At 40.8% G+C, this 41,643-nt stretch carries 46 protein-coding genes; 31 read left to right on the top strand and 15 right to left on the bottom strand.

The features are described from left to right. Window positions 1-180, top strand: a 180-nt coding sequence (locus ACIQ0C_RS22115; protein ID WP_403064028.1) for a hypothetical protein, incomplete at its 5' end; no start/stop codon positions are given. 26 nt (window positions 181-206) lie between these two features. Here ACIQ0C_RS22115 and ACIQ0C_RS22110 read toward each other — a convergent pair. Both ACIQ0C_RS22110 and ACIQ0C_RS22105 read right to left on the bottom strand, forming a co-directional pair. Then, complete coding sequence (locus ACIQ0C_RS22110; RefSeq protein ID WP_403064025.1) at window positions 207-677, bottom strand: DinB family protein; 471 nt, start codon at window positions 675-677, stop codon at window positions 207-209. 547 nt (window positions 678-1,224) lie between these two features. Beyond that, window positions 1,225-1,638, bottom strand: a complete 414-nt coding sequence (locus tag ACIQ0C_RS22105) for a GNAT family N-acetyltransferase (RefSeq protein WP_403064022.1) — start codon at window positions 1,636-1,638, stop codon at window positions 1,225-1,227. A 526-nt stretch (window positions 1,639-2,164) separates the two neighbouring features. Here ACIQ0C_RS22105 and ACIQ0C_RS22100 point away from each other — a divergent pair. The 5 genes from ACIQ0C_RS22100 to ACIQ0C_RS22080 all read left to right on the top strand — a co-directional run bounded on the left by ACIQ0C_RS22100 (window position 2,165) and on the right by ACIQ0C_RS22080 (window position 5,819). Then, on the top strand, window positions 2,165-3,055 hold the full coding sequence (locus tag ACIQ0C_RS22100; RefSeq protein ID WP_403064076.1) for a TIGR01777 family oxidoreductase: 891 nt from the start codon (window positions 2,165-2,167) through the stop codon (window positions 3,053-3,055). A 62-nt stretch (window positions 3,056-3,117) separates the two neighbouring features. Further along, window positions 3,118-4,296, top strand: coding sequence for an LL-diaminopimelate aminotransferase (locus tag ACIQ0C_RS22095; protein ID WP_403064019.1), 1,179 nt, complete (start codon window positions 3,118-3,120; stop codon window positions 4,294-4,296). Between the two features lie 165 nt (window positions 4,297-4,461). Continuing rightward, the gene (locus ACIQ0C_RS22090; protein ID WP_403064016.1) at window positions 4,462-4,695 is read left to right on the top strand and encodes a hypothetical protein; all 234 of its coding nucleotides are present in this window, start codon (window positions 4,462-4,464) and stop codon (window positions 4,693-4,695) included. A gap of 184 nt (window positions 4,696-4,879) precedes the next feature. Continuing rightward, a complete protein-coding gene (locus ACIQ0C_RS22085) occupies window positions 4,880-5,152 on the top strand; it encodes a phage holin (protein ID WP_053533767.1) in 273 nt (90 codons plus the stop codon). A gap of 187 nt (window positions 5,153-5,339) precedes the next feature. Continuing rightward, entirely contained in the window at window positions 5,340-5,819 is a 480-nt protein-coding gene (locus ACIQ0C_RS22080; protein WP_403064013.1) for a C40 family peptidase, read from the top strand. 88 nt (window positions 5,820-5,907) lie between these two features. On the opposite strand, the gene ACIQ0C_RS22075 is transcribed toward ACIQ0C_RS22080, so the two are convergent. Together ACIQ0C_RS22075 and ACIQ0C_RS22070 are read right to left on the bottom strand one after the other, a co-directional pair. Continuing rightward, the gene (locus tag ACIQ0C_RS22075) at window positions 5,908-6,444 is read right to left on the bottom strand and encodes a GDYXXLXY domain-containing protein (RefSeq protein ID WP_403064010.1); all 537 of its coding nucleotides are present in this window, start codon (window positions 6,442-6,444) and stop codon (window positions 5,908-5,910) included. Next, window positions 6,437-7,495: a DUF2157 domain-containing protein gene (locus ACIQ0C_RS22070; RefSeq protein ID WP_403064007.1), complete on the bottom strand. Its 1,059-nt coding sequence runs from the start codon at window positions 7,493-7,495 to the stop codon at window positions 6,437-6,439. Before ACIQ0C_RS22070 ends, ACIQ0C_RS22075 begins: the two co-directional genes overlap by 8 nt. Window positions 7,496-7,727: 232 nt before the next feature. Between ACIQ0C_RS22070 and ACIQ0C_RS22065 the strand changes: the two genes are divergently transcribed. The 6 genes from ACIQ0C_RS22065 to ACIQ0C_RS22040 all read left to right on the top strand — a co-directional run bounded on the left by ACIQ0C_RS22065 (window position 7,728) and on the right by ACIQ0C_RS22040 (window position 17,016). Continuing rightward, on the top strand, window positions 7,728-8,048 hold the full coding sequence (locus tag ACIQ0C_RS22065) for a PadR family transcriptional regulator (protein ID WP_402842667.1): 321 nt from the start codon (window positions 7,728-7,730) through the stop codon (window positions 8,046-8,048). Further along, window positions 8,045-8,599, top strand: coding sequence for a DUF1700 domain-containing protein (locus tag ACIQ0C_RS22060; RefSeq protein ID WP_402842664.1), 555 nt, complete (start codon window positions 8,045-8,047; stop codon window positions 8,597-8,599). Before ACIQ0C_RS22065 ends, ACIQ0C_RS22060 begins: the two co-directional genes overlap by 4 nt. Continuing rightward, entirely contained in the window at window positions 8,592-9,386 is a 795-nt protein-coding gene (locus ACIQ0C_RS22055; protein WP_402842662.1) for a DUF4097 family beta strand repeat-containing protein, read from the top strand. The genes ACIQ0C_RS22060 and ACIQ0C_RS22055 overlap by 8 nt, the downstream gene beginning before the upstream one ends. Before the next feature lie 238 nt (window positions 9,387-9,624). Next, complete coding sequence (locus tag ACIQ0C_RS22050; RefSeq protein ID WP_403064004.1) at window positions 9,625-10,587, top strand: sensor domain-containing diguanylate cyclase; 963 nt, start codon at window positions 9,625-9,627, stop codon at window positions 10,585-10,587. A 379-nt stretch (window positions 10,588-10,966) separates the two neighbouring features. Further along, a complete protein-coding gene (locus ACIQ0C_RS22045; RefSeq protein ID WP_403064001.1) occupies window positions 10,967-12,163 on the top strand; it encodes an MFS transporter in 1,197 nt (398 codons plus the stop codon). A gap of 182 nt (window positions 12,164-12,345) precedes the next feature. Further along, complete coding sequence (locus ACIQ0C_RS22040; RefSeq protein WP_403063998.1) at window positions 12,346-17,016, top strand: hypothetical protein; 4,671 nt, start codon at window positions 12,346-12,348, stop codon at window positions 17,014-17,016. 272 nt (window positions 17,017-17,288) lie between these two features. Here the strand turns inward: ACIQ0C_RS22040 and ACIQ0C_RS22035 are convergent, their stop codons facing one another. Both ACIQ0C_RS22035 and ACIQ0C_RS22030 read right to left on the bottom strand, forming a co-directional pair. Next, window positions 17,289-17,474: a hypothetical protein gene (locus ACIQ0C_RS22035; protein ID WP_403063995.1), complete on the bottom strand. Its 186-nt coding sequence runs from the start codon at window positions 17,472-17,474 to the stop codon at window positions 17,289-17,291. A gap of 110 nt (window positions 17,475-17,584) precedes the next feature. Further along, window positions 17,585-18,511, bottom strand: coding sequence for a glycine-rich domain-containing protein (locus ACIQ0C_RS22030; RefSeq protein ID WP_403063993.1), 927 nt, complete (start codon window positions 18,509-18,511; stop codon window positions 17,585-17,587). 261 nt (window positions 18,512-18,772) lie between these two features. On the opposite strand from ACIQ0C_RS22030, the gene ACIQ0C_RS22025 reads away from it, so the two are divergent. The 5 genes from ACIQ0C_RS22025 (at window position 18,773) to ACIQ0C_RS22005 (ending at window position 23,096) form a co-directional block, all read left to right on the top strand. Continuing rightward, complete coding sequence (locus tag ACIQ0C_RS22025) at window positions 18,773-19,003, top strand: excisionase family DNA-binding protein (RefSeq protein ID WP_402842647.1); 231 nt, start codon at window positions 18,773-18,775, stop codon at window positions 19,001-19,003. A 446-nt stretch (window positions 19,004-19,449) separates the two neighbouring features. Continuing rightward, a complete protein-coding gene (locus ACIQ0C_RS22020; RefSeq protein ID WP_403063990.1) occupies window positions 19,450-20,472 on the top strand; it encodes an AI-2E family transporter in 1,023 nt (340 codons plus the stop codon). A gap of 348 nt (window positions 20,473-20,820) precedes the next feature. Then, window positions 20,821-21,642 (top strand): basic amino acid ABC transporter substrate-binding protein, encoded by an 822-nt coding sequence (locus tag ACIQ0C_RS22015; RefSeq protein ID WP_402842642.1) that lies wholly within the window; start codon window positions 20,821-20,823, stop codon window positions 21,640-21,642. Between the two features lie 78 nt (window positions 21,643-21,720). Then, entirely contained in the window at window positions 21,721-22,377 is a 657-nt protein-coding gene (locus ACIQ0C_RS22010; RefSeq protein WP_402842639.1) for an amino acid ABC transporter permease, read from the top strand. After that, a complete protein-coding gene (locus tag ACIQ0C_RS22005) occupies window positions 22,374-23,096 on the top strand; it encodes an amino acid ABC transporter ATP-binding protein (protein ID WP_403063987.1) in 723 nt (240 codons plus the stop codon). The genes ACIQ0C_RS22010 and ACIQ0C_RS22005 overlap by 4 nt, the downstream gene beginning before the upstream one ends. Before the next feature lie 63 nt (window positions 23,097-23,159). Here ACIQ0C_RS22005 and ACIQ0C_RS22000 read toward each other — a convergent pair whose 3' ends face one another. From ACIQ0C_RS22000 to ACIQ0C_RS21990, 3 genes are all read right to left on the bottom strand, one after another. Further along, window positions 23,160-23,531: a hypothetical protein gene (locus ACIQ0C_RS22000; RefSeq protein WP_403063984.1), complete on the bottom strand. Its 372-nt coding sequence runs from the start codon at window positions 23,529-23,531 to the stop codon at window positions 23,160-23,162. Window positions 23,532-23,690: 159 nt separating this feature from the next. Continuing rightward, window positions 23,691-24,575 (bottom strand): cidABC operon transcriptional activator CidR, encoded by an 885-nt coding sequence (cidR, locus tag ACIQ0C_RS21995; RefSeq protein WP_402842635.1) that lies wholly within the window; start codon window positions 24,573-24,575, stop codon window positions 23,691-23,693. Between the two features lie 167 nt (window positions 24,576-24,742). Beyond that, on the bottom strand, window positions 24,743-25,168 hold the full coding sequence (locus ACIQ0C_RS21990) for a universal stress protein (protein WP_403064073.1): 426 nt from the start codon (window positions 25,166-25,168) through the stop codon (window positions 24,743-24,745). Between the two features lie 165 nt (window positions 25,169-25,333). Between ACIQ0C_RS21990 and ACIQ0C_RS21985 the strand changes: the two genes are divergently transcribed. From ACIQ0C_RS21985 to ACIQ0C_RS21965, 5 genes are all read left to right on the top strand, one after another. Next, the gene (locus ACIQ0C_RS21985) at window positions 25,334-25,729 is read left to right on the top strand and encodes a MerR family transcriptional regulator (RefSeq protein WP_403063981.1); all 396 of its coding nucleotides are present in this window, start codon (window positions 25,334-25,336) and stop codon (window positions 25,727-25,729) included. A 73-nt stretch (window positions 25,730-25,802) separates the two neighbouring features. Next, the gene (locus ACIQ0C_RS21980; RefSeq protein ID WP_403063978.1) at window positions 25,803-26,570 is read left to right on the top strand and encodes a 3-hydroxyacyl-CoA dehydrogenase; all 768 of its coding nucleotides are present in this window, start codon (window positions 25,803-25,805) and stop codon (window positions 26,568-26,570) included. 80 nt (window positions 26,571-26,650) lie between these two features. Beyond that, window positions 26,651-27,796 (top strand): acyl-CoA dehydrogenase family protein, encoded by a 1,146-nt coding sequence (locus ACIQ0C_RS21975; protein WP_403063975.1) that lies wholly within the window; start codon window positions 26,651-26,653, stop codon window positions 27,794-27,796. Window positions 27,797-27,823: 27 nt separating this feature from the next. Beyond that, on the top strand, window positions 27,824-28,975 hold the full coding sequence (locus ACIQ0C_RS21970; protein ID WP_403063972.1) for a thiolase family protein: 1,152 nt from the start codon (window positions 27,824-27,826) through the stop codon (window positions 28,973-28,975). Between the two features lie 131 nt (window positions 28,976-29,106). Further along, on the top strand, window positions 29,107-30,687 hold the full coding sequence (locus tag ACIQ0C_RS21965) for a fatty acid--CoA ligase (RefSeq protein ID WP_403063969.1): 1,581 nt from the start codon (window positions 29,107-29,109) through the stop codon (window positions 30,685-30,687). A 369-nt stretch (window positions 30,688-31,056) separates the two neighbouring features. On the opposite strand, the gene ACIQ0C_RS21960 is transcribed toward ACIQ0C_RS21965, so the two are convergent. From ACIQ0C_RS21960 to ACIQ0C_RS21950, 3 genes are all read right to left on the bottom strand, one after another. Next, on the bottom strand, window positions 31,057-31,239 hold the full coding sequence (locus tag ACIQ0C_RS21960) for a YfhD family protein (RefSeq protein ID WP_034306455.1): 183 nt from the start codon (window positions 31,237-31,239) through the stop codon (window positions 31,057-31,059). Between the two features lie 108 nt (window positions 31,240-31,347). Then, window positions 31,348-31,470 carry a YfhE family protein gene (locus ACIQ0C_RS21955; RefSeq protein ID WP_252279825.1) on the bottom strand — a complete coding sequence of 41 codons (123 nt, stop codon included), beginning with the start codon at window positions 31,468-31,470 and terminating at the stop codon, window positions 31,348-31,350. A gap of 52 nt (window positions 31,471-31,522) precedes the next feature. Further along, the gene (locus tag ACIQ0C_RS21950; RefSeq protein ID WP_403064070.1) at window positions 31,523-32,443 is read right to left on the bottom strand and encodes a TIGR01777 family oxidoreductase; all 921 of its coding nucleotides are present in this window, start codon (window positions 32,441-32,443) and stop codon (window positions 31,523-31,525) included. Window positions 32,444-32,568: 125 nt separating this feature from the next. Between ACIQ0C_RS21950 and recX the strand changes: the two genes are divergently transcribed. Both recX and ACIQ0C_RS21940 read left to right on the top strand, forming a co-directional pair. Beyond that, window positions 32,569-33,366: a recombination regulator RecX gene (recX, locus tag ACIQ0C_RS21945; RefSeq protein WP_403063966.1), complete on the top strand. Its 798-nt coding sequence runs from the start codon at window positions 32,569-32,571 to the stop codon at window positions 33,364-33,366. Window positions 33,367-33,441: 75 nt separating this feature from the next. After that, window positions 33,442-33,753, top strand: a complete 312-nt coding sequence (locus ACIQ0C_RS21940; RefSeq protein WP_403063963.1) for a YfhH family protein — start codon at window positions 33,442-33,444, stop codon at window positions 33,751-33,753. A gap of 41 nt (window positions 33,754-33,794) precedes the next feature. Here the strand turns inward: ACIQ0C_RS21940 and ACIQ0C_RS21935 are convergent, their stop codons facing one another. Further along, window positions 33,795-33,950 carry a small, acid-soluble spore protein K gene (locus ACIQ0C_RS21935; protein WP_034305387.1) on the bottom strand — a complete coding sequence of 52 codons (156 nt, stop codon included), beginning with the start codon at window positions 33,948-33,950 and terminating at the stop codon, window positions 33,795-33,797. A gap of 113 nt (window positions 33,951-34,063) precedes the next feature. Between ACIQ0C_RS21935 and ACIQ0C_RS21930 the strand changes: the two genes are divergently transcribed. Next, entirely contained in the window at window positions 34,064-34,330 is a 267-nt protein-coding gene (locus ACIQ0C_RS21930; RefSeq protein WP_096339008.1) for a YfhJ family protein, read from the top strand. Between the two features lie 50 nt (window positions 34,331-34,380). On the opposite strand, the gene ACIQ0C_RS21925 is transcribed toward ACIQ0C_RS21930, so the two are convergent. Beyond that, window positions 34,381-35,358: a metal-dependent hydrolase gene (locus ACIQ0C_RS21925; protein WP_403063960.1), complete on the bottom strand. Its 978-nt coding sequence runs from the start codon at window positions 35,356-35,358 to the stop codon at window positions 34,381-34,383. A gap of 208 nt (window positions 35,359-35,566) precedes the next feature. Here ACIQ0C_RS21925 and mutY point away from each other — a divergent pair, with 208 nt between their 5' ends. Further along, window positions 35,567-36,685 carry an A/G-specific adenine glycosylase gene (gene mutY, locus ACIQ0C_RS21920; RefSeq protein WP_403063957.1) on the top strand — a complete coding sequence of 373 codons (1,119 nt, stop codon included), beginning with the start codon at window positions 35,567-35,569 and terminating at the stop codon, window positions 36,683-36,685. A 247-nt stretch (window positions 36,686-36,932) separates the two neighbouring features. Here the strand turns inward: mutY and ACIQ0C_RS21915 are convergent, their stop codons facing one another. Next, window positions 36,933-37,157, bottom strand: coding sequence for a hypothetical protein (locus tag ACIQ0C_RS21915; RefSeq protein ID WP_402842605.1), 225 nt, complete (start codon window positions 37,155-37,157; stop codon window positions 36,933-36,935). A 68-nt stretch (window positions 37,158-37,225) separates the two neighbouring features. Here ACIQ0C_RS21915 and fabL point away from each other — a divergent pair, with 68 nt between their 5' ends. The 5 genes from fabL (at window position 37,226) to ACIQ0C_RS21890 (ending at window position 41,504) form a co-directional block, all read left to right on the top strand. Beyond that, window positions 37,226-37,975 carry an enoyl-[acyl-carrier-protein] reductase FabL gene (gene fabL / locus ACIQ0C_RS21910; protein WP_402842602.1) on the top strand — a complete coding sequence of 250 codons (750 nt, stop codon included), beginning with the start codon at window positions 37,226-37,228 and terminating at the stop codon, window positions 37,973-37,975. A gap of 81 nt (window positions 37,976-38,056) precedes the next feature. After that, window positions 38,057-38,332 (top strand): gamma-type small acid-soluble spore protein, encoded by a 276-nt coding sequence (locus ACIQ0C_RS21905; RefSeq protein WP_403063954.1) that lies wholly within the window; start codon window positions 38,057-38,059, stop codon window positions 38,330-38,332. 160 nt (window positions 38,333-38,492) lie between these two features. Beyond that, on the top strand, window positions 38,493-38,747 hold the full coding sequence (locus ACIQ0C_RS21900; RefSeq protein WP_063577340.1) for a YgaB family protein: 255 nt from the start codon (window positions 38,493-38,495) through the stop codon (window positions 38,745-38,747). Window positions 38,748-38,980: 233 nt separating this feature from the next. Then, entirely contained in the window at window positions 38,981-39,511 is a 531-nt protein-coding gene (gene ntdP, locus ACIQ0C_RS21895) for a nucleoside tri-diphosphate phosphatase (protein WP_048685440.1), read from the top strand. Window positions 39,512-39,755: 244 nt separating this feature from the next. Next, window positions 39,756-41,504, top strand: coding sequence for an ABC transporter ATP-binding protein (locus ACIQ0C_RS21890; protein ID WP_402842594.1), 1,749 nt, complete (start codon window positions 39,756-39,758; stop codon window positions 41,502-41,504). Window positions 41,505-41,643: the final 139 nt, after the last annotated feature.

Raw genomic sequence — 41,643 nt, 5'->3', positions numbered from 1 at the left:
TGCGGGAAAAGCGTGTCTAGGGGAGACCCCGCAGGCGCAAGGCGAGGAGGCTCCCCGACCGCCCGCGGAAAGCGAGTGCCTGAAGCGGAAATCAACATCCAAATCGTACAAGCAATAAAAAAAACTGCAGACAAACACGATTTTCATCGAGTTGCCAACAGTCTGGGCGCTTCACCATGATGAAACACCCTTTGAAAATGATATGATTAATCCCAAACGTTAATTCTAGGGACTCCAGCAGTTCTTAAGTAGTCCAATAATTGACCAGTATGTACAGACTCATGATAAGCGATTCTCAGCAGCATGTCTCCTAAATCCCTGATATATCCTACATCAGAGCGATCAATTTTAATAGTGGATAAGTCGTCTTCGCTGAAGGATATGATTGTTTCCAAAAAGTCACGCCTGTAAGGTTCGGCAAAGTTTAATTCCGCTTCTACAGAGATAAGTGGCTGTTTTTCATATGGTGATTCATAAACTGGTAAGCTGCCTTGATTTTTAATGGATAAATGATAGTAATGCTCACTATCAAGGACATGTCTAACCATTTCTAAACAGCTCATTGCCTTGTCGTCCGGTTTCCAATGGAGTGTGCCTTTAGGTATTGAAGTCCATAGTTTAATGTTTCTTCTTCTAACCTCTTCAAGATTTAAGATAATTAGTTCTATCGATTTCATTATATCTCCCCTTTTAGCAGGTATACAATCACTATACAGGAATGGGTTTATTTTGAAAATATAGAAAAAATATTATGGATAGGGTATTAAATCATTGCGATTTCTTCCAATATATATAGTGCCACTTCTGTTTTATTAAGATAAACGTATGATAGGGTTAACTAGTTTTTACTGGTTGACCTTTTTAAGGGGAACTCTACTATCAAGCAAAGGAATGACAAACGTGGCACATTGTTTGTTCAATAGAATTACCTTGAATACATGGGAAATTGCATGAAAAAGAAGCATCGGAGAGAGGAGTAAGATTTTAAGAAAGGTTGAAGAGACTACAGGGAAAATGCCTATGAATCCGTGTAGAATTTACAGGCTTTCCTTCCCTAGTTGTTCATTGCATGGAGGAACGGAGAATTCATATATCCCTATAATCCTAATCTCACTTATTAGGATTAGTATCAGGAAGATAATCCCTGTGAATGGAGGGTAAAACGGAATGTATTTTGATCGATCTTTCTTTTTATTTACCCCTATAGGCTTCAAGAGACCCTTCTTAAATCAGTGATTGAATTAGAATGTCATCATGATAAATGAAAATCGGTTTAAAACCAAGGGCTCTAAACTTTTGCAATGCTTCATGGTTATTTTTGTTCACGAAACCGGACACTACAAGGATTCCTTTTTTTCTCACATATGCTACTAATTCGGGTAAAAGGGCTTGGAGAATTCCCTTTCCTCTATATTTCTTGTCAATGACTACATAATTAATATGAGCCACTTTATATAAATAAAGATTATAACAAAGAAACCCCACTACTTTACCTTTATCATTACAAATCACAAGTACCTTGTGTGAATTTTGCAGAATTTCATTCACTTTATCGGACGAAACCCGAAAATTTTTTACCGTAATATCCGTTAATTTCTTTATATCCTTTTTAGGTTTCCAGTCTCGAAAAAAATACATTATAACTTCTCCTTTATCTCTATTAGATATAACAGTTATTCACTAGACATATATAGCTGGTACATGTAAATACATAACATGGAATCCCTTTAGATTAGTCCAAAGGGATTCCATGTGAATCTCAAAAAAGCAACCTTCTAATTTTCAAATTCTTTGACAGAAGTGGGTTGCTTGATGGAAGTAGGTTCCTTAATTGAAGTACCTCTATTATTGTTTAATAGATTTTGTAAGACTCTTCTCAAGGCAGACCTAAGGCTGCTATTGCCAGTTCCAGAATTACCAGCTCTTCTTAGCTTTTTGTTTGACACTGAAATCATCCCCTTTGTTTTATAGATTTCCACATTACTAATTTATGTGTAATTTTTCCTTTTGCTTGGACAAGTTCATTAATTATTGCGCAGCGCAGGAGTTGCTACCATTTAATGTAATAACATGGTATAATTCATGTGAATTACTTCACATGAAAACACATAAACACTCGTTATTATTCGTACTATTAACTCATAAACGAAAGTGGGTTGGTTATATGCTGAAGAAAGTGGTTTTAGCTGGCGGGACTGGTTTTGTCGGTCAATACTTTGAAAAGCATTTCAGGAATTTAGGGTATGAGGTAAGGATCATCTCCAGACAATCCCCGCATACTGGCTGGGAAGATAAAGAAGGAATAAGGGGAATGATCGATAACTCGGATATGTTAATCAACCTAGCAGGAAAGACGGTCAATTGCCGTTACAACGCCAAGAATAAGAAAGAAATATTGGATTCACGAACCGATACGACTGAAGTGCTAGGTAAGGCGATTGAACAATGCGAGAATCCCCCTTCATTATGGATAAACTCAAGTACGGCAACGATATACAGGCATGCTGAAGATAAACCAATGACGGAGGAACATGGTGTAATCGGTTCAGGCTTTTCTGTAGATGTTGCGAAAGCGTGGGAGCGCTCATTTTTCAATTTCCGATTACCAAAGACGAGACAAATTGCTTTACGGATCGCCATTGTATTGGGAGAGGGGGGAGTGATGACCCCATATAGGAATTTGGTTAAATTCGGAATGGGAGGGCATCAAGGATCAGGAAATCAGAAATTCAGTTGGATACATATAGAAGATTTATTTAACATTGTCCTTTTTATGAGAAAGAATCAGGAGCTGAGCGGGGTGTTCAATTGTTCATCGCCGCATCCAGTTACAAATCGTGAATTGATGGCTCATTTGAGAAAACTCATGAATATTAGGATAGGACTTCCCTGTCCAACACCCATGCTTGAAATGGGCGCTTTCTTTATGGGTACCGAAACGGAATTGATATTAAAAAGCCGGTGGGTCATACCTGAGAGATTGGAAAAGGCGGGGTATGCATTTAAATTCCGTCATCTTGATGAGGCTCTGGAACAGATACTGATGAATTCTTAAAATACACGAGAAAGATTGCTATAATGATAGATAGAAAATCATTAATGGAGGGGAATCGCAGAATGAATATGACTCCATCTGAAAAAGTCGGAAAATTCACAACGGGGATATTTTCAGAATTGGCGACCCGCAAGCAGGGTGCAATGAAACGAGGGTTGGATGTTATCGATTTGAGTGTAGGAAGTCCGGATCTACCACCTCCTGATTTTGTAGTGGATACGCTTGTAAAGTATGCGCAGGATCCCAATTCCTACGGGTATACGTTAAAAGGTACACCTGAATTCCATGAGGCAGTCCGTTATTTTTATCGGATGCGTTATGGAGTGGAGCTGGATGCAGAAAGGGAAGTCCTCCAACTGATGGGATCGCAGGATGGCCTTGCACACTTGGCAACGGCGATGATAAACCCTGGAGATTATGTGCTGGTGCCAGATCCGGGATATCCAATTTATGAAGCGAGTGTTGAACTTGCCGGCGGAATCATTCATCCGATGCCGCTTACTGCCGAAAATGGATTCCTGCCGCAGCTTAACGAAATTCCGGGTGAAATAGTGAAAAAGACCAAAATGATGATCATCAGTTATCCAGGAAATCCTGTCACGGCCCTTGCTGATGAAGCTTTCTTTTCGGAAGTTATATCGTTTGCGAAAAAGAACGAGATCATGGTGGTTCACGATTTTGCTTATTCCGAGTTGATTTTTGATGATCATCCGCAAATTAGTTTTATGTCCATTCCTGGTGCCAAGGAAGTGGGGATTGAATTTAACTCACTTTCCAAAACTTTTAATATGGCCGGCTGCCGCATCGGGTATGCAGTAGGCAATCGAGAGGCGCTGAACATTCTGAGAACGTTGAAATCACACATCGATTATGGGGTTTTTTATCCTATCCAAAAAGCTGCCGAGATGGCGCTAACTTCCAATCTTTCGCTGCTATCCGAACAGGTTAAGGAATACCAGTCCCGACGTGATACCTTGATTTCAGGTCTTGCGGAAGGGGGATGGCATGTACCGAAAACATCAGCTACCATGTTTATTTGGGCCCCAATTCCTGCTGGCTGGAAATCACGGGATTTTGCCTATGCATTGATTGAAAAAGCAGGGGTAACGGTCGTTCCAGGCGATGCTTTTGGTAAGCAGGGTGAAGGGTATGTCCGGATGGCCTTGGTCCAGCCGGAAGATAGATTGACAGAAGCTGCTGAACGGATCAGATTGTTTTTGGAGGAAAAAATTGGAGTGTGAAAAATCAAGCATTTAATATATTCAGGTTTTAAGAACGCTCGATCTAGGATCGGACGTTCTTTCTTTTTATTTTCTTACTTAAATGAAATGCACAAATATCATTAAGGCAATTGCAAACGTTGGCCCACATGGAATAATGCCCTGATCCTGAAAAATCCGGAGCAAATGCCGCCCAATTGGCTCAGCTATAAACGGTTTTGGCTGGCACAGGACTTGCCGCCGGTATCCATTCCGGGGGAGAGTGAGAGAAAAGGTTTACGGACGGTGACTACCAATCTACCTATAGAGGCAGAAGCTTATTTTCTAAAGTCAGGAATAAACTGGAATACCGAGGAGTATATAGAGCTTGAGGAAGGCTGTTACGTACTTGTTAAAGTGAGATGCTCTCTAGTGTTTTAAAAAACTACTTTGAGGTTTAAGAGAAGGTCCATCCTCTGATGGGCTTTTTTCTGTTTATGGGAAACTAGAGAGATGGATTATAATGGAACTTTTGAACGTAAAAAGGACAAGCCGCATAAAATATAGCAGGTCTGCGACAATCTTCAATGAAGCGGACTTAATATGATAGAGAGGGGGAAAAGCAATGATCAACTGGAAAGTGCGTCTTAAGAACCCTACGTTTATATTCACTGTACTCCTTCCTGGTCTTTTAATATTGGCGCAGATGGTTGCGGCGTTCATAAACAATTTCATTACTCCTATAGGCTTTACCATTACTGATGATGCATTGAACGGAGCTTTAGGCATCATTAACTTCATAGCGCTTACATTCTTTGGAATCGGCGGTGTGGTCGATCATACCACTAAAGGTCTAAGTGACAGTGAAAATGCTCGACAATACGAGGAACCTAAGTAATGGACACTATCCTTTCAGCTACTGAAAAATAGAATATACCAGATAACACCGTATTAGCTAAACACCGGCGTTATCTGGTTATTTTTTTTTGCCGAGATGATGATCGCCGAACATGATTTGGTCTAAAAACCGAAATGCAACATACATTTAAAATTGTGGTTCATTTTCAGTTTGGGGAGGAAAAAGGATGAGTTATAGTTTACAAGTTTCAAAATGGTTTACAGTCATAGTTTTAATCGGGGCATTATTGACGGCATTCATATTCAGTCCGGCTAATGCTTCAGCCTCTATCAATTATGGTGATGAAGTTGCCGCTTTGGCAAAGAAGCAGGTGGGAAGCAAATATAAATATGGGGGGACGACCCCAAAAGGGTTTGATGCTAGCGGTCTTACCCAATATGTATATAAAAATGCAGCCACAGAAATGAAGATTCCAAGAACGAGTGCGGACCAGTATAAAACCGGAAAGGCCGTGAAGCAAAAAGATTTAAAAGCGGGCGATTTGGTCTTCTATGCGACAGGTAAGAAAGGGCAGGTCTCTTTTGTAGGAATCTATTATGGAAATGGTACATTTGTCGGGACCACTACCAAAGGGGTCAAGGTGGTCAAGATGAGTGATAAGTATTGGAAAGAAAAATATATAGGGGCAAAACGGGTCATTAAGTAACAATCTGATGTTCATATGAAAAAAGTCCAGCAAAAAAAAGAGCATCGAAAAACCGATGCTCTTTTTGCTAGTCATATCCGGGGGGCATTCATTCAATGATGATATCGGTTAAAACAACATTGCCATTACGAACTTTTACGACGGCCACTGAAGGATTGGCCAATGCGTCCTTCTCCATTTCCTTTGCTTTTTCTTCGGAAGCGAAATAATTGTCCAGACCGTATCTGATCTGAATGGTTTTAGCATTTTGCAGGTCATATGGGATTTCCAATTCCCCTTTTAGGTACACGCCTTCGCCGGGTTTTTCTTTCGTTACGTAATCGACCACGTATAGTCCATTAGTGTTTTGTTTCAAACGTACATATACCTTTTTATAATCACCCATATTTCTTGTATTGAACTCGGTTTTAATCGAGTCATCGACTTGTGATGACCTAACTGATTCAATTTCGTATTTCAATGCCACATAGCTTCCCCTAAATAAGTCAGTCGGGTCGACCGGGGCTGTTTTGATCTTGATTACATCTCCTGTCATTGTTGTCCAGACCGGAGGAAACGCCAAGATTAACAGAATCAAGACTGGAATGGAAAATACGATGAGTGGCCTGAATGATTGATTACTCATTGAGTTCCCCTCCTTTTTTTCGTTGATTTTCAAAGAAGAAGCCAAAACCGATAAGCATGATTCCACCGATGATGAATGTAAGTGATTTTGGCAGGAAGTCAAAGGAGTAAATGTAATATCTGAAAATCAGTGCACATATTATCACGATGCTGGTCAAACTGCCTTTTAGAATCAGATAAAGCAGAAAAACGAAATAAGCTAAAGGAAACCAGATTGAAAAATCAAAGGTAAGGAAGAGTGCAGTTATACCATGTAAGATATGCCCTTGTATGTGTGTGATGTTTTGTAATTTGGCTCTTACCGGAATATAGGCAAGCACGATTCCCAGTACAAACAAAATGGAAAGGACTATCGTATTCGAATTTTCAAACCCTTGTTTCGGCACGAATTCCATAAGAAATAAGGCAATTGTATTGATGGCTAAAGCGTTAATGAAAAAGGTCAGATATTTAGGGTAATCGAATTTCTTTAACAGAATGTATAAAGCCGGTAGAAATACAAGAATGGCAAGCGGATAAGATGTTTCATCAACGAATATACTTCCATTAATATAAATGAAAAGCAGAAAGGTTGTAAAAAGGAGGATGAAAACATCCTTCAAATAGTATCCAATGAATACCGTTCCAATCGCCCATAATAAAAAGGAACTGTTGAAATTGATGCTAATGTTAAACATCTGCTCGACTAGAAAAATCCCTGCACCAAAGATCAGAATACCTGCATAATGCAGACTTCGTGACGTTTTGGGAAAGCGTACCTGCACCTTCAAGCCAGCAAAATTCACTCCGATGAGGCATGCAATGATAAGCAGGAATTTAACCGCTTTACTTAAATAGATCCAGTTGCTGGCTACGAAGGTCAATACGCCTAAACCTAAAAGAAGCGCCCCAATGGATAATAGAATAGTGATGAAGTTCAAATTACCTTTGATATCATAGGAACCTAACATCCTCACTTTCTCTTGCTGGGAGATGACTCCTTCCTTTTCAAGGTAATTAAATTCATGTTCAAGAAAATCGAATTGTTTTTTTGTTATTGCTTTGTTGGCCAAAGTAACTCCTCCTTCCACATTTTACTATTATACATCGTATTCTCTTGCAGCTTTGAATATAATGCTAATTTTCTTCTCCCCTTATTAGAATGCATGTAAGAGCAAAAATTATTTATAGTACCTTGCAATGAACAGTACCGTGTGGTAAATTATTTACATAAGATGTATTGTTCGGTGTTCAGTACTGTTTATTGAACTATACTGAAAAACTTTCGGAAGGAGTGAAGGTGCTATGAATGTACAATTTAAGAAAGGTGTCCTGGAACTGTGTGTCCTGGTTTTACTGGATAAGCAGGATCGCTATGGGTATGAACTTGTACAGAAGATTTCGGATCAAATTGAAATATCGGAAGGGTCGGTATATCCACTTTTAAGGCGATTGACGAAGGAAGAGTATTTTACGACATATTTGCAAGAATCAACAGAAGGGCCTCCGCGCAAGTATTATACTTTAACCGAAAAAGGCCGGAGATACCTTCAAGAGCTGCTGACGGAATGGAATGAATTTTCCCATGGTGTCAACCAATTAATCAAGGAAGGTGTGAACCAATGAATAAAGAACAATTTTTAAAACAATTGAATGCCTCTTTAACCAGACTTTCTTTAGAGGAACGGGAAGATATCCTTCAAGATTACGAAGAGTATTTCGAAATTGGAATGGAAGAAGGGAAGTCAGAGCAGGAAATCTCCAAATCCCTTGGGAATCCTAAACAGATTTCCAAGGAACTGATGGCATCCTATCATCTGGGTCAGGTCGAACAAACGACTTCTGCAAGTAATGTCATGCGGGCAGTTTGGGCAGTCATTGGCTTGGGATTCTTTAATTTAGTAATCGTTTTGGGGCCATTTATAGCATTGATCGGAGTTGTCATTGCAGGATGGGCTTCGGCGATAGCGTTCATTCTTGCTCCGTTTGGCGTTCTTTTTAACCTTGCGATAGGTAACTTTCAATTATTCGATCTTTTCTTCGCATTGGGACTATGCGGGATTGGCATTTTCATTGCCATGGGAATGTTTGTTGCCACGAATGCTTTAACTAAAGGATTCATTCGCTATTTAAAATTTAACGCTTCCCTTGTGAAAGGCGGTTTGAAAAATGATTAATGTAAAAAAATTATCGATCATTGCACTTGTATTGTTATTGATCGGAGTAATAGGAAGTCTGTTTACGTTTTCCCAAGTGACGAATAAGGAAACGACTACAGAGGAAAAAACGATTTCGGAAATCGTGACGGACATTCGGATCGACACTGATAATGCAGCTGTAGAAATCGTTCCTACGAAGGATACGGAGACCAGGATAGAGTTGGTTTCAAAAGGGATGGATGTTTCCAAGTTGGATTTCACTGCAGATGTGGAAGGGAAGAAGCTTTCGGTACAATTAAAAGATCGACGCACCTTTAGCTTTGGTTTTCATATTCAATCCTTACATTTAAAGGTATATGTGCCTGAAGAATCTTATAAATCCTTTGTCGCCGAATCCGATAATGGAAAATTGCAAATATCGGGATTGAAAAGTGAAAATCTAAATGTGAAATCTCAAAATGGCCGGGTAGAATTAAATGATATAATAACCGAAAAAGTTGAAGTGAAATCTGCTAATGGAAAAGTAGAGCTTAATAATGTGGAGGGAAAACTGGTTGGTTCATCGAATAACGGTAAAATCACATTAGTCACGAAAGACTTGGATAGGGAGATCGAACTCGAAAGTAATAATGGTAAAATCATGATCAAAACGGAGAATGAACCGACAAATACAACATTCGATGTTCATGTTGACAATGGGAGAGTAGATATCCTTGGTAAGTACGAAGGCAATACTGTCATTGGCAAAGGTGAAAATCTAGTTAAATTGGAAACGAATAATGGGAAAATCGAGATAACGAAATAGTCGTGAAGCATGAAAAAGCGGATCCAATTGGGGTCGGCTTTTTTCAGTTATGCTGCCATTGCTATAAGCGGCCCCCTTCTAAGGAAATATTGAAAAAGATTTAAAGTTTTTCCTTTTAGATGTTTTTGGAATTATAATATATGAAGGATAATTATGTTAAAAGTAATGAGTGTAAGTCCGCCATCAAATCTATGGAAAAGTTTTAATGAAACGACTTCAAAAGCATGGGGGCTGTAGAATGAAATTCAATAAATTGTCATTGGATATATTTAAACGTATGATCTTCACTCGCAAGAAAAGGGAGGTGGACTATCTGAAGAAAGGGTTCGAAGTGCAAAAAAAGGTTTTTAATATAGTGGAAAGTTCTAAGGATATTATCTACTGCTACGAATCGAATCCAAGTTCCAAGTTCAGGTATCTAAGTCCATCAATCAATACACTTTTAGGTCAAGGTGTCTTGGAAGAAGCATACAATGACCCTTCCTCCCCTTTCGAAAGGATTCATCCTGATGACTTTGAACTCCTAAATGAAAAGGTATATATTGGGATTGATTATACTAAGCCGGTCATTCAACGCTGGAGAAATATCGAGGGGGATTTTTTGTGGTTCGAGGAATATGCCACACCTATATATGAAAAAGAGCAATTGGTAGCCGTTCAAGGAATCATTCGCAATATCGATGAAAGAGTGAGGTTCATACAGGATATTGAGTATCAAATGTCCCATGACCCATTAACGAACATCCATAATCGACAGTTTTTCGATAATATATCTGCCAAATCCAATCTTGATTTCGATACTCCGGTTGCCATGATATTGTGTGATTTAGATGAGCTGAAATTTATGAATGATACGTATGGCCATAAGAAAGGAGATGAATTGATTAAAGCAGCGGCAAATCTATTGAAACGGATCTTCTCGGACATCGCTGTTGTAGCGAGAGTGGGAGGCGATGAGTTTGCCATTCTTCTGATTGACAGGAGCAAGCGAGAGGTAGAATCTCTTTGTGAATTATTAATGGAAGAAATCCTTTTGCAAAACTCCCTAAAAAAAGGCCCTCACATCAGTATGTCATTCGGGCATGCTTACCGTTCGCATTCCAAAGGGAATATGGATAGCTTATTCATGGAAGCGGATCAAAAAATGTTTCAGGATAAACGGCGAAGAAAAGAACAGAAACTCGTTCGGGCGGGCAGATGAAAGAAATGGCATACAATAAGATAGGGCGGTACAACCATTCATCACTTACAGAATGGTTGTTTCATAGGATGTTTTATGAAATTTAGAATTTAAGGGAATTCCATTATATTGGCGGGTTTCGTTTCAGCCAAAAGGATTTGGAGCCGTTCCGCTGTATGAAGGGATGATATGCATTAAAAGCATGGCGAACCTAAATTATTAGTTTGCATAACGGAGGGTAAGTGGACGGAAATGATTATGAATGTTAAAGGGGGAGCCCAATGTCATACTGGGCTTTTATTTATATATATATATTTAGGTACACGAAATAAATCATTCGCTTATTTTAAGCAATTTTAGTAAACTTGCAATGACTTTTATAATTAGAAGGTGAAGGGATATGAGGGAAACCTTAGTGGATGAACGGGTAAGAGGGACTGATAAAATCTGGACACGTGATTTCATCATGATCTGTTTGGCAAATATGTGCATCTTCATGGGTTTTCAAATGACGATGCCGACCCTCCCGCTGTTTGTAGAACAGCTTGGCGGTGATGACCGTCTTGTGGGGGCTGTCCTTGGAATCTTCACTTTTTCGGCCTTGCTTGTTCGGCCAATTGCCGGGAGGTTATTGGAGACGAAAGGAAGGCGCATCGTTTTTCTTGCTGGGTTAGCCATTTTCGCATTGTCGGTGGGTTCCTTCGGTTTTATGGGGAGCATCGGCTTGTTATTCATGATGCGGATTGTACAGGGCGTCGGCTGGGGATTTTCTTCAACGGCTTCAGGAACGATTGCTTCCGATATAATCCCTGCGAAACGGCGTGGCGAGGGGATGGGGTATTACGGATTATCGGGTAACTTAGCACTGGCATTCGGGCCATCATTGGGTCTTTTCCTAGTTACTGTCCTTCCGTTTCAAGAGTTGTTTTTGATCTGCTCTTTGTTAGGATTGCTTGCCATCATTGCGGCATCACTTATTCGGTATCAAAAAGTGGAAAGTGATCCTTCGGCCGCTGTCAGAGCCAAAAGGTTTGATATATATGAAAAAAGTGCCCTTCAGCCATCTTTGCTCATTTTCTTCATCTCCGTTACATTTGGTGGAATTGCAACATTCCTTCCCCTGTATACAGCGGAAAAAGGTGTAGATGGAATTCAGTGGTACTTTTTAGTATATGCAATGGCCCTCATGGTCACGAGATTATTCGCGGGCCGATTATATGACAGAAGGGGACATCGAGCCGTATACGTGCCTTCAACAGTACTCATCATGGCTGGGATGCTGCTGCTTGCATGGATGCCGAGTGAAGCGGTCCTTTACATTGCGGCAGTGCTTTATGGATTTGGATTCGGTTCTGTCCAGCCGGCGCTGCAGGCATGGTCGATTGAAAAGACGGCACCCAATCGGAAGGCGATGGCAAATGCAACATACTTTTCATTTTTTGATCTTGGAGTGGGCATAGGTGCCATCGTGTTCGGGCAGATAGGCTTCCTCTTCGGCTATAGGAGCATCTATATCACGGCAGCCGCCTCGATTTTCATTTCGATGATCGTTTATTTATGCATTATCAGGAGCGAGGATAAAGTAAAATCAATGTAAAGACGTTAAATGGCTTCAAATGGAAGTCATTTTTTTTTGAGTCATGAGGAACATTACTGGATTCGTTGTTCCATCAGTGTATCACCCTAAATATTAAAAAAAATGGAAGAACTTTGTTATTATCAAAAAGAGAATATACATAAGATGATAGAAGGTCTATTTGAAGGAAGGGGAATCTTGGGATGAATGATTCTTCAAACGAAGAAATGACATTAGAAAGAAGGAAGCGTATTTTCCAAGAAGAGCTGGATGTTTTATGGGAAAGGCGGCTCATCCCTAAATCAGAATATATCCGGATTAGCAGGGCATATAATCGCCATTTCCAACTTGCCCTCCATAAAGAAAGGCGCTTAGAGGATGAAAAAAAGAAATCCATCCAAGAACATGAAACGATTATCGGTGAAAGTGCCGAGATGAAGGTTCAAGATAGCTTGAGGGAAGAATTTCCATTGGGATTACGGGAATCTGGTAAATGGAAAGAATCGATAATGAAAAATGAGAAGGCCGGGTATGATCCTATTGAAACCGTTTTGGAGGATAGTCTGGAACCTGTCAAGGAGATCACTGATAGGAAACCGGTTATTCTACAGCAGTCCATCAAGCGGGAGAAACCGGTAAAACCGGTAAAGCCGAAGAAAACACCTGAGCAAATCAGGGAACGGAATATCTCTGTCATCCTGCTCACTGGGGTCATATTGCTTCTGTTTGGCGGGTTGATTTTAGCAACCACTTCATGGGGGGATCTGAATGCGATCCTGAAAGTTTTCTTCATTGGAATGGTTTCCGTCATTTTTGCAGGGATGGCCTTCATCGCGTCGAAGCTGAAAATTAAACAAACCGCTTTTGCATTCCTGACGCTAGCCGGGTTATTCGTTCCGATTACTATTTTATCAGCTTCATATTATCGGATTTTTGGAGAGTACCTTTCACTTAATGGTGATGGGCGGGGGCTTCTGGGGTTTCTTGGGGGATTACTTTGCTTAGCCATTTATTGTAAGATTGCTGACTACTTCAAGTCGAAAATATTCATTTTCATTTCAATATTCACGTTTGGCATTACCTGCTATTTCGGATTGGCTTTTGTGACACCCACTATCGAGTGGATGTTTTTGGCGATTGGCATTCTTAATTTAATACTATTATGGAATAGGGAGCAATTGAAAAATCAAAAAGCATTAACGTTATTCAAACCAGTCATTTTTCAATTCATCCAGTTTAAGATCATTGTGGAAGCCTTTGTGATCCTGACGTTATTTTCAAGTAACTTGGTGTATTCGCTAACGTTGATGGTCTTTTCTGTTTTGTTTTTGATTTTTTCGGTCAAATTCCAAAAAAAATATTATGAAATGGCTTTTAGCGCCGTTTTCACGTATGGCTATATCCATCTAGTTTATAACTCGTTTTTAAGTGAGTACATGATCATTGCATTTGCACTTGTTCCAATCATTTTTACTATGCTATCGAAATATCTGGCTAAATCCAAAATGACTAAGCTTTCGAAGAACTTCATGTTCACCAGTTTGATTGAGAGCGGGATCGTTTTCTTATATAGTAACGCGATGGTGTACCAGGAGATCTATGCGCAAATATTCATTGCGCTCATGATAATATCCGCTCAGCTTGTCCATGTTTCCCTTCATTCGAGAAATTCCAGCTTCACGTACCCGGCTGTTATTGTTTTCGACTTAGCGTTCCTATATCTTTTCTTTGCCTTGCCAGTCTCTTTTTCTACCATTTTAAATCTGATTTTTGTTGTTCAGGTCATTCAATATCTTGGAGTATATTTATATAATCGTCATCCAAGGTACAGCCTGTTTAAGAAGAGTATCTTACTCATCTCCCCAATGATCATGTTAGTGATACTGACCAGTAAATTCAGCGAAATGGATTGGCTTGCAGTTAGTGCAGAGCTCGCCATGATTTCTGGGCTTTTCTTCATCACATATATAAAAGACGAATCAAAGCATATGAAGGAAAACGCCATATACGGGTTTCCAATCACTTTCGTACTGGCTTTGGTTGCTTTCTATCCATATTTGTTGGAGAGTTTAGGGTGGGTCCGATCAAATATCCCGCTCAGCGTCTATTTAATGGGGGTTTCACTGATTTCCATCTGTTCAGCCTACACATTTAAAAAGAGATACCATAAATACTTTCCTGTTTTTGCATATAGCGGACAGATTCTTTCCTTCCTTTCCTTGATATCGATTCCCTTCGATTCATTGAATCCTTTGGAGGCAAGCGGAGTCATTGCCATAGCTACTGCAATGAACGGCTGGTCCGTCCATATACATCGGAAGCAAATATTCTGGGTGCCTGTCGTGATCACAAGTGCCGGCCTATATGCCTCACTCTACGATGTTTTTGATTTTGGTTCAATGGTGCTGAAGATTGCGTTTGTGCTCCTAGGCCCTATCGTCTTTTTCCTTCTAGGAGGATGGCTTGGGAAATATTCGGGAAATGGGAAATTGTACTTCCAATATACGAGTCACCTTGCCAATTTACTGGCGATTCCCGTTGGATATTTGCTCATCATCCATACGGAAAGTTCACCGTTCCTATATGTTTCACAACTGCTGATTTATATTTTGAGTGCTTTAAGGGCAAATGTGAAATGGGAAAAATACGTTTTTACGTACCTGGGGTTTTCGACACTTTTCCTGCAGGTCCATTTATTTTTTGCAAACGTGGGGAGAATGGCATTCATTACATCAATATGCATGATGATAACAGCAGGACTCATAACCATTCTGTGGTCGGTTTCCAAAAAGAATTGGAAAGGCATCATGGAGTATTATCTTATTCCATTCATTCATTTAGCAATAAGCATATCCATATTGGAAACGGCAATCCGGGATTTTCCGCTTAACAGGGAATTGGTCTGGGTAGGAGTGATGACTGTACAGTTCTTGTTTGCCTGGTATCTGCTCATGAAAAGGAATTGGCGGAACTATGTTGCGGCTCCTCTAAGCTTGGCGTTCATTTTCTATAATATGTATGTAAATACATTACCTCTGGTTATGGCGATTATCGTATTGCTTGTATGTATGGCTGTGATGGTGCTGGCTAGCAGACGCCATTTCAAAGGATCGGTCAACCAAGAGGCAACGGAGAGAGTCATTGATCATTATCGGATTTTTGGTTTGTTATATCTGTGTACTCTGAACCTGGAAGTGTTTTTGAGCGATACAGGTTCTGCGATTTTGGGGATTTTTGTTTCCCTGCTGTTGCCTAGCTACTTCATTCTTATGGGGAAATTCACGATCTATAAGAAAGAAAAAAGCATTTACTCGGGAATAGCGGCCATCATCGGCCTTTTCCCGTTCATCAATATCATAGATTATGCCCATACACTTCCAATCGTCACGAGTTTGGCTGTTCTTTTTGGCTGTATGGCAGGAATGTTGTTGCTGAGCAGACTGTATTCCAGCGGGTCACTCAAGAAAAACGGATCAGGCATCATCAGCTTTGATCCTTTCAGGATCTATGGTTTATTCTTTTTGATCGATATGAATGCGGAGGTTTTTAACGATACTAAACATCAGTTGCTCCAAGTCTTTGTCTCGCTTCTGTTAACCGCCTATTTCATCTTCCTGAGGAGTCTGACAGCGGAAAAGCTTGAAAAGAAAATCTATTCCAATATTGCTGCACTAGTCAGTCTGTATCCCTTCCTGATCATCGTCGGCTATGCCAACAGCCAATCGGTTGTAATGGGCTTGCTGTTCCTTTTCGGTTTTATGTCAGGGATGCTGCTTTTAAGCCGGCGTTATTTCGATGGTTTAATCAAAAAGGAAGATACAGGTATTACCATTGATGCATACAGGATATATGGCCTGCTGTTTTTACTTGCCATGAATAGGGGAATCCCAGTAACTGAAACATCAAGCCAGTTACTCCAGGTTTTCGTCTCGCTCTTGATCACGGTTTACTTCATCTTGATTGGAAGTTTCACAAAGGATGTAAAAGAAAAAGGCATCTACGTTTGGCTGGCGGGAATTCTCAGTTTGTATCCGTATTGGACCATCATCATGTACGCGGACACATTACAGCCTTTCGTCGGAGCGGCAGTCCTTTTGGGGTGTATGGCCATAATGGTACTGCTAAGCAGGAAATTCTTTAAAGGGTTGCTTGATAAAGGCGGGGCAGGTTTTCAATTGGATTTTTACAGAGTCTATGGTCTGCTGTTTCTTCTTGCCATGAACATGGATGTTTTGACTGGGGGACCAGCACATTTCACTTTGGAAATCTTCGTGGCACTTCTGATTCCGGCCTATTTCATTTTGATGAGAAGCACAACGACAGGCAAGAGGGAAAGAAAATCCCAATTGGCTGCAGCGCTTTTGTTCAGTCTATATCCGTATTGGGTCATTGTCGATCAGCTCACGATACATCCTTTACTTGCGGAGGAGGTGAATATTCTGCCATTGTTCATTGTCAGCACCACTCTGCTGAGGAAAATCTTTGCTAAAGGAAAAATCACACAATATATCGAGAGTGGTATTGTTATCCTCTTGTTTTTAGCCTTAATCATTGATGCAATGGCAGGAAACACCTTATATGATGCCCTCATTATCGGCACGGTGTCATTGGCGGCAATGCTTTTTGGATTCATGATGAAATACAAATCCTATTTCATCGCTGGAACGGGGACCATTTTATTCAATGTCTATATGAATACCAATTCGATGTGGGGCGAGATGCCATGGTGGCTGTATTTAATCATTGGCGGAGGCCTGCTTATCGGAATTGCATCTTTCTTTGAATGGAAAAAACAAAAAGACAACAGGACCTCTAAGGAGGTTCTCGAGAAAAATAAACAAAGGATCAAGAATTGGCTCAATCGGTGGAATTAATGAAGAAGGAAAAGGAATGCATCAGACGACTGGAAAAATTTCCGATGGAAGCGATGCTTACCTTTAACTTGGAGAAGAGAGCTCAATGCACATGTCTAATAATGGCCTAAGAGAGTGGGCTTGCAGGGTCCAATCTCAAAACCTTGGACCAAAATTCAAAGTGGTTCGGAATTTATAAATTCCGAACCACTTTTGTCTACAAACCGATAGCATTTAAAAGTACTCTTTTCCTTCTTCTATTTTCTTGATTTCTTCTTGCCAATCATGAATTTCTATTTCACTGCTATATTAGTTTGCAAAACATTCATTAAAAATGGTGAAAGGACATTTCTATATTTTTTTAGTTCTTGAATCAATTTCACTCGATCTTCAGTTAAACCTTGTACTAATTTTTTCTTGTTTTCCAAATTTGCATATACAAAAACTGGTCTGAATTTCCGTATCTCTTTATCATCCATATCAGCAGTAAATCCTTTAAATTTGAGTAACAAACTCAGCTTCATCAATCCAGTTTACATTTTTACTAATGCTTGTGTAAAAACACTTGGATTTTTTCCAAGCGAAAAGCTCAAGACGAACAAGAACTGCATGAAGAACAGCTGGAAGAGGAATCAGTACTGCTGTCATGGGAACTGTTATGGCCACCATGATTGGCATGGCCGGAGCCGGAGGAAACTGTGTTCGATTCATTCCCGAATATATCTTTAAATTCGCTGTCAAAATCATCGGTGCTTGCATAAGTGAAATAGGCAGGAGCTGCGTAGTCCGTCTGGTCGTACGTTTTCCGCCAATTCAATTCTTTCATGGGGCGATTTCCTTTAAATTGGGAAGTGAAGGCTTCAAAGGTCCGCTCCGCTTGCATACTTGTCGGTTTCCGCATATATTTCTCTTTTAACTGCTCCAGCTCCAACGTTTCAAAATCGCGGAGAAGCGTTTGCCCTTTATCATGTTTGAAAAATTTTCCCCACCTTTGAATGGAATGGGAGTCCACCGTAAATAGCTGTACATAGTAAAAGTCAAAAAGAGTGCGCTCTTCGGGTTTGAAAACGGGTTCTGAATGAGGATGGTGCTTAATGGTCCTACCGATGAAAGCCTGGCAAAACTGATCATATTCCTGTCTATAATTCAGCATGATATGCCACAATTCATCGATGACTGAATTAAACATTTCAACTTTTCCAAACACTGCAGCCATAATCAAATAGCGTTTCAATTCACGCCAAGCCTGATTGACTTTTACCTGTGAGTCCCGTGGATGCTTCAGTCGGAATTCAGTATTGACCTTTTCCATATAATTAAAATCAAGTGCTGTATTAAGCTTTTCTATCAATGTTTCTGAAACGATTTCCGTTGCATGCAGATCTAAAGTTTCCTCACGGTATTTATGGAATTCATTTTGATAGCGTTCCAATTTAGCTTGCTCACTTAGCCTTTTAACGAAATTGACCAGTAAAACAGCAAAAATTGCCGCAAGAATGACATAAAAGAAGGTCATTTTTGTCCACTCCTCTTAATCTATGGATATAATACTTTAACATTATCTTACATGTTCTTGGAAGGGATTGTAAGTTTTTGTTTGGATTTGCTTGCAAAATGTTCCTTTGGCAAAAATCGATTAAGCTGTGGAGGTTGCATGCCAAAACCCTGAAACTGTTTCGTCCTTTCCATGGCATGTAAGGGACTTTCAATCATTAAATCAAGCACTTCAAATAATGCCTCATATCTAGTATAGTTAGAGGGGAAAAGGGGTGAAGGCATGTACTTGACAGTAAAAGAGACTGCGGAATATCTATCGATGCCGGAAACTTATATAGAAAATTTGATCATTCAAAATAAAATTCGCACCGTTCATGATGGTGAGCAGCATTTGATTTTTAAAGAGCAGTTTAATATGCATCTTGAACAGATGGAGAAATATAAGAAGCAATTAGCGGATTATTATAACGAACCTATCCCTGAAGATATCGATGTGAAGGATGAAGATTAGCATCTTTCCATTTGGCAGATGTTGGGTTTGTTGACAAAAGGGGGAAGGTGCGAGACTCATGCGGGAAAAGCGCGTCTAGGGGAGATCCCGCAGGCGCAAACCGGGGAGGCTCCACGATCGCCCGCGGAAAGCGAGTGCCTGAAGCGGAAATCAACGTCCAAATTCTAAAACATAATAAAAACCTTAGATATACTAGATTTTCATTGAGTTTGTCTACGGTCTGGCATCTGCCGATTTGGCAGATGTTTTTTCATGCAGAAATGGCTGTGAAATCAATTGTCGAATTTTCGAAAATGGTCTTAACTACGTCTCCATCCCGGATCTTACTGATCATTCAAATAATTTTGTTGTCAATGCAAGGTAATTGTAGTAGAATTCCTCAATTCCGTGTAAAATGAAAGGTAGATGGAATTATCACGGCAGAATGGTAGTTAGGAGATAGGTAAGTGGTAAAAGAGTATTTGCAAAGCGAAGGTTTTTCAAGGTTAATTACATTAATTGTGTTAGTCCTCTTTTTAATAAGCATCGGCAGTATGGTTAATATCGTGTTATTCACATTTGTTTTCACTTTCCTGATGGGAAGGCTGGAGCAATTCATCATGATTCGGCTGAATAAAGTGATGCATATCAACTCCAAGGTTGTTATAAGCTTTTTATATGCAGTCGTCATTTCTTGTTTAGCCATCGTACTTTATAAATATCTACCGGTCATTACGCTACAATTCACGGAATTAGTGACACAGATCGTTTTCTTCTTTCAACATCCACCAGATAGTAGGGTCATTCAATATGCCATTAATATAATGAACGAGCTGGAATCGCCGCTCGATCTTCAAAAACAGATGAATACACTCTATCTTTATATATCCGATTTCGGTAAACTGGCATTTCAAATTTTCATTTCCATGTTGCTTAGTCTATTTTTCTTATTGGAAAAAGATAAAATCATTCGATTCACTTCTAAATTCAAGCGGGCCAAATTTAAATCTTTCTTTATAAACTTAAGCCACTTTGGCGTCAAATTCATCAATTCATTCGGAAAGGTGATTGAGGTCCAGTTCTTGATAGCCATTACGAATGCCGTCCTATCCGTAACTTTCTTATGGATTCTTGGCTTCCCGCAGTTGCTCGGTCTAGGGATCATGATTTTCTTCCTTGGTTTGATTCCGGTTGCAGGGGTCATCATCTCCCTCATCCCGCTTAGCATGATTGCCTATAGCATCGGCGGCATGCCCAAAGTGATTGCTGTATTAATCATGATTGTTGTGATCCATGCAATTGAAAGCTATATTTTAAATCCGAAATTCATGTCGGCAAAGACAAATCTTCCAACATTTTTCACCTTCATCATCCTATTGTTTTCCGAGCATTTCCTTGGGATATGGGGATTGATCATCGGAATACCGATCTTCATCTTCCTGTTGGATATGTTAGATATCGAAGAGGGGAATATGGAAGCCCCAAAATAATCTTTATAATCTTTTGAGCAGCGGCCACATTAATATGGCCGCTGCTTATTTTTGTTCTATTAAATCTTTTGAAAGGTGGCGCTAACTGTTTTCAATATAATATCCATTAGTTCGAGTAAAGGGGAAAAGGGTGCATCTTTCCCTATTAGAGCTTAATTGCGTTTTTGATTTACCGAGTTAATGGATTAAAATTTTATTTTACTAAAGTTATTTATCGACTTTTTATTGCATAAAAAAACAAATAAACGTATAATATTCTTAAAAGAATATACTGAAAGTTCTCTAAAGTTTGATTTATCTGTTTTTTTAAAAAAAAAGAGAGTTTACGAGAGAGAAGAGGGGATTATTTTGAAAAAGGTTTCTTTTTTAGTGTTTGCCATGGTAGCTTCTTTGTTACTAGTCATGACTGGATGCGGGAAGGGTAAGGAAGTCTCGACAACTGGTAAAGAAGAAGAGTCCAATGGAAAGACACTCAGGATCGTGACGGACGCCAACTATGCTCCATTTGAATATCTTGAAGGCGATAAGATTGTAGGATTCGATGTCGATTTCATCAATGCCGTTGCAAAAGAAGCGGGTTATGAAGTTAAATTGGAAAGTGTTGGTTGGGATCCGATTTTTGTTGAAATCGAAGGTAAAAGAGCGGATGTCGCCATATCTGCGATTACAGTGAATGATGAAAGAAAACAATCTTATGACTTCTCGGTTCCGTATTTCTTATCCACAAACAAGATTCTCGTTCCGGAGAATAGTGATATAAAATCAGGAGATGAATTGAAAGGAAACGTCGTTGCCGTTCAGACTGGTACAACCGGACAGGAAGCGGTAGAGAAACTCCTTGGAAAGAATCACAAGGATATCAAAAAATTCGAAAATAATAACCTGGCCATTCAGGAATTACTAAAAGGCGGGGCTTCGGCTGTCGTAGCTGATAATACGGTTGTTGAAGAATATGTGAAAAATAACCCCGATCAAAAACTGAAAGTCGTTGAAGATAGCAAAAGTTTCAATGAGGAATTTTATGGTCTCATGTTCCCAAAAGGCAGTGAATTGAAATCGGAGTTCGATAAAGCCGTGAATGCCATTTATGAAAATGGGAAATATGCAGAAATTTACAAAGAATGGTTTGGTACTGATCCAGATATAGAAGCATTGAAAGCACAACAATAAAATCAAATGGATAGAAAAAGATTGCGTAACTTTACGTGTGAAGTTACGCAGTTTTTTTGGCCTTAGGAGGGAAACAAAATGAGCTTTCGCTGGGATATTATTTTTGAATATGCACCTTTCCTATTAAAAGGAACATTGCTTACTATAGGGCTGTCGGTTTCCTCCATCCTCATCGGAACTTTTTTGGGGTTATTGATCGGTTTAGGGAAACTCATGAGAAACAAAGTGCTTGCCTTTCCATTTTACTGTTATGTCACGGTTTTTCGCGGAACACCGCTTTTAGTTCAAATCTTTTTAATCCATTTTGGAATTGTACCCTTTTTTACCGGGGAAACAAATGCAGTAGCTGCCGGTGTCATTGCTTTATCTTTAAATGCAGCCGCATATATTGCCGAAATTTTCCGGGCGGGCATTCAATCCATCGATAAAGGGCAAATGGAAGGAGCGCGTTCATTGGGAATGACCCATATCCAAACAATGGTACATGTTGTATTGCCTCAAGCTTTCAAACGGATGATTCCTCCGTTAGGAAATGAATTCATCGTATTATTGAAGGATTCATCCCTGCTTTGTGTCATTGCTGCCCCGGAATTAATGTATTGGGGGAAAGCGATGGGGAGTCAGTACTTCAAAGTGTGGGAGCCATACTTGGCGTGTGCCTTCATCTATCTATTCCTGACCCTCATTTTAAGTTTCGTATTAAATAGACTCGAAAGAAGGTTGAAAACAGAATGATAAAGGTGGAGAATCTAAAGAAGTCATTTGGCGAAAATGATGTATTGAAAAATATCAATGCAATCGTTTCCCCTCGGGAAGTAGTCGTGGTAATTGGTCCTTCTGGGTCGGGTAAATCCACTTTCCTCAGGTGCATCAATCAACTTGAAACGATAACGGGAGGCCATATTTTCATTGAAGGGCTTGATACGACAGACAAGAAGGTCAATATCAATAAAGTCCGGACCGAAGTTGGCATGGTATTTCAGCATTTTAACTTATTTCCTCATAAGACTGTTCTTGAGAATATAATGCTTGCGCCTATAAAGGTCCGCAAGATATCCAAAGAACAGGCATCCAAAAGAGGAATGGAACTGCTTAAGAAAGTGGGACTTGCAGAGAAAGCGAACGCATATCCGGATTCATTATCGGGGGGACAAAAGCAACGTGTCGCAATTGCCAGGGCTTTGGCGATGGAACCCAAAATCATGCTATTCGACGAGCCGACTTCCGCCCTGGACCCGGAAATGGTCGGTGAAGTCCTTGAGGTTATGAAGCAACTGGCTAAGGAAGGCATGACCATGGTAGTTGTGACCCATGAGATGGGGTTTGCAAAAGAAGTTGGAGATCGCGTGATTTTCATGGACGAAGGTTATATTATTGAAGAAAATATTCCTAGTGAGATTTTTAATAATCCCCAGCAGGAAAGAACGAAAGCCTTTTTGAGTAAAGTGCTTTAATGGCACGTAAAGAAAAAAACCTTCCATAAAGGGAGGTTTTTTTTCGGAGTATATCAGGGGGCTTCATTTGATGCATGAAGCGCCTAAAAGCGATTCAGGGCTTTTACCGAGCACAAGCATACTGATTTTGGCATATCCAATATTTTTATTTTGGGAGAAGGTCTGAAGTAATACATGGATATTCGGGTCATCCTTTAACTTTTGAACTTCCTCTATATATAATCCGATAACGGAGGGCATAACGAATTCAGGGGTGTATTCGTTAGGGTTTTCATCCATGAGTAACGTGCCCATAAATTGATATTTAAATTGAAGAGCCCGTGTTAAGGCAATGACATGGAGCAGTTTTTTAAATAGTTCGGGGGAAGAATATTTAATTTTCTCCAGAGCTGCTTCTGTTGCCTGTAACTCATCGACACTAGATAAAGTGATCATGAATATCTCCTTTTTAGAATATATGGCATCCATCAGCATTTACCGTGCTTTTTACTTATACTAGTCTAACCCCGCCGAAATGCATTGTAAAATGGTTAGTTGTTATCATGTGCATAACCCAAATCTATGATAGTGCTTACATCAATCATGCTGGATAATTCACTCCTTATGAGACAATGCTTCCCTCGTATATTTCAGCCATTCTTTTGCAGCGTATGAAAGGTAATGGTCCTTACTCCAAATGAATCCTAAATTCCAATTAATTGAGGGATTCTTAACCTTGATTGTCTTTACACGCTCATCATGACGGCACAAACTTTCAGGTAATAAAGCAACGCCAAGTTTACAGTAAACCATTTCCTCAATAAAATCCCAGCGAGAGCTTTCCGTGACAATATGTGGAGAAAAACCAGCTTCATTACAGGATGAAATGATAAGATCTCGAAGGACGTAATCTTTATTGAATAAGATGAAAGATTCGTTTTCCAAGTCGGCCAAATCAATTTCTTCCACACAAGCATGGGGATGGGAGGGATGAACAATTAAGTTGATGTCCTCTTCCAAAAAAGCAAAATGATGAAAAAGTGCGGTGTTGGTTGGCAGGACTATTACGCCTATATCGATTAAATCATTTTGGACGGATTCTTCTATCTTCTTTGAACCATCCTCTACTAATTGAAAGGTGATATTGGGATAGTCCTCGTGAAAACGGCTAAGAATTCGGGGGAAGAAAGAAGCGTCGATGATCGGCGGCAGCCCGATGCGTATATGTCCCTTTTTCAAACCTAATAAATTGTCCATTTCCGTTTCTAAATTGTGAAAGGCCTTATCGATCAATTTTGCCTGCTCTAAGACGACCCTGCCTGCATCGGTCAAGATCAGTTGCTTGCGTGAACGATCAAAAAGCTCAACACCTAGCTCGGTTTCCAGGTTTTTAATCATCTTGCTGATGGTCGGCTGGGTAATGAATAAATGGTCGGCAGCCCGAGTGAAGCTATTGAAATTGGTTACCTCTATAAAGTATTGCAAATGTTTAATATCCATTGCGTCACCTGTTATCCTCGTTTAAAATTAGTTTCATTTTACCCGTAAACGGAAGTGTTTGTAAAACATGAAAAGTTTGGAGTTCCCTGCACGCATAAATAAGCTGGATTCCAAGGGGGAACCCAGCTTATGAAAGGGGTGGCTATAAAGAGTACCTGCCGTAAATTTCATTTGACCAACAAGACGGGCACTGGGGAATGCTGGACGATATAGTGGCTCACGCTGCCTAGGAATTCCTTGAAGCCGCTCAACCCGCGGCTGCCCATGATGATAAGGTCACAATTCTGGGACTTTGCATGTTCCAATAAAGTCGTGATGGCTGAACCCTCTACGACAAATGTTTGGGATGCATTCGGGATTTCGGATAAAAGCGCTTCCGCTTTTTTAATCACTTCATTGCCGTACTTGAGCATGGTTTCTTCAATTTCCTGAAAAGCATTGCCATATATATTTGGCTTGATTGGCAGCGTTACGGCGTGAAGCACCTGGATTTCGATAGCGGGATCCAGCTTCGCTAATTCAATCGCTTTTTCTAAAGACTTAAGTGCCAATTCCGATTCATCATAAGCAACTAATATTTTTGAACATAGCATCAATCGATCATTCCCTTCATTAAAAGACTATACCCATAGTATATCAATTTAAATCTTTCATGCAGTTTCATATATTATAAATTTTGTGAATATTTCATTGAAGTTTACGTTAACGTCAATGTTAAAATAAAGGTAAATAATCCCTTTGTAAAGTGTGGTTTTAACATGTACACCATTTCTGAATTAGCAAAAGAATTCGGATTGACGACAAGGACCCTCCGATATTATGAGGAACTGGGTATGCTTAGGCCAATGCGTACCGAAACGGGAAAAAGAGTTTATGGAAAGAAAGAATATGCACAGCTCAAAATCATAATGCGCGGGAAGAAATATGGTTTTTCGTTAGTGGAAATTAAGGAAATAGTCCTTTTATTCGATAAGGATAGGACAGGCATAAAGCAATTGGAAAAAACGATTGAAACTGCAGGACAGAAGTTAAACGAAATTAATGAACGAATTAAAGAGCTGGACGGGTTGAAGCAGGATTTTGAACAGGTAATCAAAGGCTTTACCGAAACCCTTCATGACTTGAAAATGAACGATAAAACAGGCAAGAGGTGAAATTAATCTTGAAAATAGGTTTTGATGATAGTGAAAGATGAATATATATTCTAGAAACAAATGGGGTGAGGATTTGGAAATTCAAGAAACCATTGCAGTTGTGACAGGCGGAGCTTCAGGTCTGGGAGCCGCGACAGTAAGAAACATCATTAAAAAAGGAGGAAAAGCGGTCATATTTGACCTCTCGGAAGAAAATGGCGCTAAAATGGCTCAGGAATTGGGAGATTCAGTCCTGTTCATTAAAACGGATGTTACCAGTGAAGAAAGCGTAGAGGCAGCGTTGGGTGGAGGAATGAAAAAATTCGGGAGCATCAATACGGTCATTAACTGTGCAGGCATTGCGATTGCAGAGAAGGTCATAGGCAGAAAAGGTGCACATCAATTGAAAGCGTTCTCAAATGTCGTGCAAATCAATTTGGTCGGTACGTTTAATGTAATACGGCTTGCGGCGGAAAAAATGGTCGATAATGAACCGAACCAAGAGGGGGAGCGTGGGGTCATTATCAATACAGCTTCGGTAGCTGCTTTTGAAGGACAAATCGGACAAGCCGCATATAGTGCCTCCAAGGGTGGAATTGTCGGTATGACTCTGCCGATCGCAAGGGAGCTTGCCACCAAAGGGATACGTGTCGTATCGATTGCACCGGGTCTATTCCATACTCCGATGTTCGATTCATTACCTGAAGAAGCTAGGATGTCATTAGGGAAAACCGTGCCATTCCCATCAAGGCTCGGGTATCCAGAAGAGTACGCTAAACTAACGGAAAGCATCATAACCAATCCAATGCTGAATGGGGAAACCATCCGACTGGATGGGGCCATTAGAATGTCACCAAGGTAAGTTGTTAATCCCTTCAGGGTAATCCATTGTAAATCTAGAAAAAGAAGCTCCGACAAAGGAATGGAAAGGAGATAAAACAGATGAAGCATCCATATCTAAGTGAAGAACATGAAATTTTCCGTAAGTCCTTCCGAAAGTTTTTAGAGAAAGAAGCAGTTCCCCACTATGAACGATGGGAAGAAGAGAGGATCATTCCCCGGTCTTTTTGGGTTAAAATGGGGGAACAGGGATTTATATGTCCGGATCTTGAAGAAGATTATGGGGGTTCCGGGGTAGATTGGGGCTTTGCCGTTATAATTAATGAGGAATTGGAAAGGGTTGGTTCTGGGTTCATTGGTTTCGGACTTCACAGTGACATCACCGTTCCGTATATTTCCGCATACGGAACAGAGTCGCAGAAACAGCGCTGGCTTCCTAAATGCACGACAGGGGAAATCATTACAGCCATTGCCATGACAGAGCCTGGTACAGGTTCGGATTTGGCCAATATAAAAACGACTGCCATTTTGGATGGAGATTATTACATATTAAATGGCCAAAAGACATTCATCACAAATGGCATTCATTCTGATTTAGTCATTGTTGCCTGTAAAACGGATCCCAGTGCCGTTCCGAAACATAAAGGCGTAAGCTTAGTCGTGGTCGAAAGGGATACACCCGGGTTTTCGAGGGGGAGAAAACTGAAGAAACTTGGCTTGCACAGTCAGGATACAGCAGAACTCATCTTCGAGGATTGCCGTGTTCCAAAGGAAAACCTGCTTGGAGAAGAAGGCAAGGGGTTTACTTACTTAATGGAAAAACTGCAGCAGGAACGACTTGTGGTGGCAATTTGTGCACAAACCGCGTCTGAGGATATGCTGGTCGATACGATTGAGTACGTGAAGGGCAGGGAAGCGTTCGGAAAATCAGTAAGTCAGTTTCAAAATACTCAATTCAAAATCGCGGAAATGGCAACGGAGATCAAAATGGGGCGTGCCTTCCTAGATCAATTGATCGCCAAACATATGGCTGGTGAACAGGTTGTAACGGAAGTTTCGATGGCAAAATGGCGTTTGACGGAGACTGCCAGAAAAATATCCATTGAATGCATGCAGCTCCATGGCGGCTATGGATATATGGAGGAATACAAGATTGCCAGAAGGTATCGGGATGTTCCGGTAGCAAGCATCTATGCCGGGACAAATGAAATCATGAAGAAAATCATCGCTAAGAACCTGGGCCTATAATAAAAGGATGAGAGGGGAAGAGAGTATATGCGGGAAGTGGTTATCGTTGAAGGGATTCGCACGCCGGTAGGCAGAAGGAACGGTGTCTTGAAAGACGTTCGCCCTGATGATCTGGCAGGTGAAGTATTGAAGAGTCTGATTGAAAAGGCGGGCATCGATCCGGCTATTGTCGATGATGTAATTTTAGGCTGTGTTTCACAGTCGGGTGAACAGGCCGGTGATATAGCAAGGGTTGCTGCACTTATTGCCGGATTTCCGATTGAAGTGCCGGGAACGACGATTGACCGTCAATGCGGATCAAGTCAGCAGGCAGTACATTTCGCTTCCCAGGCCATCTTGTCGGGTGATATGGATGTGGTAGTGGCCGGTGGAGTGGAAAACATGTCAAGAGTTCCCATGGGATCTAATTATCAAGGTGCTGTAACAAGCCAAAAGTATATGAAATTATATGAGGTGATCAACCAAGGGTTATCAGCTGAAAGAATCGCCGATAAGTGGGGAATAACACGAAAAGATTGTGATCAGTTTTCCGTTGAGAGTCATGCCAAGGCAATACGTGCACAAAAAGAAGGGCATTTTAACCGTGAAATGATATCAGTAACGGGTACTGATAAAGAAGGAAATCAAATCGAAGTTACGGAAGATCAAGGACCAAGGGGCGGAACTACGCTTGAAGTGCTTGCTGGGTTGAAACCGGTTTTTCAAGAAGACGGTTTAATCCATGCAGGGAACTCAAGTCAGATCAGTGACGGTGCTGCCGCTTTATTATTGATGGAACGCAGTAAAGCCGAAGAACTTGGATTGAAGGCGCGCTTTAAAGTGCATACACGGGTTGTTGTCGGGGCAGATCCTACCCTGATGCTAACGGGACCAATACCCGCCACCAAAAAAGCTTTGGAAAAAGCAGGTCTTACAATTGATGATATCGATATCTTTGAAGTGAATGAGGCTTTCGCTCCTGTACCGATTGCCTGGCTAAAAGAAACGGGGGCAGACCCCAAGAAGCTGAATCCAAATGGCGGGGCGATTGCCCTGGGGCATCCTCTTGGCGGCAGCGGGGCCCGATTGATGGTGTCCATGATTCATGAGTTAGAAAGGACGGGCGGCCGTTATGGGCTACAAACAATGTGTGAAGGCCACGGCATGGCGAATGCGACCATCATTGAAAGATTGGACTGAATCTGGACTTCCATTTATGAATATTCGTAATTCGCACGAAAGTAAAAAGCTGAAAAAGGGATGAAGCCGACCATCGGCAGGCTTTACTGAATTCTTCCTGTTGATGGTGGTTACTTGAGGAGGAAAATGATATGTCAGTAACGATTAAAAATATCTTTGATCAGACGGTTCAGGAATTCCCCATTAAAGAAGCTATCTACGACGTGAGAAGGAATATCCGCTATACGTACATTCAATGGAATGAACAGGTGAATAGGTTGGCGGCGGCCCTTCAAGCGGAAGGGGTGCGAAAAGGGGACAGGGTCTCTACGTACCTTTACAACAATGAAGAGCTTGCAACAGCGTTCTTTGCCTGTGCAAAAATAGGTGCAATCTTTAATCCGATCAACTTCCGTTTAATGCCGGAAGAGTTGGCCTTCATCTTGAACGAAGCTGCTCCAAAGGTCGTTTTATTCGAACATGAATTGGAAACGAACGTTGCCGCGGTTGAAAAGCGATTTCCGGAAACGGCCTTCTGGTATATTGATGAGGATGTGCCTGGGTATGCCAAAGGTTACCGCCAGAAATTGGCCAGTATCTCATCAAAGCCAGATGAAGTGGAAGTGCACGAAGATGACATTTATGCCATCATGTATACGAGCGGGACAACCGGACGTCCCAAAGGGGTCATTCACCTTCATAAAGACATGGTCAAACAAGCCGGGATTTTAATAGAGGCCATGAAGTATGAACGCTCTGATATCGGTTTGATTACTGCCCCGATGTTTCATTGTGCTGAATTGCACTGCTCTTTTTTACCTCGCGTACAGGTCGGTGCCGCTAATGTCATATTACATCAGTTTAATCCCAAAAAGGTCATGGAACTGATTGAATCCGAGGGGATCACCAAGTTTTTTGCTGCACCAACGATGTGGAACATGCTCATTCAGGAAAACTTGGAGAAGTATAAATTCCAGAGTTTGAGGCTAGGGCTTTATGGAGCAGCCCCGATGGCTCCATCACTTGTACGTGCCTGTCAGGAGAAACTTGGCATCCAGTTCATCCAAGCTTATGGAATGACTGAAATGGGTCCCGCCATCACTCTCCTAATGGAGGAAGATCAAATTAGGAAAGCGGGTTCTGCTGGCAAGGCATGTTCCGATCATGAAATCATCATTGCCCGTCCGAATGACGAAGGGCCATCGGATCCCGGGGATATGCTGGAACCTAGGGAAACAGGGGAAATCCTCGTAAAGGGTCCGTGCATCATGCAAGGTTACTTTCAAAAAGAAAGAGAGACCGAAAAGGCGCTCTACAAAGGCTGGTACCATTCCGGTGACATCGGCTTCCTGGATGAAGATGGATATCTGTGGGTCAAGGACCGTGTGGACGACATGATTATTTCTGGAGGGGAAAATATTTATCCACGCGAAGTGGAGGATACACTATATGAGCATCAAGGAATTCTTGACTGTGCAGTAATTGGTCAGCCGGATGATCAATGGGGAGAAACGGTAACGGCTTTCATCGTAGCCAAAGACCCTTCGCTTGCGGAAACCGATTTAGAAACTTGGTGTAAGAACAGTAATACTCTGGCGAACTATAAACGTCCAAGGAGATATATCTTCTGTAATGAACTGCCTCGGAATGCAAGTGGGAAGATACAAAAGTTCTTGCTTCGTAAACAGTTGGAAGAAAATGTTGATGGCAAAGGTTTGGGGAACCTTCTTTAATGCAGGGGGCGGCATCCGATACAACACCACGTTATGATCGGAAAAGTCATTTAGAATTGCTGGGAATGTAATAGAGATGGATGAATTATTATATAAATAATAATCCTGTGGAACAAATGACGGAGAGAGAATAGTTATCCACAACAAAAATGCAGGGTGGTTAGCGCAATATCTCCTTTATCCACATAATCCACAGGGTTATCCAGAAATAACATTATTTTCATGTTAATAAGGTGGTTTATTGTGCTTATTTTTTATCAGTATTTTCAGAATATATCCACAATATACACAGGGGTGTGGATAAGCTGTGTGAATAATGAAAAAACAAGGGGCTGAATTACAGCCCCTTCGTTTGGTTTATTCTGCTTATTAGCGGCGATTATGAGCACGGCGGTCTGCCGCATTTGCACGGGCTTGTGCCTCGATATCTTCCTGGTCAGCCAGTTCTGAAGAATATTCAACGTCAAGTCCGTCACTTTTCAGGTTTTTGGGAACCTGAGGAAGTTTCTGTTTGTTCTTATCTCGATTATGGTGTATGTTATTTCGTCCCATGTTATCGCCCCCTGGAATAAAGAATAAGCTGGAGATGAATTCACTAATCATCTCCAGCTTATTTTGTGTAGAGTGGCTGTTCAAAATGTACGGGAAAAAACTCCAAACTTAACGACGGGATTTCTTCTCGGTATATCCACCAGCTTTATCTGCTTTTTTAAATTCGCGAGCATAAAGAATCGCTTGTGTACTGGTTAAGTTACTTTTCTCTTTATCGTGCTTTTTGAGCAATTAGATCATCTCCATTCACTTAATATCCCTATTTTTTCCTAAAATGACCCATTCATACGTGGGAATCTTCTTTTAAGATATTTTGTAAAGCTTCTTTAAGGGTTGGAAAGGAGAAGGTGAATCCTTCCTCTTTAAGTTTAGTGGGAAGGACATTTTGCCCCTCAAGTACAAGTATGCTCATTTCCCCCAACAGTTTCTTGAGGAAGAAGGGGGGGACGGTTAACCAATGGGGCCGGTGCAAGGCAACTCCTATCGTTTTCCCGAATGTATCCATCTGAACGGGGTTCGGTGCCGTAAAATTGACTGGACCTTCTATCCGAGCATCTTTCATGCAAAAGATGATTGCACGGACCGCGTCATGGATATGAATCCAGGAAAGCCACTGATTCCCTTTGCCAACCTTTCCTCCGCCAAATAGTTTATAGGGGAGAGCCATCATTGGCAGTGCGCCGTCTTTTTCCCCAAGAATCACCCCGAATCTTGTTAAGATCAACCTATTACTGTAAGAGCGTGATTTAGCTGCTTCCTTTTCCCATAGTTGAACAGTACGGGCCAAGAAATCATCACCAATGGATTCAGAGGTTTCAGTAAAGGTTTCATCGTCCGAAATACCATAATACCCGATTGCACTTGCATTAATGATGACGGACAATTTATCGGGCAGTATGGAAATGATCCGGTTCATCTCTTTGGAAGCTTCGATCCTGCTTTCGACAATCCGGCGCTTTCGTTCAGGTGTCCAACGGCCGTTGTTCAGAGATTCACCAGCAAGGTTAATGAACACATCGAGCCCCTCCAAGTACTTTTCTGGCTTTGCATCCTCGGTCAGCCAGCCGATATATGTCAAATTAATCTGTTTTTTAAATTTTTCGGGATGACGGGTCAAAATATATATATCATGATTTTCTTTTGATAATTCATCAATAAGGGCTTTGCCGACAAAACCGCTTCCACCAGCAATGGCTATTTTCATGAAAACCACTTCCTTTCCCTGTCTTTCCTTCACTTTAACATGCCCATGTTCTTTTTTCATTTTTAGACATGCTATATATAGAAATGGTAAACGTAAAGGGGTAAAGTAGGTGTGGGGGTGAATTTATGCCAAACATAACAAAAATAACAACCCAAAAGAAACGTAAAGATCGTTATAACATCTTCGTTGACGAAAAATATTCCTTCAGTGTAGACGAAGAAGTGCTATTGAAATTTCATTTGAAAAAGGGTATGGAACTTGATGACCTGCTTTTGGCCGAAATACAATTCCATGATGAAATCCAAAAAGCATTTACCGATGCTCTTAATTATTTATCATACCGGATGCGCTCGGAATCGGAAATTCGCCTTCATTTAAAAAAGAAGGAAACGGAAGAGCCGATCATTAAGGAAGCGATACATAAACTATACAGTTTTAACTATTTAGACGACCTTGAATTTTCCAAGGCTTACGTACGGACCCATGTGAATGGAGGGAATAAAGGGCCCACCACCCTTAAGCTTGAGCTTAAGGAAAAAGGGGTGCAAGATAAGTTGATTGTCGAGGCATTGAAGGAGTACCCCTATGATATTCAAATTGAACATGCAAGGAATCTTGCTGGAAAAGCGGTCAAAAAGGAAAAAAACATTTCCGAGCGAGCTTTAAGGCTGAAAGTTGAACAAACCTTGTTACGGAAAGGTTTCCCTAGAGATGTCATCCATGAAGCACTTGAGGGTGTGACGGTTGAAAAGGATGAGGATGAACAATGGGATTCCCTTTGCCACCATGCCGAAAAAATGCAACGCCGATATAAAAACCATGAAGGCTTTGAATATGAACAAAAAATGAAGCAGGCATTATACCGAAAAGGTTTTCCAATAGAATTGATTGAGCGTTATCTTTCCAATCCAGATGATGATTAAGTGCATCAATAGCCAAATCACAAAATTTTGTTTAATATAGAAGTAAATTAATAATTCATTTGAGGAGTCATATATATGAGCGACGTAAGATATAGCAAGATGTCTGCCTATGAACTACAACAGGAAATTGCAGCGTTGACTGAAAAAGCGAGAAAAGCAGAGCAATTGGGAATGGTTAATGAATTTTCAGTATTGGAACGAAAAGTGACGATGGCCAAGGCTTATTTGTTAAATCCGGATGATTTCAAAAAAGGTGAAATATATCAAATTGACGGAGATCCCGGCGTCTATTTCAAAATTGATTATATGAATGGCGTATTCGCTTGGGGTTACCGCTTGGGTGGAAGCGGTAAGGAAGAAGCACTCCCGATTTCAATGCTGAAATAAAAAGGAACCGGGAAAGTACCCGATTCCTTCTGATGTACCTTTTAATTCGATCGCTCGTTTGAAGCTTTCATTCTTTCTTGAGGGTGTGTATTAATACTTCCATCTGCACGCTTTGAAGCATATCTTGCCTTTGCACGAGGCTCGCCTTGGAATTTATTATTGTTTTGGTTGGGGAATCCTTTTTGTTTATTTCGCAAATTTTTCTCCTCCAAGCATCAGATTAAAGAAAGAAGCGTTTCCGCTTACCACTAGTATGGGTATGGAACAGTATAGTTCATTCTGTAAAAATATTGGCAATGAGGTGGTTCTAATGAATGATTACCATGAAAGATTAACCAAGATACTGCTTGAGAAAAATGAACACATCACGTATGAGCAAGCTTTGACTTGGGTGGAATTATTATGGGAAGATTTCGAGGCGACCTATGCAAAGGCCGGGCATGAATATGCCGGAGAAGAAATGACATCACGCGTTGTAAGGACCTGGATTGATAATTACGGAGAGCAATTCCACGAATTCATTGCAAAAAACCCTAAATATAAACAGTTATTAAATCAGCAGAATCGACTGCATTAAAAAAAGCTGATTCCAGAGGGGGTCCCTGGAATCAGCTCTTTTTCAATATACTACAAAATAATATTCAATTTCTTCTGCAGTTTCGCTTCGCTAAAGATCCAGCCGGTATAAGAATTCAAGATATTCAATTCGCTGTCTAAATGGACCACGGCCACAAACGGGTAATATCCATTGCTGCGGTATCTTAAATCGATGAAACGGACTTCATAATATTCTTTTATCTGTTCGATTTCGAAGCGGTAAACCGGAGAAAAGGACAGAAAGGCTGCCAAGTTGATATCCTTCTTGGCGGCTTCGAGAATTTCACTTTCAGGCAATGGCACTCGATCGAACGTATCAAGAATCTTCACATATCCATTATCGGCCCGTGCCACATAATAATTCTTTTCAGTAATCACTGCAATTTTCCAGCGGTGAAAACGCATGGTCGGTGATAATAGAATTTTCCTTGCTCCAGGAATTTGCTTTTTGACCACTTTTTTTATAAAAGCTTGTTCCCTGAACCTGGAAATGTAATAAATGACGAGTATTCCATAAATGGAAAGAAATAAATAGCCTGGAGGAAATCCAAAGCCCCATAATATCAGTCCGGCAACATGTATTCCAAAAATGAACGGATCGAATGTATTGATGACCCCTAAAGCTATCCATTTTGATGATATCGGCCTAAGAGCCTGGGTCCCATAAGCATTGAATATATCCACGAATACGTGAAGGAATACGGCTAAAAAGGTCCAAAGCCAAAGATGAAGGTAATTTGCTTCAGGTATGATGGCGAAAATTGCTCCGCTGATAATCAAGGGCCAAAGTAAAACAGCGGGTATGGAATGCGTGATTCCACGGTGGTTACGTATATATACAGCGTTATTCCTTAATTTTAAAACGGTGTCAATGTCCGGAGCTTGTGATCCCAATATCGTACCTGCTATGACTGCACTTGCAGTAACTGGGCTCTGCGCAATGACGGGATCTAATGTGGCAAGACCTCCAAGAGCAATTCCCATGACAAAGTGAGTACCTGTATCCAAAAAACTAACCTCCCTGCCACAATTTGAAAAAAATGGTCTTCTTTCATCATACCGTATTTATATATTAACCATCAAATGAATATAATTTTGACTTATTTCAAGTGACCCGTTACAAATAAATGGATATGAACATGATATTAAAAAAAGAATGGCCTACTATAGGTATTCCCAATTTTGATAAGAGTGTAACATCTTTGGAGGAACTGATGTGAAAGAAATAACGATCCCAACAATAGAAAAAATAAAAATCGATGAATTTCAAAAAGATTTGGTTTCCTGGTTTCTCGAAGAACAAAGAGAATTGCCATGGAGGGAAAATAAGGACCCGTACCGCGTTTGGGTTTCTGAAATAATGCTGCAGCAAACGAGAGTGGACACGGTGATTCCTTATTTCAACCGGTTTGTGGAATGGTTCCCGACACTCGAGGATTTTGCCAATGCCGATGAAGAGAAAATCCTAAAAGCTTGGGAAGGGCTGGGATATTACTCGCGTGTAAGAAATCTGCATAGTGCCGTTCAGGAAGTGAAGGAATCCTACAATGGGATCGTACCGGATGATCCCGAGGAAATCTCCAAATTGAAAGGTGTCGGCCCTTATACTGCTGGTGCGATTCTTAGTATCGCATACGGCAAGCCGGAGCCAGCCGTTGATGGAAACGTCATGCGTGTTTTATCAAGGATATTAATGATATATGAAGACATAGCAAAGCCGAAGACAAGAAAAACATTCGAAGCTGCCGTCAGAAAGCTGATCGATCATGAACATACTTCAGCCTTCAATCAAGCCTTGATGGAACTTGGAGCATTAATCTGCACACCAGGTAAGCCTGCTTGCCTATTATGCCCCGTTCAAAGTCATTGTCTAGCATTTGAAGCTGGGGTCCAGTCGGAATTACCGGTAAAAATCCAAAAGAAAAAAACGCGGGATGTACCAATTGTAGCTGCCGTTTTAACGAATGAAAAAGGTGAATTTTTAATTCACAAGCGATCTTCAGAAGGATTGCTTGCAAATCTTTGGGAGTACCCGAATTTCGAAAATCATTCAACCCTTTTGCATAAGAGGGAATTCTTCGCGAGCCGGTTTCAGGAAATGTATGGCGTCAAACCGGAAATCACTGAATCACTTGTGAGAATTGAGCATGTTTTCTCACATCTCGTTTGGAAAGTGGACACGTATATCGGAGTGCTCAAAGAAGCCATCAGTGAAGAGACATTAAGTGAACAGCAACTTAAGTGGGTGAGTGAAGCAGAAATGGAGCAGTTAGCATTTCCGGTTTCCCACCAAAAAATGATGAAGGCGTATAAAGAAAAAGAGTGTATTGAATAACGATTAAGGGTTCAATCATCATACTCATACATGGGGGGCGTATTGTAAATCCTTAGGAACAGGCAGGGGCATTTCAGAATGAAAAAAGAATTCGGTAATGTAATTCTTAGGGGCAGCCCTGATTTGCCCAATGTCCATAACGTCTGATAATAAATAAAAAACGCGCTAGTGGTATTATGCTAAAAGAGGATATCCGCTAAGATATCCTCTTCCTTTTGTTGATTTTCGAAGCCATATCCGTATAAAATCAATCGTAACTGGTTTGCGTTCCGTGGGTATAATCGGCTTCCTGCCTATTAAGTCCGCCTCTATTTTCAATTTCTTTGATGATTTCGCTATGGATAGTCTGTCCTTCTTGGTTTAAATAAGGTACCATTTGTTGAAGGGAGTGATGAAAATAGGCAAGTTCACCATTTTCCCAATCCGATTTTTTCATCATCGACAACTCAGTCATATCACGTCCAACATACATAACAGTAACACTCCTTAAAAAAATGATTTTTATTACTCGGTGTTTACTCAGAAAGGATGAATAAACGAATGGAACAAAAAGTGGCACTCGTTACAGGTAGCAGTAAAGGTTTAGGCAGAAGCACGGCAATAAGGCTTGCGGAGGAAGGTTACGACCTCGTTATTAATTATGCCCGGAGCAAGTCGAAAGCATTAGAAGTGGCAGCCGAAATTGAGGCGTTGGGGCGAAAAGCCCTTGTAGTTAAGGCAAATGTCGGTGATGTTGCGAAAGTGAAAAGCATGTTCGAGGAAATCGATGCTTATTACGGACGTTTGGATATCTTCATCAATAATGCGGCCTCAGGAGTGCAGCGTCCATTGATGGAGCTGGAGGAATCCCATTGGAACTGGACCATGGACATCAATACAAAAGCACTCCTTTTCTGCGCACAGGAAGCGGCGAAATTAATGGAGAGGAACGGCGGGGGAAAAATCGTCAGCATCAGTTCACTAGGATCCATTCGCTATTTGAAAAATTATACAGCTGTTGGAGTTTCCAAAGCTGCGCTTGAAGCCCTGACAAGATATTTAGCGGTCGAACTGGCTGCTAAAAATATTTGTGTCAATGCCGTTTCAGGCGGTGTGATCGATACGGATGCCCTGAAGTCTTTCCCGAATCGGGATGAAATGCTTGCTGAGGCGGCAGAACAGACTCCCGCTGGACGGATGGTCGAGGTGGAAGATATGGTGAATACCATCCTGTTTTTAATTTCCGATGGAGCCGGGATGATTCGTGGACAAACCGTAATAGTTGATGGAGGCATTTCATTGCTTGTTTAATGTAACTGGAAAAATTTAAATGATTTTTGTTGGATAGCACTCCTGGATAATGGTTATCTTATTATCGTGGAGGTGATATCAATGGCTAAAAACATGAATAAATCACAAGCAGGTACTGACGTTCAACAAGTAAGACAACAAAACGCGCAATCTCAGCAAGGTCAAGGCCAATTCGGTACAGAATTCGCTTCTGAAACTAACGTTCAAGAAGTGAGACAACAAAACGCGCAATCTCAACAAAGAAAAGGCCAAGGTCAAGCACAAGGCCAATTCGGTACAGAGTTTGCTTCTGAAACTAACGTTCAAGAAGTGAAACAACAAAACCAAAAATCTCAAAGCAATAAAAGCCAAGGCTAATTGCCGATGAAAAGCATCCTTCTTATGAAGGGTGCTTTTTTTTGCCTTTCATTGAATTCGACAAATGTTTCGTTGTGTTTACATTTTATGTCAAAGGAGAAAGCTGATAAAAATAGAATATACATACTATAGAAAAAATACAGATTAGGAAGGTGCATTCATGGAGGAATTTAACCGGCTTATAAACAACCAGTTGAAAACGATGGATAAGCTTTTACTTTTACAATCCGAAATCGAAAGATGCCAAGATATAGAGAAGCAGCTCCTTGCCCTTGAAGAGGAGAGTGAAGCGGTCACCATTCAGGAAGAGATTCAACTTAAAAAGCAGGAATTGAAAAGTATCCATGATATGTTCGAAAAGCAAACGGAAGAAGTCATCCGTTATTTTCAGCAAGGACAGGCAGCCATACGATAAATAACCGGCTAATTTCTTAGATGAAATGGGTGGATGGTCAGACTTTTTCGACTTATTTACACATTTTCACTGGGAGATTAGCCACTTTTGTTTTAAATTTATGAATAAATCGCTATAATATAGGAATATAGGGTAAATGGAAAAAAGTATATATTTTAAATACACACAACAACTGCAAACGGAATAGGGCACAGTACGCTGTCAGGGTGTCTATAGAAAGTAGGGAGAGATTAATGGGGATTGTTCCTGCCGAAGGAGGAAAAATCCAAATCCATAGCTATAAACATAATGGACATATCCATCGTATCTGGGAAGAGACAACCGTTTTAAAAGGGACCCAAAATCTGGTGATAGCAGCGAATGACCGTACTATGGTAACGGAATCAGATGGAAGGACCTGGATTACGAGAGAGCCGGCGATTTGCTATTTTCATTCAAAGTATTGGTTTAATGTTATTGGTATGTTGAGAGAGGACGGGGTTTATTATTATTGCAATATCAGTTCGCCGTTCACATACGATTCGGGAGCATTGAAATACATTGATTATGACCTGGACATTAAAGTATTCCCAGATATGACGTTTAATTTGCTGGATGAGGATGAATATGAAAGGCATCGGAAAGAAATGAATTACCCGGATGCCATCGATTCAATATTGAAACAGAACGTAGACTATTTGATTTATATGATACGCCAGCGAAAAGGACCATTCTCCGCAGAGTTTATTGATAGTTGGTATGAACGCTTTTTAACCTATCGATGATAGAAAAGGCCTGCTGCATAATATGGCAGGCTTTTTCATTGTGTATCGTAACTACACGACTGATTCAATCTTTCAAGAATGCAGGAACCATTAAACCTCCTACAAATGTTTATGAAAGTAATCCTTTTGATAGTTAATTATCGAAAAAGAAAATATAATTGAATAGTGCATATAAGATTCCCAATTGACTGTTATGGGCTTTTTTTAGCATTTGGAATTATTGATTAAGAAAAGGAGGAATCCCGTGGGGAGCATTAAGAGATATTTGCAATTCGTCAAACCATATAAATGGCAGATAATCGGGACGGTACTGATTGGATTGCTAAAGTTCGCGATTCCGCTTTTGCTTCCATTGCTCAGTAAGTATATAGTGGATGACATCATCGGAAACGGTGACCTGTCCAAAGCCGTGAAGTCCGAACGCCTTTTATGGGCAATGGCCATCATGATATTCATTTTCGTTGCAGTCAGGCCGCCGATTGAGTATTACCGTCAATATTTCGCTCAATGGACCGGAACGAAAATCTTATATGATATTCGTAATGATTTATTCACTCATATACAGAAATTGAGTTTTAAATATTATTCCAATACAAGGGTGGGCGAAGTCATTTCGAGGATGATCACGGATGTGGAACAAACGAAGAACTTTGTCATCACGGGTCTGATGAACCTTTGGCTCGATATCGCAACGATCATCATAGTGATAGTCATCATGTTTACAATGGACGTTAAGTTAACCATTGTATCCATCATCATGCTTCCATTTTACGCATTTTCGATTAAGCATTTCTTTGGCAAGCTGAGAACTTATACAAGGATTCGGTCCCAAGCGTTAGCGGATGTACAGAGTCACCTTCATGAACGGGTTTCAGGGATGTCAGTCATCAAAAGCTTTGCGATTGAAGACAGGGAACAGGTATTGTTTGCAAAGCAGAACAAGAATTTCCTCGATAAGGCCCTAAAGCATACGAGCTGGAATGCCAAGTCATTTGCTGTCGTTAATACAATCACGGATATTGCCCCCCTGCTCGTGATAGGATTTGCCGGTTATCAGGTCATTCATGAACAATTGTCACTGGGCACCATGGTTGCTTTCGTCGGTTTCATTGATCGGCTATATAATCCCCTCAGACGTTTAGTTAACTCTTCGACGACAATGACCCAGACATTGGCGTCCATGGACAGGGTTTTTGAGTTTGTGGATGAGAAGTATGATATCGATGACGAACCAGGGGCGAAAGAGCTGAAGCATGTGGATGGCCGAATAACGTTTCAGGATGTATCGTTTGCTTACGACGAGAAAGAGGCACCCGTTTTAAAACATATAAACTTGGATGTTAAACCAGGGGAAACCATTGCACTTGTCGGGATGAGCGGCGGCGGGAAATCCTCGATCGTCAGTTTGATTTCCCGTTTCTATGATGTAACGGAGGGAAGGGTATTATTGGATGGGATGGATATCCGTAAATATCAAGTCCGCAGCCTAAGAGATAAAATAGGAATGGTTCTACAGGATAATATCTTATTTAGTGAATCGGTTAAGGCCAACATTCTTATGGGACGACCTGATGCAAGTGATGAAGAAGTATTTGAAGCGGCAAAGGCGGCGAATGCTCATGACTTCATCATGAGTCTAAAAGAAGGGTATGAAACGAAAGTCGGGGAGCGGGGAGTAAAATTATCCGGTGGCCAAAAGCAACGGGTGGCCATTGCGAGGGTATTTTTGAAAAACCCTCCAATCCTCGTTCTCGACGAAGCCACCTCCGCATTGGATTTGGAAAGTGAACACTATATCCAGGAGGCGCTGGACATTTTGGCGAAAAACCGGACCACGATCATCGTGGCCCATCGGTTATCAACCATCACGCATGCCGATCGGATCATTCATATCGATAATGGGGAAATTACCGAAATGGGAACACACGAAGAACTTATGAAAAAGCAAGGGCATTATTACAACCTATTTCAAGTACAACAATTGGATTCTTAAGGAGAAAAGGCAATACAAGTTAAAAAAAGAAGACCATTCCGCTAATGAAGTGAACCCAAAAAGTTAGACACTTTATTTAATTAGGAAACCTTGAGGGCATGAACCCGGTAATCTACTGGGCTCATGCCTTTTAATTTCA

The organism is Peribacillus sp. NPDC096448 (assembly GCF_044762675.1).
Lineage (GTDB): Bacteria > Bacillota > Bacilli > Bacillales > DSM-1321 > Peribacillus > Peribacillus frigoritolerans_B.
This window is presented reverse-complemented; position numbering and strand designations above follow the sequence as displayed.

Coding starts and splice junctions, on each gene's coding strand:
- ACIQ0C_RS22110 (WP_403064025.1), bottom strand. CDS start 677: ATGAAATCGATAGAACTAATTATCTTAAATCTTGAAGAGGTTAGAAGA.
- ACIQ0C_RS22105 (WP_403064022.1), bottom strand. CDS start 1,638: ATGTATTTTTTTCGAGACTGGAAACCTAAAAAGGATATAAAGAAATTA.
- ACIQ0C_RS22100 (WP_403064076.1), top strand. CDS start 2,165: ATGCTGAAGAAAGTGGTTTTAGCTGGCGGGACTGGTTTTGTCGGTCAA.
- ACIQ0C_RS22095 (WP_403064019.1), top strand. CDS start 3,118: ATGAATATGACTCCATCTGAAAAAGTCGGAAAATTCACAACGGGGATA.
- ACIQ0C_RS22090 (WP_403064016.1), top strand. CDS start 4,462: ATGCCGCCCAATTGGCTCAGCTATAAACGGTTTTGGCTGGCACAGGAC.
- ACIQ0C_RS22085 (WP_053533767.1), top strand. CDS start 4,880: ATGATCAACTGGAAAGTGCGTCTTAAGAACCCTACGTTTATATTCACT.
- ACIQ0C_RS22080 (WP_403064013.1), top strand. CDS start 5,340: ATGAGTTATAGTTTACAAGTTTCAAAATGGTTTACAGTCATAGTTTTA.
- ACIQ0C_RS22075 (WP_403064010.1), bottom strand. CDS start 6,444: ATGAGTAATCAATCATTCAGGCCACTCATCGTATTTTCCATTCCAGTC.
- ACIQ0C_RS22065 (WP_402842667.1), top strand. CDS start 7,728: ATGAATGTACAATTTAAGAAAGGTGTCCTGGAACTGTGTGTCCTGGTT.
- ACIQ0C_RS22060 (WP_402842664.1), top strand. CDS start 8,045: ATGAATAAAGAACAATTTTTAAAACAATTGAATGCCTCTTTAACCAGA.
- ACIQ0C_RS22055 (WP_402842662.1), top strand. CDS start 8,592: ATGATTAATGTAAAAAAATTATCGATCATTGCACTTGTATTGTTATTG.
- ACIQ0C_RS22050 (WP_403064004.1), top strand. CDS start 9,625: ATGAAATTCAATAAATTGTCATTGGATATATTTAAACGTATGATCTTC.
- ACIQ0C_RS22045 (WP_403064001.1), top strand. CDS start 10,967: ATGAGGGAAACCTTAGTGGATGAACGGGTAAGAGGGACTGATAAAATC.
- ACIQ0C_RS22040 (WP_403063998.1), top strand. CDS start 12,346: ATGAATGATTCTTCAAACGAAGAAATGACATTAGAAAGAAGGAAGCGT.
- ACIQ0C_RS22035 (WP_403063995.1), bottom strand. CDS start 17,474: ATGGATGATAAAGAGATACGGAAATTCAGACCAGTTTTTGTATATGCA.
- ACIQ0C_RS22030 (WP_403063993.1), bottom strand. CDS start 18,511: ATGACCTTCTTTTATGTCATTCTTGCGGCAATTTTTGCTGTTTTACTG.
- ACIQ0C_RS22025 (WP_402842647.1), top strand. CDS start 18,773: ATGTACTTGACAGTAAAAGAGACTGCGGAATATCTATCGATGCCGGAA.
- ACIQ0C_RS22010 (WP_402842639.1), top strand. CDS start 21,721: ATGAGCTTTCGCTGGGATATTATTTTTGAATATGCACCTTTCCTATTA.
- ACIQ0C_RS22005 (WP_403063987.1), top strand. CDS start 22,374: ATGATAAAGGTGGAGAATCTAAAGAAGTCATTTGGCGAAAATGATGTA.
- ACIQ0C_RS22000 (WP_403063984.1), bottom strand. CDS start 23,531: ATGATCACTTTATCTAGTGTCGATGAGTTACAGGCAACAGAAGCAGCT.
- cidR (WP_402842635.1), bottom strand. CDS start 24,575: ATGGATATTAAACATTTGCAATACTTTATAGAGGTAACCAATTTCAAT.
- ACIQ0C_RS21990 (WP_403064073.1), bottom strand. CDS start 25,168: ATGCTATGTTCAAAAATATTAGTTGCTTATGATGAATCGGAATTGGCA.
- ACIQ0C_RS21985 (WP_403063981.1), top strand. CDS start 25,334: ATGTACACCATTTCTGAATTAGCAAAAGAATTCGGATTGACGACAAGG.
- ACIQ0C_RS21975 (WP_403063975.1), top strand. CDS start 26,651: ATGAAGCATCCATATCTAAGTGAAGAACATGAAATTTTCCGTAAGTCC.
- ACIQ0C_RS21970 (WP_403063972.1), top strand. CDS start 27,824: ATGCGGGAAGTGGTTATCGTTGAAGGGATTCGCACGCCGGTAGGCAGA.
- ACIQ0C_RS21965 (WP_403063969.1), top strand. CDS start 29,107: ATGTCAGTAACGATTAAAAATATCTTTGATCAGACGGTTCAGGAATTC.
- ACIQ0C_RS21960 (WP_034306455.1), bottom strand. CDS start 31,239: ATGGGACGAAATAACATACACCATAATCGAGATAAGAACAAACAGAAA.
- ACIQ0C_RS21950 (WP_403064070.1), bottom strand. CDS start 32,443: ATGAAAATAGCCATTGCTGGTGGAAGCGGTTTTGTCGGCAAAGCCCTT.
- recX (WP_403063966.1), top strand. CDS start 32,569: ATGCCAAACATAACAAAAATAACAACCCAAAAGAAACGTAAAGATCGT.
- ACIQ0C_RS21940 (WP_403063963.1), top strand. CDS start 33,442: ATGAGCGACGTAAGATATAGCAAGATGTCTGCCTATGAACTACAACAG.
- ACIQ0C_RS21930 (WP_096339008.1), top strand. CDS start 34,064: ATGAATGATTACCATGAAAGATTAACCAAGATACTGCTTGAGAAAAAT.
- ACIQ0C_RS21915 (WP_402842605.1), bottom strand. CDS start 37,157: ATGTATGTTGGACGTGATATGACTGAGTTGTCGATGATGAAAAAATCG.
- fabL (WP_402842602.1), top strand. CDS start 37,226: ATGGAACAAAAAGTGGCACTCGTTACAGGTAGCAGTAAAGGTTTAGGC.
- ACIQ0C_RS21905 (WP_403063954.1), top strand. CDS start 38,057: ATGGCTAAAAACATGAATAAATCACAAGCAGGTACTGACGTTCAACAA.
- ACIQ0C_RS21900 (WP_063577340.1), top strand. CDS start 38,493: ATGGAGGAATTTAACCGGCTTATAAACAACCAGTTGAAAACGATGGAT.
- ntdP (WP_048685440.1), top strand. CDS start 38,981: ATGGGGATTGTTCCTGCCGAAGGAGGAAAAATCCAAATCCATAGCTAT.